This window comes from Streptomyces sp. NPDC101191, assembly GCF_044767915.1.
In the GTDB taxonomy this organism is placed as follows: Bacteria; Actinomycetota; Actinomycetes; order Streptomycetales; family Streptomycetaceae; genus Streptomyces.
Genome location: NZ_JBIWOU010000006.1, coordinates 541160 through 595560 on the forward strand (window position 1 = coordinate 541160; position 54401 = coordinate 595560).

The window sequence follows — 54401 nt, forward strand, 5'->3', positions numbered from 1 at the left end:
CCGCTGGAACAGGCCTTCCGGCTCGCCACCGTCACGGTGACCACGGCCTCCTCCCGGGGCGCGATCCGCATCGAGGGCCTGGACCACGAGCTCGCCGCCGAACTCGCGGAACGGCTCACCGCGATCACCCGGGCCACCCCCGGGGACGCGACATGAGCACCGCCGGGCCCGAGGAGGACTGGCGGCGGCTCGCCCCGCGCACCCTGCTCGCCGGCGTCGCCGTCCTGTGCGGCGTCGCCGGCGGCGCCGCGCTCCCCGCCTTCCTCAGCCTCTCCTCCGGCTCCCGGCCCCTGTGGCAGGCCGCGACCTGGGTCCTCGCCGGGGCCGTCTTGATCGTCGGTGGCGGCAGCGCCGCCGACCTGGTCCGGCTGCGCCGCACCCGCTACCGCGTGGGCCCGGACCGGGTCGACCTCCACACCGGGCTGCTCGTGGTCAAACGGCGCTCCCTGGCCCGCGAACGCATCCGCAGCGTCGACCTCACCGCCAACCCGCTGGAACGCCTCCTCGGCCTGGTCAAGGTACGGATCGGCACCGGCGAGCACACCGACGGCGAGTCCACCCTCGAACTCGACCTGGTCACCCGGGCCGAGGGCGAGCACCTCCGCCGCACCCTGCTCGCCCGCGCCGCCGGAGCGGTGACCGACCCCACGTACGACGGGCTCCTCGCCGGCCTCGACCCGCGCTGGATCCGCTACGCACCGGTGTCCTTCGTCGCCCCGCTGCTCGGCGGGGCCGCGGCCGGGGCCGTCATGCAGGTGAGCGACTGGTTCGGCGCGCAGGAGGAGGTCATCCACTGGATAGGCGACCGCTTCGAGGACGTGTCCCTGCCGTGGATGATCGTCGACCTGGCACTGCTCGCCACCGTCGCCGGGGTGATCGGCGCCCTCGGGCTGTGGATCGAGATGTGGTGGAACTACCGCCTGGAACGCGAACCCGGCGGCACGCTCCGGGTCCGGCGCGGCCTGCTCACCGCACGCTCCGTCTCCCTGGAGGAACGGCGTCTGCGCGGCGTCGAGCTCGTCGAGCCCCTCGGCGTACGCCTCTTCCACGCCGCCCGCGTCGACGCCGTGGCCACCGGTCTCGCCCAGGACGACGACGACCGGCACGGCGACCTCAAGAACCTGCTGCCGCCCGCGCCCCGGGCCGTCGCCGAGCGGGTCGCCGCGCAGGTGCTCCGCGAGGCCGAACCGCCCCTCGGGGCACCGCTCGCCGCCCATCCGCGTGCCGCCCGCGCCCGCCGGGTGCGCCGGGCACTGTGGGCCGGGCTCGGTCCGCCGGTGCTCCTCGCCGTGCTCGGGCTCCGGCTCACCCCGGTGCTGCTGTACGTCGCGGCCGGCGTCGGCGCGGTCCTCACCCCGCTCGCCCTGCTGCTCGCCCGCGACGCCTACCGCAACCTCGGACACGGCATCAGCGGCGCCTACCTGGTGACCCGTTCGGGTACCGTCCGGCGCTCCACCGTCGCCCTCCGGCGCACCGGGGTCATCGGATGGACCGTCAGGCAGTCCTGGTTCCAGCGACGCGCCGGGGTGCTCACGCTCAGCGCGACGACGGCCGCCGGGGAGGGCGCGTACGACGTCCACGACGCCGGCGAGAGCCAGGGCCTGGTCTTCGCCGCCGAGGCCGTCCCCGACCTCCTCGCACCCTTCCTGGAAACGCCGGAGGCCCGGTCCCCGGGGGACCCTCCGGACGAAGTCCGGGGGAGGGGAACCGGGCCGCCGTGACGTGCCCCGTGACTCAGGCCGAGGCCGGCGGGTACAGGCTCCGCGGCAGTTCCGACGCGGCCGCCGCGTCGAGCAGCCACAGCGTGCGCGAACGCCCGTAGGCACCCGCCGCGGGGGCCTGCACCTCGCCGGCACCGGACAGCGCGATGGCCGCGGCCTTCGCCTTGTCCTCCCCGGCCGCGAGCAGCCAGACCTCCTTGGCGGCGCGGATCGTCGGCAGGGTCAGCGAGATGCGGGTCGGCGGAGGCTTCGGCGCGCCGTGCACGCCCACCACCGTCAGCTCGGTCTCGCGGACCGCCGGCAGCTCCGGGAAGAGCGAGGCCACGTGCGTGTCCGGGCCGACGCCCAGCATCAGCACGTCGAAGGTCGGCACCCCGCCGTGGTCGCCGGGACCGGCCGCCGCGGCGAGCTCGGCCGCGTAGGCCGCGGCGGCGGCGTCGACGTCCGAACCGTAGGGACCGTCCGAGGCCGGCATCGCGTGCACCCGTGCCGGGTCCAGCGGGACGCTGTCGAGCAGCGCCTCGCGGGCCTGGGTGACATTGCGCTCCGGGTCTCCGGCCGGCAGATAGCGCTCGTCGCCCCACCACAGGTCGAGCCGCGTCCAGTCGATGGCGTCCAGGGCGGGCGCCGCGCGCAGGGCCGCGAGCAGCCCGTTGCCGTTGCGCCCGCCGGTGAGCACGATCGAGGCGGAGCCGCGGGCGGCCTGGGCGTCCACGATCTTGGTGATCAGCCGGGCCGCGGCGGCCTCGGCCATCAGCTCCTTGTCGCGGTGGACGACCAGCTGAGGGGTGCTCACTTGGTCGCCGCCTTCTTGGCCGGGGCCTTCTTGGCGGCTCGCTTCGGAGCCTCCTCGGCCTCGGTGACCTCCTCGGCCGCGACGACGTCCCCGGCCTCCGGCGCGGGCGCCGCGGGAGCGGTGGTGGCCGCCTCCTCGTCGAGCCGCTCCAGGCCGAAGCGCAGCGCCGAGGCGTAGGTGTCGTCCGGGTCGAGCCGGCGCAGTTCCTCCGCGATCAGCTCGGCCGTGTCCCGGCGCTTGAGCGCCACGGCACGGTCCGGCTGTCCCATGATCGAGAGCGTCGCGAGCGAGCCGTCCGGCCGGTCGAGCACGATCGGACCGGTGTTGGTCTCCATCCGTACGGAGGTGAGACCGGGACCCGCCGACTTGGAGCGCCGCACCGGGACGGTGAGCCGGTCGGCCAGCCACATCGCCAGCAGCTCGACGCTCGGGTTGAACTCCTCGCCCTCGACCTCGGCCGAGGTCACCTCGCAGGTGACCTGGTCGAGCGCGGCGGCCAGCATCGACCGCCACGGGGTGATCCGGGTCCAGGACAGGTCCGTGTCGCCCGGGGTGTAGGCGTCCGCGCGCGCGGTCAGCTCCTGGATGGGCTGCTCGGCGGCGTACGTGTCGGTCACACGGCGCTGGGCGAGGGCGCCCAGCGGGTCGTTCGCCGGGTCGGTCGGCGCGTTCACCGGCCACCAGACGACGACCGGCGCGTCCGGCAGCAGCAGCGGCAGGACCACCGACTGGGCGTGGTCGACGACCTCGCCGTACAGCCGGAGCACCACCGTCTCGCCGGTGCTGGCGTCGGCGCCGAGGCGGACCTCGGCGTCGAGCCGCGCCTTGGCGCGGTCCCGCGGGGTCCGCGAGACCCGCTTGATGACGACGAGGGTCCGCGAGGGGTGCTCGCGGGACGCCTCGTTGGCCGCCTTGAGGGCGTCGTAGGCGTTCTCCTCGTCGGTGACGATGACGAGGGTGAGCACCATGCCGACGGCCGGGGTGCCGATGGCCCGCCGCCCGAGCACCAGCGCCTTGTTGATCTTGGAGGACGTGGTGTCCGTCAGGTCGGTCTTCATGGCCGGCGCCAGCTCCTGCCGTCTCGTGCGAGCATCTCGTCCGCCTCGACCGGACCCCAGGTCCCGGCCTCGTACTGCGCGGGCTTCCCGTGGCTGTCCCAGAACTGCTCGATCGGGTCGAGGATCTTCCAGGACAGCTCGACCTCCTCCACACGCGGGAAGAGGTTGGAGTCGCCGAGCAGGACGTCGAGGATGAGCCGCTCGTACGCCTCGGGGCTGGACTCGGTGAAGGACTCGCCGTACGCGAAGTCCATCGAGACGTCCCGGATCTCCATCTGCGTACCCGGCACCTTCGAACCGAACCGCACCGTGACGCCCTCGTCCGGCTGGACCCGGATGACGATGGCGTTGCGGCCGAGCTCCTCGGTCGCGGTGTGGTCGAACGGGGAGTGCGGGGCGCGCTGGAAGACCACGGCGATCTCGGTGACACGACGGCCCAGCCGCTTGCCGGTGCGCAGGTAGAAGGGGACGCCAGCCCAGCGGCGGTTGTCGATCTCCAGCTTGATCGCCGCGAAGGTGTCGGTCTTCGACTGCGGGTCGATGCCGTCTTCCTGCAGGTAGCCGACGGCCTTCTCGCCGCCCTGCCACCCGGCCGCGTACTGGCCGCGGACGGTGGACTTCGCCAGGTCCTTCGGCAGCTTCACCGCGCCGAGCACCTTGGTCTTCTCCGCGGCGAGCGCGTCGGCGCCGAAGGAGGCGGGCTCCTCCATCGCGGTCAGCGCGAGCAGCTGGAGCAGGTGGTTCTGGATGACGTCACGGGCGGCGCCGATGCCGTCGTAGTAGCCGGCGCGGCCGCCGATGCCGATGTCCTCGGCCATGGTGATCTGCACGTGGTCGACGTACGACCGGTTCCAGATCGGCTCGAAGAGGGTGTTGGCGAAGCGGAGCGCCAGGATGTTCTGGACGGTCTCCTTGCCGAGGTAGTGGTCGATGCGGAAGACCGCCTCGGGCGGGAAGACCTCGTGGACGACCTCGTTGAGCTCCTTGGCGGAGGCGAGGTTGTGGCCGAAGGGCTTCTCGATGACCGCACGGCGCCAGGAGCCGTTCTTCTGGTCGGCCAGACCGTGCTTCTTGAGCTGCTGGACGACGAGCGGGAAGAACTTCGGCGGCACCGAGAGGTAGAACGCGAAGTTGCCGCCCGTGCCCTGCGCCTTGTCCAGCTCCTCGATGGTGGCCTTCAGCTGCTCGAAGGCGTCGTCGTCGTCGAAGTCGCCCTGGACGAAGCGCATCCCCTGGATCAGCTGCTGCCACACCTCCTCGCGGAACGGGGTGCGGGCGTGCTGCTTGACGGCGTCGTGGACCTCCTGCGCGAAGTCCTCGTCCTGCCACTCACGGCGGGCGAATCCGATCAGCGAGAAGCCCGGCGGCAGCAGACCCCGGTTGGCGAGGTCGTAGACGGCAGGCATCAGCTTCTTACGGGACAAATCGCCCGTGACACCGAAGATCACCAGACCCGACGGCCCCGCGATACGCGGGAGCCGTCGGTCTGCGGCGTCACGGAGCGGGTTGGCTCCGGTGACTGCGCTCAAGGTGACTAACCCTCCGAGGGTGCGCGGCGGGCGAGCTCCGCCTCGGTCGACTTCAGCAGGTCGTTCCAGGACGCCTCGAACTTGTCGACGCCCTCGTCCTCCAGGAGCTGGACGACGTCGTCGTACGACACGCCCAGCGCGGCCACGTCGTCGAGGAGCGAGCGCGACTCGTCGTACGTGCCGTGGATGGTGTCGCCGGAGACCTCGCCGTGGTCGGCGGTGGCCTCCAGGGTCGCCTCCGGCATGGTGTTGACGGTGTTCGGGGCGACCAGGTCCACCACGTACAGGGTGTCCTTGTAGGCCGGGTCCTTCACGCCGGTCGAGGCCCACAGCGGACGCTGCTTGTTGGCCTGCGCCTTGTCCAGGGCCGCCCAGCGCTCCGAGCCGAAGACCTCCTCGTACGCCTGGTAGGCCAGTCGCGCGTTGGCCAGGGCCGCCTTGCCCTTGAGGGCCTTGGCCTCGTCGGTGCCGATGGAGTCCAGGCGCTTGTCGATCTCGGTGTCCACGCGGGACACGAAGAAGGACGCGACGGAGTGGATCTTCGACAGGTCCAGGCCGCGCTCGCGGGCCTTCTCCAGACCGGCCAGGTAGGCGTCCATCACCGCGCGGTAGCGCTCGAGGGAGAAGATCAGCGTCACGTTGACGCTGATGCCGAGGCCGATGACCTCGGTGATCGCCGGCAGACCCGCCTTGGTGGCCGGAATCTTGATCAGCGTGTTCGGGCGGTCCACCAGCCAGGCCAGCTGCTTGGCCTCGGCGACGGTGGCCGTCGTGTCGTGGGCGAGCCGGGGGTCGACCTCGATGGAGACCCGGCCGTCCTGGCCCTGCGTCGCGTCGAAGACGGGGCGCAGGATGTCGGCGGCGTCCCTCACGTCAGCCGTCGTGATCATGCGGATGGCTTCTTCCACGGTCACCTTGCGGGCGGCCAGGTCGACGAGCTGCTGCTCGTAGCCGTCACCCGAGGAGATCGCCTTCTGGAAGATGGACGGGTTGGTGGTCACACCCACCACATGGCTCTGGTCGATGAGCTCGGCCAGATTGCCGGACGTGATCCGCTTGCGCGAGAGATCGTCCAGCCAGATCGCGACGCCTTCGTCGGAGAGGCGCTTGAGAGCGTCTGTCATGAGAGTTGCATCTCCATTAAGTCGTACGTATGTGCGTCAGCGCGCGGCGGCGTCGAGGGATTCCCGCGCGGCGGCCACGATCGCCTCCGGCGTGAATCCGAACTCGCGGAACAGGACCTTGGCGTCGGCCGAGGCACCGAAGTGCTCCAGCGAGACGATCCGGCCGGCGTCGCCGACGTACTTGTGCCAGGTCAGGCCGATACCGGCCTCGACCGCGACCCGCGCCTTGACCGAAGGCGGCAGGACGGAGTCCTTGTACTCCTGCCCCTGCTCCTCGAACCATTCCACCGACGGCATCGAGACCACACGGGTCGGGACGCCGGCCGCCTGCAGCTGCTCCCGGGCCTCGACGGCCAGGTGCACCTCGGAGCCGGTGGCGATCAGGACCACCTGGGCGTCGCCGTCGGCGTCGAACAGCACGTAGCCGCCCTTGGCCGTGTCCTCGTTCGGCGCGTAGGTCGGCACACCCTGACGGGTGAGCGCCAGGCCGATCGGGGTGCCCTTGCCGAACACCTTCGTGTGGCGACGGGTGATCTCGCGCCAGGCGATCGCCGTCTCGTTGGCGTCGGCCGGACGGACGACCGTCAGACCGGGGATCGCGCGCAGGGAGGCCAGGTGCTCCACCGGCTGGTGGGTCGGGCCGTCCTCGCCGAGACCGATCGAGTCGTGCGTCCACACGTACGTCACCGGCAGGTGCATCAGCGCGGACAGACGCACGGCGTTGCGCATGTAGTCGGAGAACACCAGGAAGGTGCCGCCGTAGACGCGGGTGTTGCCGTGCAGGGCGATGCCGTTCATCTCCGCGGCCATGGAGTGCTCGCGGATGCCGAAGTGGATCGTCCGGCCGTACGGGTCCGCCTCGGGCAGCGGGTTGCCCTCCGGGAGGAAGGAGGACGTCTTGTCGATCGTGGTGTTGTTCGAGCCGGCGAGGTCGGCCGAGCCGCCCCACAGCTCGGGGATCACCGCGCCGAGCGCCTGCAGGACCTTGCCGGAGGCGGCACGGGTCGCGACGCTCTTGCCCGCCTCGAAGACCGGGAGCTTCTCGGCCCAGCCGGCCGGCAGCTCGTTGGCCTCGATGCGGTCGAACTCGGCCGCCCGCTCCGGGTTGGCGGTGCGCCACTCGGCCAGCGACTTCTCCCACGCGGCGCGGGCCTCGCGGCCGCGGTCGCCGAGGGCGCGGGTGTGCGCGATGACCTCGTCGGAGACCTCGAAGGACTGCTCCGGGTCGAAGCCGAGCACGCGCTTGGTGGCCGCGACCTCGTCGTCGCCGAGCGCCGAGCCGTGCGCGGCCTCGGTGTTCTGGGCGTTCGGGGCCGGCCAGGCGATGATCGAGCGCATCGCGATGAAGGAGGGGCGCTCGGTCTCGGCCTCGGCGGCCTTGATCGCGGCGAACAGGGCGGCCGGGTCCAGGTCGCCGTTGGCCTGCGGCTCGACGCGCTGGACGTGCCAGCCGTACGCCTCGTACCGCTTCATCGTGTCCTCGGACACGGCGGTCTCGGTGTCGCCCTCGATCGAGATGTGGTTGTCGTCCCACAGCAGGATCAGGTTGCCGAGCTTCTGGTGTCCGGCGAGCGAGGAGGCCTCGGCGGAGATGCCCTCCTGGAGGCAGCCGTCACCGGCGATCACGTAGATGTGGTGGTCGAAGGGAGAGGCGCCCTGCGCGGCCGCCGGGTCGAACAGGCCGCGCTCGAAGCGGGCGGCCATCGCCATGCCCACCGCGTTGGCGACGCCCTGGCCGAGCGGACCGGTCGTCGTCTCGACACCCGCCGTGTGGCCGTACTCCGGGTGGCCCGGAGTCTTCGAGCCCCAGGTGCGGAAGGACTTCAGGTCGTCGAGCTCGAGACCGAAGCCGCCCAGGTAGAGCTGGGTGTAGAGGGTCAGGGACGAGTGCCCGGCGGAGAGCACGAACCGGTCGCGGCCCACCCACTCCGGGTCGGCGGGGTCGTGCCGCATCACCTTCTGGAAGAGGGTGTACGCGGCGGGCGCGAGGCTCATGGCCGTACCGGGATGGCCGTTTCCGACCTTCTGAACGGCGTCGGCGGCCAGGATGCGGGCGGTGTCCACGGCCCGCTGGTCCAGTTCGGTCCACTCGAGGTCTGTGGTCGTCGGCTTAGTGCTCACCCTGAGTCAGGGCTCCTCTCCGCATGTCTTGAGCCGGTGACTGAGGGTGTCCCGGCGATGTCGAGCCTACCCCTGGAATTCGCCCCTCTTTTCGTGTCCATGCCCCTCATATGAGCGCTCTCCCTGCAAGACTGCCGCCGGGCGTGGCAGTTCGCCTCCCGAGGGGACCGCGGCTGGTGTCCGCTCTTCGGGACGCGCCTCGGGTGACCCCCGCCAACACGACCCCACCCCCGCGAAGATCGGCGTATGGGCAACGTCTACAGTGGCGTGGTACGCGCAAGTCTTCACCCCGTCTTCATCCGGGGAGCTTGCTGGGAAATTCTCTGTCAGGGGTGTGCGTGACGGCCGTCGAGTCCCGACCCGCAGGGGTCGTCTTGACTCCCAGCCCGGGGGGCCGTAGGCCGTTCGGGGCCCGCGTCAAGGCATTCGTGGCGCTGACCAAGCCGCGGATCATCGAGCTGCTGCTCATCACGACCGTTCCGGTGATGTTCCTCGCCGAACAGGGCGTGCCCGACCTGTGGCTGGTGCTCGCCACCTGCTTCGGCGGCTATCTCTCCGCGGGCGGCGCCAACGCGCTGAACATGTACATCGACCGCGACATCGACGCCCTGATGGACCGCACGTCCCAGCGCCCGCTGGTGACCGGCATGGTCTCGCCGCGCGAGGGCCTGGTCTTCGGCATCACCCTCGCGGTGGTCTCCACCCTGTGGTTCGGGCTGCTCGTCAACTGGCTGTCCGCCTGGCTGTCGCTCGGCGCGCTGCTCTTCTACGTGGTCGTCTACACGATGATCCTCAAGCGGCGCACCAGCCAGAACATCGTCTGGGGCGGCATCGCCGGCTGCATGCCGGTGCTCATCGGCTGGTCCGCGGTCACGAACTCGATGTCCTGGGCCGCCGTCATCCTCTTCCTCGTCATCTTCTTCTGGACGCCGCCGCACTACTGGCCGCTGTCGATGAAGGTGAAGGAGGACTACGCGCGGGTGGGCGTCCCCATGCTCCCGGTGCTCGCCTCCAACAAGGTCGTCGCCAAGCAGATCGTGCTCTACAGCTGGGTCATGGTGGCGGTCTCGCTGCTGCTCACCCCGCTGGGCTACACCGGCTGGTTCTACACCGCGGTGGCGCTGCTGACCGGCGGCTGGTGGCTCTGGGAGGCGCACGGGCTGCTCAACCGGGCCAAGGCCGAGGTGACGGGCGGGAAGCTCAAGGAGATGCGCCTCTTCCACTGGTCCATCACCTACGTCTCGCTGCTCTTCGTCGCGGTCGCGGTGGACCCCTTCCTGCGCTGACCCCCGTACGACGTCCACCCTGCCGACGGCCGGGGCGCGTGGCCCACGCCACGTGGCCCGGCCGTCGCCAGTCGATCTACCCGCGAGTAGGCTCTTTCCCATGGCAGACACGAAGCAGGCGGAGCGCAAGGCGGCCAAGCTCGCCAAGGAGATCAAGGCCTTCTCCGGGAAGCACGGCGGCGCCGAGGGCCAGCTGGCCCACATCGGTCAGGCGGGCACCCGCATCGTCCTCGTCGGTGAGGACGGCGGCTGGGGCGACCTGGTGGCCCCGACCTACGCGATCGCGGAAGCGGCCGCCGAGAAGGCCGGTCTCACGCTCCACGAGGAGTTCGACGGCGAGTTCGCCGCCAAGGTCGTCACCGGCCCGTACGAGTGGACCCGGATGGCCGGTATCCAGCTCGGCGGCCCGGCCAACGCCTGATACCGCCGGGGCTCCGGAGGCGACAACCTCACGCGGGGCTCACCCGTTAGGAACGGTGCAAGCCCGTCCTCACGTGGGAGCCCCCCGAATGATCGACACTCCGAGCCTGGTGGACCAGTACTGCCACGGGGTGCTCCGTACGGAGCTCGGCCTCGGCACCTTTGAGACCCGTCTCGCCCCGGCCGAGGCCCCGCCCGCCGCCGGCACGACCTTCTTCGACACCCAGGCCGGCTTCGCCGTACGCCGCTGGTGTCCGCCGCTCCTCGGCCTCGAACCGCACTGCCCGCCCGCCCGCTACCTCGCCCGGCGCCGTGAACTCGGCGTCCTCGAAGCGGGGCGGCGCCTGCTGCGCGCCTCCGGCATCGGCACCTATCTCGTCGACACCGGGCCGCCCGGCGATCTGACCGGGCCCGCCGAGCTCGCCGCCACGGGCGGCGCCGCCGCGCACGAGATCGTCCGGCTCGAACTCCTCGCCCAGCGGGTCGCCGACACGTCGGGCACCGTCGACGCCTTCCTGGCCCGCCTCACCGAGGCCGTCCACGGGGCCGCCGCGGGCGCCGTCGCCTTCACCTCGGTGGCGGGCGTACGGGGCGGGCTCACGGCCGTCCCCGAGCCTCCCGGGCCCGGCGAGGTGCGCGGCGCGGCGGGGCGCTGGCTGGCCCGGCGCACGGCCGGCCAGGCGGTGGACGACCCGGTGCTGCTGCGCCATCTGCTGTGGGTCGCGGTCGGGGCGGGCCGTCCGCTCCAGCTGCACGTGGGGGAGCGGGACCCGGGCACGCTGGCCGGCTTCGCCGTCGCCACCGGCGGCCACGGCGCCGACCTGGTGCTGCTGCACGCCTATCCCTACCACCGCCAGGCCGCCCGGCTCGCCGGGCACTTCCCGCACGTCTACGCGGACCTCGGCCCGGTCGTCGCCCGCACCGGGGCCAGGGCGGCGGCGGTGCTGGCGGAGTTCCTGGAGCTGGCCCCCTTCGGCAAGCTGCTCTTCTCCAGCGGCGCCCGCGGTCTGCCCGAGCTCCATGTGGTGGCCGCCAGCGTCTTCCGCGGGGCGCTCGCCCGTGTGCTCGGCGAGTGGGTCGGCGACGGCTCCTGGTCCCGGCCGGACGCCCAGCGGGTCGCCGGCCTGCTCGCCGCGGGGAACGCGCGGCGGGTGTACCGCCTCGGGTAGGCCTTCCGGCCTGCCGGCGGGTCGTCGTGGGCGGCGAGCGGCCGGCCGGTCCGCGCCTCCTCCGGGGCCCGGCCCTGGCCGGCCCCCGGACCGGCCTCGGCTCAGGCCGTGGCGAGCTCGGCGTCCGGCTGGGCCGGGATGTCCGCCGTGACCGGCGGGCGCTCGCGCAGGCTCAGGGCCAGGCGCAGCACGGCGATCCACAGGAGCGCGGAGCCGAGCATGTGCGCGGCGACCATCAGCTCCGGGACGCCCGTGAAGTACTGGACGTAGCCGATGACACCCTGCGCGAGCAGCACGATCAGCAGGTCGCGGGCGCGGGCCCGGGTGTCGTCCGGAGCGTCCACCACCCTCAGGACCAGCCACATCGCCAGGGCCAGGGCGCAGACCACCCAGGCCGCGACGGCGTGGATGTGCGCGGCGTTCGTCCAGTCCCAGGGCATGCGCGGCACGTCGCTGCTGTCGCCCGCGTGCTTGCCGGCGCCGGTCACCGTGGTGCCGAGCGCGATGAGCAGCGCGGAGACGCCGGTGATGGCCCAGGACAGCTTGCGCACCGGGCCCGGGACCCGCGGCTTCGGGGCGGTGTCCCCCTCGGCGGTGCGGTGCCAGGTGACGACGGCCACCGTGAGCAGCGCGTTCGCGGCCAGGAAGTGGCCGGCCACGGTCCACGGGTTGAGGCCCATCCACACGGTGATGCCGCCGATGACGGCGTTGCTCATCACCAGCCAGAACTGCGCCCAGCCCAGCCGGGTGAGCGAGCGGCGGCGGGGCTTGGCCGAGCGCGCGGCGACGATCGCCCAGCCGACGGCGGCCGACAGGACGTAGGTCAGCATCCGGTTGCCGAACTCGACGAGGCCGTGGAAGCCCTGCTCGGCGGTGACGATGAGGCTGTCGTCCGTGCACTTGGGCCAGGTGTCGCAGCCGAGACCGGAGCCGGTCAGCCGGACCGCGCCGCCGGTGACGATGATGACGACGCTCATCACGACGGCGGAGAGCGCGGCGCGCCGGAGGACCCGGGGGGAGGGGGTCCAGCGCTGGGCGATGAAGGCGAGGGGGGTCTGCACGGTCCACATCGTAGGCGGGGCCTTGTGCACGCTTTCACGAGGGGGTGCTTACGGGGCGAGTCACCCCGAAACGTCACCGGTCCGCTACTCCCGGCGTCACTCCCAGCGGAAGAAGCGCGCCGCCGCGCCGAGACCGAGCACCGCCCAGACGGCGAGGATGAGCGCGTCGCCCCACGGCATCGCGGCGCCCTGCTGCAGCACGTCCCGCAGCCCGTCGGAGAGCGCGGAGATCGGCAGGAACGCGAGCACGTCCCCCGCGGCACCGAACTTCTCCAGCGGCACCATCACGCCGCCGCCGACGAGCAGCAGCAGGAAGACCAGGTTCGCGGCGGCGAGCGTCGCCTCCGCCTTGAGGGTGCCGGCCATCAGCAGCCCCAGCCCGGAGAAGGCCGCGGTGCCGAGGACGAGCAGCACGAACACCGAGAGCGGGTTGCCGTGCGGCGACCAGCCGAGGGCCAGGGCGATCACGGTCAGGAGCGCCACCTGGAGCACCTCCGTGACGAGCACCGCCAGCGTCTTGGCGCTCATCAGCGCCCAGCGCGGCAGCGGCGAGGCGGCGAGCCGCTTGAGCACCCCGTAGCGCCGCTCGAAGCCGGTGGCGATGGCCTGCCCGGTGAAGGCGGTGGACATCACGGCGAGGGCGAGGACGCCCGGGGCGAGGAAGTCGACGGCCTTGCCGGTGCCGGTGTCGACGATGTCCACCGTCGAGAAGAGCACGAGCAGGAGGGAGGGGATGATCACCGTGAGGAGCAGCTGCTCGCCGTTGCGCAGCAGCATCCGGGTCTCCAGGGCCGCCTGCGCGGCGATCATCCGCCCGACCGGCGCGGCCCCGGGCCTCGGCGCGTACGTACCCGTGCTCATCCGCGCAGCTCCTTGCCGGTCAGTTCGAGGAAGACGTCTTCGAGGGTGTGACGCTCGACGGAGATCCGGTCGGGCATCACGCCGTGCTGGGCGCACCAGCTGGTCACGGTGGCGAGCAGCTGGGGGCCGACCTCGCCGGTGATCCGGTAGCTGCCGGGCAGCGGCTCGGCGGCGGAACTGCCGTCGGGCAGCGCCTTGAGCAGCGAGCCGATGTCGAGTCCGGCGCGTCCGGTGAAGCGCAGGGTGTTCTCGGCGCCGCCGCGGCACAGCTCCTCGGGGCTGCCCTGGGCGACGACCCGGCCGGCGTCGACGATGGCGACGTCGTCGGCGAGCTCCTCCGCCTCGTTCATGAAGTGGGTGGTCAGGACGACCGTCACGCCGTCGGCGCGCAGCTCGCGGACCAGGTCCCAGGTGGCGCGACGGGCCTGCGGGTCGAGTCCGGCGGTCGGCTCGTCCAGGAAGACCAGCTCGGGCCGGCCGACGACCGCCATGGCGAGCGAGAGGCGCTGCTGCTGGCCGCCGGAGAGGCGCCGGTAGGTGGTGCGGCCGCAGGAGCCGAGGCCGAGGCGCTCGATCAGGGCGTCCACGTCCAGCGGCTGGGCGTGGAGTCGGGCCATGTGGCGGAGCATCTCGTCGGCGCGGGCGCCGGAGTAGACGCCGCCCGACTGGAGCATCACGCCGATCCGGGGCCGCAGGGCGGCGGCGTCGGCTACCGGGTCGAGGCCGAGGACGCGTACGGTGCCGGCGTCCGGCCTCCGGTACCCCTCGCAGCTCTCGATCGTGGTCGTCTTGCCGGCCCCGTTGGGTCCGAGGACGGCGGTGACGGTGCCCTCGCGGACATCGAGGTCGAGGCCGTCGACGGCGGTCTTGGTTCCGTACCGCTTGACCAGGCCCCGGACCCGGACCACGGACTCGCCGGACTCGTTTCGCATGCCGGGAAGTCTAAGGACCCGCCGGGACCTCCCGGCGGGCGGCCCCGGACGGGCCTGGATCCGGCCGGAGCGGGCATGCGCCCGGTATGGCGGTTTTCGTCGGCACGTCCGGCTGGCAGTACCGGGACTGGCGGGGCGTCCTGTACCCGGAAGGCGTGCCCGCGCGGCGGTGGCTGGAGGAGTACGCGCGGAGCTTCCCCGTGGTGGAGAACAACAACGCCTTCTACCGGCTGCCGGAGCGCGCGACCTTCGCCGCCTGGCGGGAGCGGACGCCCGAGGGCTTCGTCATGGCGGTCAAGGCCAGCCGCTACCTCACCCACGTGAAGCGTCTGCGGGACCCCGAGGAACCGGTCGGACGGCTGCTGGGGCGCGCTGAGGCGCTGGGCGACCGGCTCGGTCCCGTGTTGCTCCAGCTGCCGCCGACGCTGCGGGCGGACGCCGGGCTCCTGGACGCGGCGCTCGGCTGCTTCCCGGCGGGGGTGCGGGTGGCGGTCGAGCCGCGGCACGACTCGTGGTGGACGGAGCGGATCGCAGGGGTCCTTTCCGGCCACGGTGCCGCACTGTGCTGGGCCGACCGGGGTTCGCGCCCGGTGACCCCGCTGTGGCGGACGGCCGACTGGGGGTATCTGCGGCTGCACGAGGGCCGCGCGCGACCCTTCCCGTCGTACGGCCGGCAGGCGCTGCTGACCTGGGCGGACCGGTTGGCCGGGACCTGGGGCGACGGCGCCGAGGTCTTCGTGTTCCTCAACAACGACACGGGCGGCGCGGCGGTCCGCAACGCGGAATCTTTCGTCCGTGCCGTGGAGGCCCGGGGGCGTACCGCAGTGGCACCGGCGGGTCGCGGCGAGTAGCCGGAAACCGCTGGTCAGAGGGGGCGCCATTCGTCCTACGTATGATCGTTTCCGCAGGTCAGGTAAGCCTTACCTGCGTGACGTACCGCACCGTCGTCCGCCGGGACCTCGCTTGTCAGTCCCCGATTAATTACGCAACAATGGCGTTGTGAAAAACGTCGGTGAGGCTCCCTCGGAGGAACTCGCGACCGGTGAGCGATCGACGCGCAACCGGGTCGCGCGGTCCATCCTGGACCACGGACCCTCGACCGTCGCCGACCTGGCGCAGCGGCTCGGCCTCACCCAGGCCGCCGTCCGCCGCCACCTCGACTCGCTGGTCACCGACAACGTGGTGGAAGCGCGCGAGAAGCGGGTCTACGGCGCCCGCACCCGGGGCCGCCCGGCGAAGGTCTTCGCGCTCACCGACTGCGGCCGGGACGCCTTCGACCAGTCGTACGACACGCTGGCCGTCGAGGCGCTGCGCTGGATCGAGCGCAACGCCGGCGGAGAGGCGGCCGTCGCCGCCTTCGCCCGCGACCGGATCGAGGCGCAGGCCGAGTCGTACCGCGAGGCCGTCGAGTCCGCCGACCCGGACCAGCGCACCGAGGCTCTGGCCAAGGCGCTGACCGCCGACGGGTACGCTGCCACTGCGCGCAACGCGCCGGTCGGCGAGCAGCTCTGCCAGCACCACTGCCCGGTCGCCCACGTCGCCGAGCAGTACCCGCAGCTGTGCGAAGCGGAGACGGAGATCTTCTCCCGCCTCCTCGGGACCCACGTCCAGCGCCTGGCCACCATCGCGCATGGTGACGGCGTCTGCACGACGTTCATCCCGCACGGCGCCCCACAGACCACTCCATCCACAGCATCTGCAAGCACGGCCGGGAGGAACCCCGCATGACCACCGAGATCAGCCACCCCGAGCTCGAGGGCCTGGGTCGGTACGAGTACGGCTGGGCCGACTCGGACGCGGCGGGTTCCGCCGCCAAGCGAGGCCTCTCCGAGGACGTCGTCCGCGACATCTCCTCGAAGAAGAACGAGCCCGAGTGGATGCTGAAGCTGCGGCTCAAGGGCCTCAAGCTCTTCGGCAAGAAGCCCATGCCGACCTGGGGCTCCGACCTGTCCGGCATCGACTTCGACAACATCAAGTACTTCGTGCGGTCCACCGAGAAGCAGGCCGAGTCCTGGGAGGACCTGCCGGAGGACATCAAGAACACGTACGACAAGCTCGGCATCCCGGAGGCGGAGAAGCAGCGCCTCGTCGCCGGTGTCGCGGCCCAGTACGAGTCCGAGGTCGTCTACCACCAGATCCGCGAGGACCTGGAGGAGCAGGGCGTCATCTTCGTCGACACGGACACCGCGCTGAAGGAGCACGAGGAGCTCTTCAAGGAGTACTTCGGCACCGTCATCCCGGTCGGCGACAACAAGTTCGCCTCCCTGAACACGGCCGTGTGGTCCGGCGGATCCTTCATCTACGTCCCCAAGGGCGTGCACGTCGAGATCCCGCTGCAGGCCTACTTCCGTATCAACACGGAGAACATGGGCCAGTTCGAGCGGACGCTGATCATCGTCGACGAGGACGCCTACGTCCACTACGTCGAGGGCTGCACCGCCCCGATCTACTCCTCCGACTCGCTGCACTCCGCGGTCGTCGAGATCATCGTGAAGAAGGGCGGCCGCTGCCGCTACACGACGATCCAGAACTGGTCGAACAACGTCTACAACCTGGTGACCAAGCGCGCCGTCGCGTACGAGGGCGCCACCATGGAGTGGGTCGACGGCAACATCGGCTCCAAGGTCACCATGAAGTACCCGGCCGTCTACCTGATGGGCGAGCACGCCAAGGGCGAGACCCTCTCCATCGCCTTCGCCGGCGAGGGCCAGCACCAGGACGCCGGCGCCAAGATGGTCCACATGGCCCCGAACACCTCCTCCAACATCGTCTCCAAGTCGGTGGCGCGAGGCGGCGGCCGCACCTCCTACCGCGGTCTCATCGAGATCGGCGAGGGTGCCCCGGGCGCCAAGTCGAACGTGCTCTGTGACGCCCTGCTCGTCGACACGATCTCCCGCTCGGACACGTACCCGTACGTGGACGTCCGCGAGGACGACGTCTCCATGGGTCACGAGGCCACCGTCTCCAAGGTCTCCGAGGACCAGCTCTTCTACCTGATGAGCCGTGGCCTCACCGAGTTCGAGGCGATGGCCATGATCGTCCGCGGCTTCGTCGAGCCCATCGCGAAGGAGCTGCCGATGGAGTACGCGCTGGAGCTGAACCGGCTGATCGAGCTGCAGATGGAAGGTGCGGTCGGCTGATCGCCGCCCCCGCCCCGAACGCAGCGACTGATTCCTTTTTGACGCAGGAAGAGAGCAACACGACAGCCATGGCTGAGGCTCAGAACATCCCGGCGGGCTCCACCACCGCCGGCTCGATCGCGGTGGCCGCCGAGTCCACCGTCGCCACGCGCATGAGCGCCCCGCCGTCCTTCGACGTCGCGGACTTCCCGGTGCCGCACGGCCGTGAGGAGGAGTGGCGCTTCACCCCGCTGGAGCGGCTCCGCGGCCTGCACGACGGCACCGCCGTCGCCACCGGCGAGGGTGTCCGTGTCGAGGTCGAGGCCCCCGAGGGCGTCACCGTGGAGACCGTGGGCCGCGACGACGCGCGCCTCGGCAAGGCCGGCACGCCGGTCGACCGGGTCGCCGCCCAGGCGTACACCTCCTTCGAGAAGGCCTCGGTCGTCACCGTCGCCAAGGAGGTCGTGCTCACCGAGCCGATCCGCATCGCCGTGCACGGCGAGGGCGGCGTCGCCTTCGGCCACCAGGTGATCGAGCTCGGCGCCTTCGCCGAGGCCGTCGTCGTCATCGACCACACCGGCGACGCGGTGCTCGCCGCCAACGTCGACTACGTGCTCGGCGACGGCGCCAAGCTCACCGTGGTCTCCGTCCAGGACTGGGACGAGAAGGCCGTCCACATCGCCCAGCACAACGCGCTGGTCGGCCGCGACGCCTCCTTCAAGTCCGTCGTGGTGACCTTCGGCGGCGACGTGGTCCGCATCCACCCGCGCGTCACCTACGCCGCCCCCGGCGGCGAGGCCGAGCTCTTCGGCCTGTACTTCACCGACGCCGGGCAGCACCAGGAGCACCGCCTCCTGGTCACCCACAACGTCCCGCACTGCAAGTCCAACGTGGCCTACAAGGGCGCGCTGCAGGGCGAAGGCGCGCACGCCGTGTGGATCGGCGACGTCCTCATCGAGGCCAAGGCCGAGGGCACCGACACCTACGAGCTCAACCGGAACCTGGTCCTCACCGACGGTGCCCGGGTCGACTCGGTGCCGAACCTGGAGATCGAGACCGGCGAGATCGCCGGCGCCGGCCACGCCTCCGCCACCGGCCGCTTCGACGACGAGCAGCTCTTCTACCTGATGTCGCGCGGCATCCCGGCCGCCGAGGCCCGCCGCCTCGTCGTCCGCGGCTTCTTCGCGGAGCTGGTCCAGCAGATCGGTCTGCCGGACGTCGAGGAGCGCCTCATCGCCAAGATCGAGGCCGAGCTGGAGGCGTCCGTCTGATGGCCTTCGTCCGCGTCTGCGCGCTGAGCGAGCTGGAGACCGACACCCCCAAGCGGGTCGAGGTCGACGGCACGCCGGTGTCCGTCGTCCACACCGACGGCGAGGTGTTCGCGATCAACGACATCTGCTCGCACGCGAACGTCTCCCTCTCGGAGGGCGAGGTCGAGGACTGCGCCATCGAGTGCTGGCTCCACGGCTCCAGCTTCGACCTCCGCACCGGCAAGCCGTCCGGCCTTCCCGCGACGCGCCCCGTCCCCGTATACCCCGTAAAGATCGAAGGGGACGATGTGCTCGTCTCCGTCACCCAGGAGTCCTGAGTCACCCATGGCAACGCTTGAAATCCACGACCTGCACGTCTCCGTCGAGGCCGAGAACGGTCCGCGTGAGATCCTCAAGGGTGTCGACCTGACCATCAAGCAGGGCGAGACCCACGCCGTCATGGGCCCGAACGGCTCCGGCAAGTCGACCCTGGCGTACTCGCTGGCCGGCCACCCGAAGTACACGATCACCGGCGGCACCGTCACCCTCGACGGTGAGGACGTCCTGGAGATGTCGGTCGACGAGCGCGCCCGCGCCGGTGTCTTCCTGGCCATGCAGTACCCGGTCGAGGTCCCGGGCGTCTCGGTCTCCAACTTCCTCCGCACCTCCGCCACCGCCGTCCGCGGCGAGGCCCCCAAGCTGCGCACCTGGGTGAAGGAGGTCAAGGAGGCCATGGAGCAGCTCCAGATGGACCCGGCCTTCGCCGAGCGCAACGTCAACGAGGGCTTCTCCGGCGGTGAGAAGAAGCGCCACGAGATCCTCCAGCTCGAGCTGCTCAAGCCGAAGATCGCGATCCTCGACGAGACCGACTCCGGCCTCGACGTCGACGCGCTGCGCATCGTCTCCGAGGGCGTCAACCGCGTCCGCGAGACCGGTGAGGTCGGCACCCTGCTGATCACGCACTACACGCGGATCCTCCGCTACATCAAGCCCGACTTCGTGCACGTCTTCGCGAACGGCCGCATCGTCGAGTCCGGCGGCGCCGAGCTCGCCGACCAGCTGGAGAACGAGGGTTACGACAAGTACGTGAAGGGTGGCGCATCCGCGTGACTTCCGCCCATCAGGGGCTGACCGGCCTCCTCGACACCGAGGCGATCCGCAAGGACTTCCCGCTGCTGGATCGTCTGGTCCACGACGGCAAGAAGATCGTGTACCTGGACTCCGCGGCGACCTCGCAGAAGCCGCGCCAGGTCCTCGACGCGCTCAACGCGTACTACGAGCGGCACAACGCGAACGTGCACCGCGGCGTCTACACGGTCGCCGAGGAGGCCACCGCGCTGTACGAGGGTGCCCGCGACAAGGTCGCCGCCTTCATCAACGCGCCGAGCCGCGACGAGGTGATCTTCACCAAGAACGCCTCCGAGTCGCTCAACCTCGTGGCCAACATGCTGGGCTGGGCCGACGAGCCCTACCGCGTGGACCACGAGACCGAGATCGCCATCACGGAGATGGAGCACCACTCCAACATCGTGCCGTGGCAGCTGCTCGCGCAGCGAACCGGCGCGAAGCTGAAGTGGTTCGGCCTCACCGACGACGGCCGTCTCGACCTCTCGAACATCGAAGAGGTCATCACCGAGAAGACCAAGATCGTCTCCTTCACGCTGGTCTCGAACCTGCTGGGCACGATCAACCCGGTCGAGACGATCATCCGCCGCGCCCAGGAGGTCGGTGCGCTCGTCTGCATCGACGCCTCCCAGGCCGCGCCGCACATGGTGCTCGACGTGCAGGCGCTGCAGGCCGACTTCGTGGCCTTCACCGGCCACAAGATGTGCGGTCCGACCGGCATCGGCGTGCTGTGGGGACGGCAGGAGCTCCTGGAGGACCTGCCGCCGTTCCTCGGTGGCGGCGAGATGATCGAGACCGTCTCGATGCACTCCTCCACCTACGCGCCGGCCCCGCACAAGTTCGAGGCGGGCACGCCCCCGATCGCCCAGGCCGTCGGCCTCGGCGCGGCCGTGGACTACCTGTCGGCGATCGGCATGGAGAACATCGCGCGCCACGAGCACGCGATCACCGAGTACGCCGTCCAGCGCCTCCAGGAGGTGCCGGACCTGCGGATCATCGGCCCCACCACGGCCGAGGACCGCGGCGCGGCGATCTCGTTCACGCTCGGGGACATCCACCCGCACGACGTGGGCCAGGTCCTCGACGAGGAGGGCATCGCCGTCCGGGTCGGTCACCACTGCGCCCGCCCGGTGTGCCTCCGGTACGGAATTCCCGCGACCACGCGAGCGTCGTTCTATCTGTACTCCACTCCGGCCGAGGTCGACGCCCTGGTCGCGGGCCTGGAGCACGTCCGTAACTTCTTCGGATAGGGCGGCTGACCTGTGAAGCTGGATTCGATGTACCAGGACGTCATCCTGGACCACTACAAGCACCCGCACGGCCGGGGCTTGCGGGACGGCGACGCCGAGGTGCACCACGTCAACCCGACCTGCGGCGACGAGATCACCCTCCGCGTGAAGTACGAGGGCGACCGCATCGCGGACGTGTCGTACGAGGGTCAGGGCTGCTCCATCAGCCAGGCCTCGGCATCCGTGCTCAACGAGCTGCTCGTCGGCAAGGAGCTGGCGGAGGCGCAGAAGATCCAGGGCACGTTCCTGGAGCTGATGCAGTCCAAGGGCCAGATCGAGCCGGACGACGCGATGGAGGAGATCCTGGAGGACGCGGTCGCGTTCGCCGGTGTCTCGAAGTACCCCGCCCGGGTGAAGTGCGCGCTGCTCAGCTGGATGGCGTGGAAGGACGCGACGGCCCAGGCGCTGGGCTCCGACGCGGAAGGGAAGACGGCATGACCGAGAACGCCGAGGCCACGATGAAGCCGGCCTCCGAGGAAGAGATCCGCGAGGCGCTGTACGACGTCGTCGACCCCGAACTGGGCATCGACGTCGTCAACCTCGGCCTGATCTACGGCATCCACATCGACGACTCGAACGTCGTCACGCTGGACATGACCCTGACGTCGGCGGCCTGTCCGCTGACCGACGTGATCGAGGACCAGGCGAAGGCCGCCACCGACGGCATCGCCAGCGAGCTGAAGATCAACTGGGTCTGGATGCCGCCGTGGGGTCCTGACAAGATCACGGACGACGGCCGCGAGCAGCTCCGCGCGCTCGGCTTCAACGTCTGAGCCGACCGTCGCACGACGAGGCCCCCGGTGAGTGATCACCGGGGGCCTCGTCGTGTCAGACTGACGGCCATGGCCGTTCGCATGTACCACCTCGTCGTCGACTCGCACGACCTGCCCGCGCAGGCCCGCTTCTGGGCGGCGGTGCTGGACTGGCGGATCCTGTACGAGGACGAGCACGAGATCGTCATCGGCGCCGACGAGCGTGCGCTGCCGGGCATGTGCTTCCTCCCCGTGTCCGAGAAGAAGACCGTCAAGAACCGTCTGCACATCGACCTGACGCCCGACGACCGGGACGCCGAGGTCGAGCGGATCATCGCGCTCGGGGCGACCCGGGTGGACGTGGGTCAGGGCGAGGACGCGACCTGGGTGGTCCTCGCCGATCCCGAGGGCAACGAGTTCTGCGTGCTCCGGCCCAAGGCCACGCTCATCGACTGACGGGCGGTTCCGCGGCCGTCTGCGCCAGCAGCGGGGCCAGGTTCTCCTTGCGGATGCGCTGGTCGACGTAGAGGAGGCCGGAGACCAGGGGCTGGAACGGGGCCGCGACGGCCTGGACCAGGAGCTGGGCCACGGCGGCGACCGCCAGCATGCCGCCGAGCGCGGAGAGCACCTCGCCCACGGACGGCGGCTCCTCGCCGAGGCCGACCGTCGACATCGGGACGGCGGCCGCCTGCGAGATGACCTGCTGGATCACGCCGGCGACCATGCCCACGATCAGGCCGGTGGCGAGCGTGCAGCCGAAGACCCGCCACCAGGAGCCCTTGACCAGCGCGGCGGAGCGGCGCAGGGAGGCCACCGCGCCCTGGCCCTCGATGACGGCGACCGTCGGCGCGAGGCTGTACCTGATCCACAGCCAGAGGCCCAGCGGGACGAGCGCGAGGGCGGCCAGGAAGAGGAACAGGCCCCCGAGGGCGAAACCGACGCCCTCGTCGCCGTCGTCGAGGCCCATGATCATGGACGTCATCACCAGGCCGACGGCGGCTGCGAAGAGCACCACCGGCAGGACCGTGGCCAGCATCGCCAGGAAGACCGAGCCGACCACCGCGCCCAGCCGTGACCAGGCCCGGCGCCAGACCGTCCCGAACGCGATCGGGCGGCCGAGCACCGCCTCCTGGACCACGGCCGGCACGGCCGCGTAGACCAGGCCGCCGCAGACGATGTAACCGGCCATGGCGACGAGCCAGACGCAGAGGAAGGCGATGACCAGCGGGCGGACGTCGGCGTAGACGGGATCCTGGCCGGCGGGCAGGTCGATCAGCCGCCGCACGTCGTCGCCGACGGCGGCCCACGCCAGCAGCAGGGCCGCGCCGACCAGCACGCCGGCGGCCGTGTAGGCGGCGACGGCGACCCCGAGCAGCGGCTTCCAGTAGCGCCCGTAGGTGGTGAAGGTGCTGGTCAGGATGTCGCTGAAGTTCAGTGGCGCCAGGGGTATGACGCCGGGCTTCGGCGGGGGCGGCGGGGGAGCGTAGCCGTATCCGTACGGCCCCGAGGGGTATGTCATGCGCACACCGTATCCGCAGAGTTTGTGTACGCGCGTACACAGCATCCGTACACTCGTACACATGGGATACGGACTCCTCGCGGGAGCCATAGCGGCCGAGATCGTCGCCACCACCTCCATGAAGTACAGCGAGGGGTTCACCAGGCTCGCACCCTCGCTGATCACCGGCGCCGGTTACCTCCTCGCCTTCGCCCTCCTCGCCCAGGCGCTCAAGACCCTGCAGGTCGGCACCGCCTACGCGATCTGGTCCGGCGTCGGCACCGCGGCCGTCGCCGCCATCGGCGCCCTCTTCCTGGGCGAGTCCATGGGCCTCGCCAAGATCGCCGGCATCCTCCTGATCATCGCCGGGGTCGCCGTCCTCAACCTCGGCGGCGCGCACTGATGGCGCGTCCCCGCCGCCACGACCCCGACCGGCGCGAGCGGATCGTCGACGCCGCACTCAGGGTCGTCGGACGGGACGGGATCGCCGGGCTCAGCCACCGCACGGTGGCCGCCGAGGCCGATGTGCCGCTCGGCTCCACCACGTACCACTTCGGCTCCCTCGACGAACTCCTCGTCGCCGCCCTGCGCCGGGTCAACGCCACCTTCGCCGACGAACTCCGCGACAGCCCCGCGCTCACCGGCCCGGACCTCGCCGGAGGCCTCGCCCGGATCACGGGACAGTGGCTCGGCGGGGAGCGGACCGGGGTCGAGCTGGAGTACGAGCTGTACCTGGCCGCGCTCCGCCGCCCGGCCCTGCGGCCCGTCGCAGCCGAGTGGGCCGACGCCGTCGTCGCCGCGCTCGCCCCGCGCACCGGCCCGGTCACCGCCCGGGCGCTCGTCGCGCTGCTGGACGGCATCTCCCTGCAGGTGCTGCTGACCGGCGGCACCTACGACGAGGGGTACGCGCGCGAGATGCTGTCCCGGATCCTGAACGAAGCCCCGAAGGGCTCGGTCCCCCGCTCGTCGGAAGCCACGGACGACCGGACCGACACCTGAGACCGGTTGGCCCGCGCGGGGCCCCGACCGTTAGGTTTTCCGCATGACCACTGCTCCTCGCACCACCGGCGCCGTCGCCGCCGGCCTCGCCACCATCGCCGGCGACGGCACCGTTCTCGACACCTGGTTCCCCGCCCCCGAGCTGACCGACGCCCCCGGCCCCGCCGGCACCGAGCGCCTGAGCGTCGACGAGGCCGTCAACGCCCTGGGCGAGGGCGCCGCCAAGGCCCTCGGCGTCGACGCCCGCCGCGGTGTCGAGGTGGTCGCCGTCCGCACCGTCATCGGCTCGCTCGACGACAAGCCGCTCGACGCCCACGACGCCTACCTGCGGCTGCACCTGCTGAGCCACCGCCTGGTCAAGCCGCACGGCCAGAGCCTGGACGGCGTCTTCGGCCTGCTCGCCAACGTCGCCTGGACCTCGCTCGGCCCGGTCGCCGTCGACGACATCGAGAAGGTGCGCCTCAACGCCCGCGCCGAGGGCCTGCAGCTCTCGGTCACCTCGATCGACAAGTTCCCCCGCATGACCGACTACGTCGTGCCCGCCGGTGTCCGCATCGCCGACGCCGACCGGGTCCGCCTCGGCGCCCACCTCGCCGCCGGCACCACCGTCATGCACGAGGGCTTCGTCAACTTCAACGCCGGCACCCTCGGCACCTCGATGGTCGAGGGTCGCATCTCCGCCGGCGTCGTCGTCGGGGACGGCTCCGACATCGGCGGCGGCGCCTCCACCATGGGCACCCTGTCCGGCGGCGGCAACGTGATCATCTCGATCGGCGAGCGCTGCCTCGTCGGCGCCGAGGCCGGCGTCGGCATCGCGCTCGGTGACGAGTGCGTCGTCGAGGCCGGTCTCTACGTCACCGCCGGCACCCGGGTCACCATGCCCGACGGCGAGGTCGTCAAGGCCCGCGACCTCTCCGGGGCCTCGAACATCCTCTTCCGCCGCAACTCGGTCACCGGCGCCGTCGAGGCCCGCCCGAACAACGCGGTCTGGGGCGGTCTCAACGAGATCCTGCACAGCCACAACTGACCCGTGCGCCGCGAACGGCCCGCCGCCCCGGAACGGGACGGCGGGCCGTCCGGCGTCTCTGGCATGATCGCCCTGCGCGACAGGAGGTCGTCCAGAAGGAATCAGCACATGAGTGATCAGCGTGTCGCCCTCGTCACCGGCTCCTCCTCCGGCATCGGGGCCGCCGTCGCGCGCCGCCTCGCGGCCGCCGGCTACCGGGTCGCCGTCAACTCCGCCCGCTCCGTCGAGGCCGGGGAGAAGCTCGCCGCGGAACTCCCCGGCGCCCACTACCTGCAGGCCGACGTCTCCGACGAGACGCAGGCCGCCCGGCTCGTGGAGCGGACGGTCGCGCACTTCGGCCGTCTCGACCTGCTCGTCAACAGCGCCGGCACCACCCGTTTCATCCCGCACGACGACTTCGCGGGCGCCTCGCCCGACGTCTGGCGGCTCCTCTACGACGTCAACGTCATCGGCGTCTGGCAGACCGTCACCGCCGCGGTCCCGCACCTGCGCGAGACCCGCGGCGCCGTCGTGAACATCTCCTCGCAGGCCGGCGTCCGGCCCGGCGGCAGCTCCATCCCGTACGCGGTGACCAAGGCGGCCGTCAACCACATGACCAGGCTGCTCGCCAAGACCCTGGGGCCCGAGGTGCGGGTCAACGCGGTCGCGCCGGGGCTCGTCGACACCCCGTGGTTCGACGGGGTCGAGGGCGCCGAGGCCGCCAGGGAGCACGTGGCCTCGGTCGTGCCGCTGCGCCGGGTGGGCCGTCCTGAGGACATCGCCGAGGCCGTCCACGACCTGGCGAACGCCTCGTACATCACGGGCGAGGTGCTGCTCGTGGACGGCGGCGGACACCTGCTGGGCTGAGCCGGGGACCCGCGCCGGCGTCCTGGAGCGCCCTACAGGGCCAGCTTGAAGCCGTCGTGGCTGCGGGCGAAGCCCAGGGACGCGTAGAAGCGGTGGGCGTCGGTGCGGCTCTTGTTGCTGGTGAGCTGGACGAGCGCGCAGCCCCGGGCCCCGGCCCGTGCCACCGCGCGCTCCATCAGCTCCCGGCCGAGCCCGCCGCCGCGCCGGTCGGCCCTGATCCGGACCGCCTCGATCAGGGCCCGCTCCGCGCCGCCCTTGCCGAGCCCCGGGATGTACGTCGCCTGGAGGCAGCCCAGGACCTGGCCGTGGGCGTCCGCGTCGTCGTCGACGAGCACCAGCATCTCGTTGCGCGCGTCGGCCTCGATGTCCGCGAAGGCCCGCTCGTGGGCGGGGGTCACGGTCACCGAGGCCGGGTCGACCACGCGCTCCTCGTCGGCGAGGAGCGCGAGGACGGCGGGGAGTTCGCCACGGGTGGCGGGACGCAGGATCACGGCCGCAGTCTCGCACACCCGTGCGCCCCCTCGATCAGGGGCGGAAGCGCAGCACCTGCGGGTCGTGGTCGCTGTTCTGGTCCGCGAACTCCGCGTTGATGTGCACGCTGTCGTACGTGAAGTGGTGCACGCCGGGGCTGGTCAGGATCTGGTCGAGGACCTGGCTGTTGCCCTGGTAGACGTACGAGTAGCGCTCGCTGAGGGGCAGCGACTTGACGGCCGGGAACAGCGCGCCGCCGTCGGTCAGCGCCTTCGTGGTGCCGGAGAACTCGAAGTCGTTGATGTCGCCGAGGACGAGGACGTCGGCCTGCTTGTCGACGGCGATGACGTCCTTGACGAAGGCGTTGACGGCCTGCGCCTGGAGCAGTCGCTTGACCTCGGAGGAACGGGTCGGCGGCTGGTGGTGCGAGACGATCGACTCGTCGCCGCCCTTGGAGCCGAAGTGGTTGGCGACCACGAGGACCGTGCGGCCGCGGAAGACGAACTCGCCGGCGAGCGGCTTGCGGCTGTTCTCCCAGGCGGCGTTCGCCGGGTCGATGCGGCCGGGGGAGACCGTCAGGTGGGCGTCGCCCTTGGTGCCGGTCACCGCGGTGGCGGTGGTCGCGTCGCCGCCCGGGCGGTCGACGAAGGAGACCCGCTCGGGGTTGAAGAGGAAGACCTGACGGATGTTGCCGCCCGGCTCGCCGCCGTCCTTGTTGTTCTCCGGGTCGATCGACCTCCACTCGTACGCCGGGCCGCCGGCCGCCGCGATCGCCGCGGTGAACTTCTTCAGCGTCTCGCCGGACGTGACCGTGCCGTCGTTCTTGGCGCCGTTGTCGTCCTGGATCTCCTCCAGGGCGACGATGTCGGGCGAGGCCAGGTTCTCGACGACCGCCTTGGCGAGCGCGTCGAACTTCTCCTGCGGGTCGCTCGGGTCGAGGTTCTCCACGTTGTACGTGGCGACCGCGAGCTCGTTCTTGTGCTGCTTGTCGGTCACCTCGCGCTCCAGGCCGAGGTCCACGTGCTCGCCCAGGGTGTTCGCGACCAGGGTGTAGCCGCCGAACTGGTTGAAGTCCAGCGGGCCCTCGGTGCGGCCGACCAGCCAGTCGCCGACGTTCGCCTTGGGGAACGGGTGCTGGGCGATCGGGGCCAGCTGCTGGATCTGGAGGCGGCCGGTGTTCTGCGCGTCGTACGAGCCGTAGACCGTGCCGCCGCGGAAGTTGGGGTTCTCGAACGGCTTCACCGACACCCACAGCTCGGAGTACGGGTCGGTCGCGCCGACCACCCGGGAGGAGCCGATGCGGACGTTGGTGCCCTCCAGGGACTCGTAGTAGTCCAGGGCGTAGGTCTGCGGGGCCAGGGTGAGGCCGTTGATCGAGCCGCCGGCCGCCGGGTCGCCCTGGGGCGCGTAGGCGCGCGGGACCGAACCCGCCCAGATGGTGACGGGGGCGGGGACCGTGTTGCCCTTCGAGAGCACGGTGACGACCGGCTTGGAGAGCTGCGTCAGCGACTGGTTGCCGGAGTTCAGACCGCCCGGGACGTACTCGGTGACCGTGCCGTTGACGCTCACCGCGTCGCCGACGGCGACGGTCGGGACGGAGCTGGTGAAGACGAAGACGCCCTCACTGGTGGCCGGGTCGGCGTCGGCCTCCGGGTCCTGGATCCAGAAGCCGCGCGAGCCGTAGGTGCGCACGCCGGTGACGATGCCCGTCACACCGGTGACCTGCTTGCCCACCAGCGGCGAGACCCGGGTGCTGCCCTGGATGTCGTGGATCCGGACGGGGGCCGCGGCGGCGGTCGCCTCGTCGGCGGAGGCGGCACCGCCACCCAGCAGACCGGCGGCGAGAGCGGCGGTGACGACGGCGGCGACGGCGGCCGATCTCGGTATGGAGGAAGACATCAAGGAGCTCCGTGAGGGCTTGGACGAACGATCGAAGGATCTACGCGCGTCAATTTCGTTGCACGGCGGCGTACTTGTCAAGGGTCGACGGGTGTACGAAGGCTGACGCCTCCGTGAACCGCCGGACCGCTCCCCGAATGCGTCTACGCTGAAGGCCGCTCGAAGCACACCCGCAGCCCCCCGCCGAGGAGTAGACCCGAGATGGCACCGGACCGCCCGACCCTTCCCCCCGTTCGGCTGCGCGCGGACGCGGAACTGGCGCGGGACGCCCTGGCCGCCCCCCTCCTCACGCGCGCCGTGCGGCTCGCGCGCTGGGCCGGCCCCGAGACCCGGGTGGGCGCCGGAGGCGAACTCGTCGACGAGCAGCTGCCCGCCGCCGCCGAGGTCCTCGGCCTGACCGACGACGAGGACGGCGAGGTGTACGCGAGCGAGGCCTGGCGGCTCGCCGTCGACACCGGCCTCGTCGAGGTCGAGGACGGCGCGAGCGACGACGAGCCCGGCCCGGCCGCTCCCGGCGCGAACCTCGCACTGCTCACCGGCGGTTCGCCCCAGGACGTCCTCGGCATCTGGCTGGACGGCTTCGAGGCGGTCTTCGCCGACGCCGCCGCGCCCTACTTCGACGACCTCGACGCGATCGTCGGCCCGGACGGAGAGATCGACTTCGAGGCGCTCGGCTGGGACCCGGAGGCCGAGGCCGAGTTCCTGGAGGGCGTCCTCGGGAACCTCTACCTCCTGACCGTCAGCGAGGGCGGGGCGGGCGAGGGGCCCGTACCGCTGCCGGCGCTCGCCGCGTCGATGGTCGTCCCCGACGACATGCACGAGCCCACGGACGACGTCCTGGAGCAGGTCTCCGACGCGATGATGCGGCTCGACGAGCAGTTCCGGATCCTCGAGTCCATCGGCCTCGTCGCCTACCAGCCGGTCGACGAGGCCCTGATGGCCGAGGAGGGCGAGGAGCCCGCCCCACCGGTCGACGACGAGGACGTCAGCCGCTACGGCATGGTCCGGCTCACCCCGCTCGGCCTGTACGGCGTCCGCGCCCGGATGCTGGAGGCCGGTCTCGCCGCGCCCGCCGTCGGTGAACTCGCCGACAAGGGCGCGGACGTGCTCCTCGACGGCATCGCCCGCTACCCGCAGGACGCCGCCCGCGCCGAGACCACCGGCTGGCTCGCCGGCCGGGACGCCCTCGGCGCCGCCCGCGAGCTGCTCGCCGCCGCGCGCGGCAGCGACCCGGACGCGCCGCTGCGCCGGCTGCACGCGCAGCAGGCCCTGTCCCTCGTGGGCGCCGAGGCCGAACCGGCCGTCCGCGAGGTCCTGGACGACGCCGAGCTGGGCGGCCTCGCCCGCGTCTGGCTCGCCGAGCACGGCGCGGCCGACGTGCCCGCCCCGCCGGAGTCGATGATCTTCTGGCTGGCCGTCGACACGATCGCCGCCCACCTCGACGCCGACGGGGACCTGGAGGAGCTCCAGGACCTCATCGAGGGCCTGACGGGCCGCCACGGCGGCTTCTTCGAGGCGGCCTGGCGCGTCGAGCACCCCGCGACGGCGGACGTCCTGGAGGCGATGGGCCGCCTCCACCGCGACAAGCCCTCGGCGAAGGAGGCCCGCAAGGCGGCCTTCAAGGCGCGGTCGCGGCGCGGCTGAGCGACGCCACCGGCCGATCCCGGCACCGTAGGTACGGGCGGGGTCGGCCGAGTGCGGCAGTATGCGGGCCGGGCGCGGGCCCGGTCCTCGCGCGCGGGCCGATGAAGGGACTCGCGCGCGGGAGCGAACGGACAGCGCGGCGGGCGGCGCCCGCCGCCTTCTCATGTCCGCAGGTACGAGGCCCCGTTCATGTCCAGGACCGTGCCCGAGGACCATTCGGCCTCGGGGGAGGCCAGCCACAGGACCGCCGCCGCGATCTCCTCGGGACCGGCCACCCGGCCGAAGGGGCTCTGGGCGCGGATGGCCTCGCCCTCCTGGCCGGTCAGGCGCGGGGCGACGCGCTCGGTGGCGAAGAAGCCGGGAGCGACCGAGGCCACCCCGATGCCGTGCGGGGCGAGGGCGACGGCCAGGGACTGCCCGAGGGCGTGCACGGCCGCCTTCGTGGCGCCGTACGCGGGGTGGTCCGGCTCGCCCCGGAAGGCGCCCCGGGAGCCGATGTTGACGATCCGGCCGCCCGTGCCCGCCTCGATCATCCGGGCGGCGGCCCGGTGGCTCAGGTAGGCCGTGCCCAGCAGGTTCACGGAGACGTGGCGCTGCCACAGCGCCACCCACTCCTCGTAGGGCGTGGTCGCCGGCGGATGCGGCAGGTTGACGGCCGCGTTGTTGACCAGCACGTCGAGGCCGCCGAGGGCCTCGGCCGCCGTGTCGGCGACGTGCGCCGCGCCGGCGGGGTCCGAGAGGTCGCCCGAGACCAGGGCGTGGCCGGTTCCGTCGAGGGAGTCGAGGGTCTCGCGGGCCTCGTCGGCGCGCGAGCCGTAGTGGACGGCGACGCGGTCGCCGTGGGCCGCGAAGGCCCGGGCCACCGCGCGGCCCAGACCGCGCGACGCGCCGCTGACGAGGACGCGCCGTCCGTGGGTCGGCAGGTTCATGGGAGGTCGCCTTTCTGTTCAACCGCCGTTTATACGGGGGCGCGACCGTGTGCCGCGACACCGGGTGACGACAGGGAGAAAACCGTCATGTCCCTCAACCGCAGAGAGTTCACCAAGCAGTCCGCCGCCGCGGGCGCCGCGCTCGCCCTCACCGGCGCCGTCGGCACGCTCGCGACCGCGCCGCAGGCGCTGGCCGCCGAGGACCACGAGGACGGCCACGGCCACGGGCACGGCCACCGCCTCGGGTACGGCGAGCTGGTCCCCGACCCGGACGGCGTCCTCGCGCTGCCCGAGGGCTTCACGTACCGCGTGATCACCCACAGCGGCGTCACCCGCCTGGAGTCGGGTGAGTTCACCCCCTCCCACCACGACGGCACCGCCACCTTCGCCGGGCCGCGGGGCACCACGTACCTGGTGAACAACCACGAGCTCAAGGGCCCCCGCGCGAAGTGGCCGCACCCGGTGCCGCTCGCCGAGGGCCTGGTCTACGACCCGGCGGCCGCCGGCGGCTGCACGGTCGTCGAGGTGCACCGGGACGGCACCGTCGCCGAGTGGGTCGGCATCGCCGGCACCTCCACCAACTGCGCGGGCGGCCGCACCCCCTGGGGCACCTGGCTCACCTGCGAGGAGACCGAGGACCTGGCCGGCAAGAACGGCATGACCAAGGACCACGGCTACGTCTTCGAGGTCGACCCGCAGCACCCCCGGGCCAACCGCGACCCGAAGCCGGTCAAGGCCTTCGGCCGCTACGCCCACGAGGCCGTCGTCATCGACCCCCGGCGCGGCCACGCCTACCTCACCGAGGACGCCTCCGGCCCCAACGGCCTCTTCTTCCGCTGGGTCCCGCCGCAGGGCTTCGAGCACGGCCGCGGGCGGCTCGCGGGCCTCGCCGACAACGCCGGCCTGCTGCAGGCCCCCAAGTGCTTCGACTCGGCGGGCCGGTACGTCGACGACCTCTCCCGCGCCACCAGGATCGGCACCGTCTACGGCGTGGACTGGATCGACGTGCCCGACCGCGACGCCCGCAAGCTCCCCGTCCGCAAGCAGTTCGCCGAGGGCGAGGTCACCCGCGCCCGCAAGCTGGAGGGCATGTGGTGGGCCGACGGCGGCGCCTACATCGTCTCCTCGTACGCCCGTGAGGAGAGCCCGGGCACCCCGCACGACGGCCAGGTCTGGTTCTACGACCCGCGCCGCCGGACCCTCACGCTGCAGGTCCTGCTCGGTGTCAACGCCACGCCGGACGAGGACGGTGCCTTCGACGGCCCCGACAACATCACCGTCTCCCCCTACGGCGGGCTCGTCATCGCCGAGGACGGCGAGGGCGTGCAGCACCTCTTCGGCGCGACCGAGAGCGGCCGCACCTACCCGATCGCCCGCAACGACCTGAACGGCAGCGAGTTCACCGGCGTGGTCTTCTCGCCCGACGGCGACACCCTGTTCGCCAACATCCAGGACCCGGGGATCATGCTCGCCATCACCGGCCCCTGGCGCCGCCAGCCCCGCCGCTGAACCCTGGTGCGGTCCACGGACTGACATCTAACATGTCAGATCATGGACGCCTTGCGGCCCGTGGGCCGGACCCTGCTGCGTGACCGGGCGTACGAGACGCTGCGCGACGCCATCGTGCGCGGCGACCTCGCGCCCGGGTCCGTGGTCAGGGACAGCGAAGTGGCCGAACGGCTCGGGCTCTCGCGCGCACCCGTGCGGGAGGCGCTGGCCCGGCTCGGCGACGAAGGCCTCGTCGAGACCAAGCCGCAGAGCTACACCCGGGTCACCCGCCTCGTCAGCCGGGTCGTCCGGGACGCCGCCTCCGTGGTGCGGGTGATGCACGAACTCGCCGCGCGCACCGCCGTACCGCTGCTCGGCCCCGAGGGGATCCGGGCCATGCGCGAGGCCAACGAGCGCTTCGCCGCGGCGGTGCGCACCGCGGACGTGGACGCCGCCCTGCGCGCCGACGACGCGCTCCACGACGTCCTCGTCGGAGCGAGCGGCAACCACGCCCTCGCCGCCACCGTCGAGCGCTACACCCCGCTGATCCGCCGTGTTGAGCGGCATCTCTTCGGCGACGCCGGCACCTGTGTCTCCGCCGTGCTCCACACGCGCCTCATCGACGCGTGCGAGGCGGGCGACACGGAGGAGGCGGTGCGGGTGACGACGGAGATATGGCGCGCGCTCGAGGAGCTCGCGGACGAGGCGACCGAGCCCACGACCGAGGCCACCGGGCTCGGCGCCCGGGCGGGCGAGCTCGGCGTCGGGGCGTCCACGAACTGACCGACACCTCACCCCGGGAGCCCGCATGCCGACGATCGCCGACTTCGACCGCTACCCGCTGCTCTTCGGGCCCTCGCCCGTCCACCCGCTCCGGCGGCTCACCGACCGTCTCGGCGGCGCCGCCCTGTGGGCCAAGCGCGAGGACTGCAACTCCGGCATCGCGTACGGCGGGAACAAGACCCGCAAGCTGGAGTACCTGGTCGCCGACGCCCTCGCGCAGGGCTGCGACACCCTGGTGTCGATCGGCGGCGTGCAGTCCAACCACACCCGCCAGGTCGCGGCCGTCGCCGCCCACGCCGGTCTCGGGTGCGTGCTGGTGCAGGAGAGCTGGGTCGACTGGCCCGACTCCGTCTACGACAAGGTCGGCAACATCCTGGTCAGCCGACTGGCGGGCGCCGACGTGCGCCTGGTGAGGGCCGGCTTCGGGATCGGATTCAAGGAGAGCTGGGAGGCGGCCCTGCGTGAGGTCGAGGAGTCCGGCGGCAAGCCGTACGCGATCCCGGCGGGGGCCTCGGACCACCGGCTCGGCGGGCTCGGATTCGCCAACTGGGCGTACGAGGTGGCCGAGCAGGAGCGGGAGCTGGGGGTCTTCTTCGACACGGTCGTGGTGTGCTCGGTGACCGGCTCCACCCAGGCCGGGATGGTCGCGGGCTTCGCCGCTCTCGCCGAGGACGGCGGCCGGCCCCGACGCGTCATCGGCGTCGACGCCTCGGCGAAGCCCGGGGCGACCCGTGAGCAGATCACCCGGATCGCCCGGGACACCGCGGCCCTCATCGGCGTGGAGCGCCCGCTGACCGCCGCCGACGTCGAGCTGGACGCCCGTTACCACGCGGGCGTCTACGGGATCCCGGACGAGGCCACGCTGGCCGCGATGCGGCTCGCCGCCCGCACCGAGGGCATGGTCACCGACCCCGTCTACGAGGGGAAGTCGATGGCCGGACTGGTCGACCTGGTGGAACGGGGCGAGATCGGCCGGGACTCGACCGTGCTCTACGCCCACCTCGGCGGCCAGCCGGCCCTCAACGCGTACAGCGCGCTCTTCTAGGCCGTCTCCTTCGGATCAGGCCGGGGCGAGTCCCGCCGATCGGGCCGGACCGCGGACACCGCGAGCCCGGCACGATCGACAGGACACCCCGGGCCCCCGGAGGGGCTCACAGGGCCTGGACCCGGGCTCAGAGGGCCTGGGCGGCGGGCTTCACCATGCCCCGGACGGTCCGGGACTTCACGAACTCGCCCATCGCCGTCATCTCCCACTCGCCGGAGAACTGCTTGATCAGCTTGGCCATCATCACGCCGGTCTGCGGCTCGGCCGTCGTCAGGTCGAAGCGGACCAGCTCCTCGCCGCTTGCGGCGTCGATGAGCCGGCAGTACGCCTTGGCGACCTCGGTGAACTTCTGGCCGGAGAAGGAGTTGACGGTGAAGACCAGGCCGGTGGTGTCGGCGGGCAGCCGGCCCAGGTCGACCACGATGACCTCGTCGTCGCCCGCGCCCTCACCGGTCAGGTTGTCGCCGGAGTGCTTGACGGCGCCGTTCAGGATGGACAGCTTGCCGAAATAGCAGCTGTCGATGTGGTTGCGCTGGGGGCCGTAGGCGATGACGGAGGCGTCGAGGTCGATGTCCTTGCCGCGGTAGGCCGGCTCCCAGCCTAGGCCCATCTTGACCTGGGAGAGCAGCGGGCGGCCGCCCTTGACCAGGGAGACGGTCTGGTTCTTCTGCAGGCTGACCCGGCCCTTGTCCAGATTGATCTTCCCGCTGCCGGCGGGCGGCGCAGGGGGAGCGGCCGGAGGGGCGGGCGGGGCGGCCGGCGCGGCGGGGGCCGCCACCGGGGCCGGGGCGGGCGTGGGCGCGGTGGCCTGGGCGGGCGTGGGCTCCTCGTCCACGCTCACGCCGAAGTCGGTCGCGATCCCGGCGAGCCCGTTCGCGTACCCCTGGCCGACCGCGCGGGCCTTCCAGGCGCCGTTGCGGAGATAGATCTCCATGACCACGAGGGCCGTCTCGGTGCCGAGCTGCGGCGGGGTGAAGGTGGCGAGCACGCTGCCGTCGTCGGCGTTGCGCAGGGTCGCGGTGGGCTCGATGCCCTGGAAGGTCTGGCCCGCGGCGTCGGGGCTCGCGGTCACCACGATCTTCTCGATGCCGGCCGGGACGGCGGTGGTGTCCACCAGGATGGCGTCGGGCGCGGCCCCGCCGCCGGACCGGTAGGTGACACCGGGGCCCGCGGGCTGGTTGTAGAAGATGAAGTCGTCGTCGGAGCGCACCTTGCCGTTGGCGCCGAGCAGCAGGCCCGAGACGTCGAGCCGCACCGGGGCGGCGACGTCCACCGCCACGCGCGCGGCGGTGAGAGGGATGTTCGAGCCGGGGGTCATAGCGGTCATGCCCGGGGTAACGATCGGGGTGCCTTTGCCGTTCCCTTACCTTCGTCCGGTTCGGCCACTCCGGTTACGCGGGTGGTCGCGGGCGGTCCGCTCGTTGCCGAATTTGTACGAGCCGGTCCAGCGGGCCATGACCAGTTGGGGGTCCCCGGCGGCGACCTCCGCGAGGAACTTCTCCGCGCGGCCGCCGCGCAGGGTGGCGGCGGCGCGGCCGTGGTGGGTGATGACGACCGTGCCGTCCGGGCGCCGGTCATGGACGAATCCGCGAGGTGCTGGCATGCCGGGCATCCTGCCGTTCCCGGTCACGTCCGTCATATGAATATTCTTCGGATCGTGGGTGGGAGTTCTTTCCGGACGCGGGACGTGGACGAGGCGCGCGAGGAGATCGTCGCGCGCTATTACGCCAATGACATGGACGTGATCGAGAGGGGGGAACGCCCGTTCGCCGCGCGCTTCGACACCGTCGGCCTCGGGCCGCTGATGATCGGCGACCTGAGCTGCGGCGCGGACGTGCGGATGCGCTTCGGGGAGCTGGGCGCGTTCCACATCAACGCGCCGCTGAGCGGGACCATGGAGCTGCGCCAGGGCGGCGGCGGGGACCGGCTGCTGGCCACCTCGGAGCAGGCGGTGCTGCTCGACCCGGCCGGGGACACCCGCCTCGACCGGTGGAGCGGGGACTGTCGCGTGCTCTCGGTCAAGATCGACGCGGCGGCGCTCCGGCACCGCCTGGAGCAGCTGCTCGGCCGTGCGCCCGAGCGCGGGCTCACCCTCGGACCCCGGCTGGACGTCACCACGGGACCGGGCCTGAGCTGGGTGAGCTTCGCCCGGCAGGTGGCCGCCGGGGCGCTCGCGGGGGACGGCTTCGCCACCCATGAGCTGGTGGCGCGCCCGCTCCAGGAGGCGCTGCTGAACGGGCTGCTCCTGGCTGCCGAGCACCCCTGGCGGGACGAGCTGGCACACCCGGGCGGGCCGGTGCGGCCGGCGCCGGTCAAACGGGCGATGGACGCGGTGCGGGCCCGCCCCGAGCACCCGTTCACCAGCAGCGAGCTGGCGGGCCTCGCCCGGGTGAGCGTGCGCCGCCTGCAGGAGTCGTTCCGCGAGTCCGTGGGCATGTCCCCGATGGCGTACGTGCGCGAGGTGCGCCTGGAGCGGGTCCGGGAGGAGCTGCGGACGGGCGACCCGGACGGGCTGAGCGTCGGGGACGTGGCCTGGCGCTGGGGGTTCACCCACCCCGGGAGGTTCGCGGCGCAGTACCGGGCCCGCTTCGGCGAGTCGCCGTCGCGCACCCTGAGGGGGTGACCCTGGTGCGGTGCGCCGGACGCGTGAACTCCTGGTGGCTTCCGTTGGTTTGGACCCGTCGCGTTTTGTGGACAAGCGTCGCGTTCCGCGGCTCGCGACGATCTTGACCGAAACGTATGGTCGGATCGTCCGCGTGCGTCATGCGTCGCACGCGTCGACCCGGGCCCCGGCCGGCTCCCCCGCATTGTCCGGCCGGGCCCTGTGTCCTCCGGTGCCCGGTCGCGGCACGCCCGCGACCGGCATGCCCGCGACCGGCCCGCCCTGGACCGGCCCGCCTACGACCGGCACGCCCACGACCGGTGCCCCCTGATCAGCGCGGCCAGCGCGGCGGGTCCACGCAGAAGTGTCCGCCCAGGTGGACGTCGTCGGCGCTGCCCGGAGCCGGCAGCCCCTGCTCCGCGATGATCTGCTCCGCGTAGGCCTCGGAGTCGTCCTCCGGTTCGTAGCCGAGCGCCCGTGCCGTCGACAGGTCCCACCACTCACGGGTGTTGGCGGAGGAGCCGTGGACGACGGTGTGACCGACGTCGGGCGCACGGAGCGCCGCGTGCAGCAGCCGGGCGCAGTCGGCGGGGCTCAGCCACAGGGAGAGCATCCGCACCGACGTGGGCTCGGGGAAGCAGGAGCCGATCCGTACGGAGACGGTCTCGACGCCGTGCCTGTCCCAGTAGAACTGGGCCAGGTCCTCGCCGAAGGCCTTGGAGAGGCCGTAGAAGGTGTCCGGGCGGTGCGGGGTGTCGACGGGGATGGGGGGTTCGCCGGGCCGGGGCCTGGTGGTGAAGCCGATGGCGTGGTTGCTGGAGGCGAAGACGACCCGGGGCACGCCCTCCTCGCGCACGGCCTCGTAGAGGTGGTGCAGGCCGGTGATGTTGGCGGCCACGATCCGGTCGAACTCGGCCTCCAGGGAGATCCCGGCGAGGTGGATCACGGCGTCGACGCCCCGCACGGCCTCCCGCAGTGCGTCGCGGTCGGCGAGGTCGGCGAGGATCGCGTCGGGCGCGCCGGGGACGGGGACCACGTCGAGCGGGCGGAGCGCGTAGCCGTAGGCGGGGAGCAGCTCCCTCATGAGGGTGCCGACGCCGCCGGCGGCGCCGGTGAGCAGGACGGTTCGGGGTGCGGGGTTCAAGGAGGCATCTCCGTCCGTAGACCGTATTCACACACATGGATGCGGCGCCACGCTAGGTACTGCTGTCGTGGGCGTCAAGAACGCGCGTTCCCATGGGACTTCGCTCCTTGACCGTCCCTTCCGCCCTGCCCTAGCGTGATGTCGTTCAAGAATATGGACAGTAGTCAGAATCTTGTACGACAGGGAGTGCCCGTGACCACACCCCCGCTCGCCGACCGGCTCGACGGCCTGCTCTTCTTCCCCGTCACCGCCTTCGGCCCGGACGGCGGCCTCGACCTCGACGCCTTCCGCGCCCATGTCCGCGCCGGGATCGACGCGGGCGCCGGCGCGGTCTTCGCCTGCTGCGGCACCGGCGAGTTCCACGCGCTCACCCCCGAGGAGTTCCGCGACTGCGTCGCCGCCGCCGTCGCCGAGACCCGGGGCCGCGTCCCCGTCCTCGCCGGCGCCGGATACGGCACCGCCCTCGCCGTCCGGTACGCGAGGCTCGCCGAGGAGGCGGGCGCCGACGGGCTGCTCGCCATGCCCCCGTACCTCGTCGTCGCCGACCAGGCGGGCCTGCTGCGCCACTACACCGAACTCGCCGCCGCCACCTCGCTCGACGTCATCGTCTACCAGCGCGACAACGCCGTCCTCACCCCCGAGACCGCCGTCGCCCTCGCCCGCACCTCCGGCGTCATCGGTCTCAAGGACGGCCTCGGCGACCTCGACCTTATGCAGCGGATCGTCAGCGCCGTCCGCTCCGCCGGCCTCGACCTGCTCTACTTCAACGGCCTGCCCACCGCCGAACTCACCGGCCTCGCCTACCGGGGCATCGGCGTCACCCTCTACTCCTCCGCCGTCTTCTGCTTCGCGCCCGACGTCGCCCTCTCCTTCCACCGGGCGCTCGCCACCGGCGACGACGCCACCGCGCACCGCCTCATCGACGCCTTCTACCGCCCCCTGGCCGAACTCCGCTCCCGCGGGCGCGGCTACGCCGTCTCCCTCGTCAAGGCCGCGGTCCGGATGACCGGCCTGGACGTCGGCGAGGTCCGTCCCCCGCTCAGCGAGCCGCACCCCGAGCACCTGAAGGAACTCGCCGCGATCGTCGAACGCGGCCGCGCCGCTCTCGCCGGGGAGACCCGATGAGGGCGGGCGCCTTCCTCTACCCCTGGGACGTCGACGGCGACCCGGCCGCGCCGGACCGGCTCGCGGACCTCGGCCTCGCCCAGGTGACCCTGGCCTCCGCCTACCACTCGACCCGCGCCCTGACGCCCCGCCACCCCCGGCACCGGATCGTCACCGCCGCCCACGCGGCCACGCTCTACCCGCCGGACCCGGCCCGCTGGCGAGACCGCGTCCTCGCCCCGTACCCGGCGGGCGACTGGGCGCCCGGCGACTCCTACGCCCGGGCGGCGGAGGCCCTCGCGGACACCGGTCTCGCCGTGCACAGCTGGGTCGTCCTGGCCCACAACTCCCGCCTCGGCGCGGACCGTCCGGAGACCTCCGTGGTCAACGCGTACGGCGACCGCTACCCCTGGGCGCCCTGCGTCGGTCAGGACGCCGTCCGCGCCCTCCTGGTGGACCTCGCCGCCGAGGCCGCGGTCCGGCCCGGTGCCGCCGGCACCGAGCTGGAGTCCTGCGGCTGGTACGGGCTCGCCCACCTGCACGCCCACGACAAGACGGCCGGCGTCCCGCTCGACGACACGGCCCAGTACCTGATGTCGCTGTGCTTCTGCCCCTCCTGCCGGGAGGGCTACGGCGGGCACGGCGCCGACCCCGACGAGCTCGCGGCCGCGGTCCGGGCCGCCCTGGAACCGGTCTGGCGCGGCGCACCCGCGAGCGCCCTGGGCCGTGGCACCGCGGACGCGGCCCTCGCCTGGCGGCTGGCCGCCGCACGTGCGCTCCAGGAGGAGGCGGTCGCGGCCGTCCGGGCCGCGGCCCCGGCCGGCTTCCGCGTCCTGCTGCACGCCGACCCGGTCCCGCACCGCTGCGGGGCGAACGTGGGCACCGACCCGGCGCACATCCTGTCCGTCGCCGACGGTGTGGTGACCCCCGCCCCGGCCGTGGCCCCCTTCGCCGCCCACGCGCACGCGCGCACGGTCCTGGCCGCCAACCTCCCCGTCGTCACCGGCATGGGCGGATCCCCGCACACCCTGCCGGAGGACGCGAAGCGGGCCGCGGCCGAGGGCGCCACCGAACTCCGGCTCTACCACGCGGGCCTGGCCTCGGACGCCGACCTGGACGCCGTACGGGAGGCCCTCACGTCGCTGCGCTGAGGCGCGGGCGGGCGGCGGCCAGCACCGCCGCACCCAGCGCCCCCGCCAGGCCGAGCACCGGCAGCAGCACCCGCACGTCCAGCACGCCCATGAGACCGGCCCCCAGGGCGAGCGCCACCGCGTTCGGCACGAAGACCAGGGTGTGGGCGGTGCCGGCCGCCCGCCCCACCGCCTCCGCGGGCACCTGCCGCTGCACCGCCGTCGTCGTCGCGATCAGCACCCACGGCAGCCCCACCCCGATGAGCGTGCTCGCCGCGAGGGCCACCGGGTCGTACGGCAGCGCCCTGGCCGCGGCCCCCAGCGCGAACAGACCGAGCCCCGCCGCCGCGAGCGCCCGCTCCGGCATCCGCCGCAGCAGCGGCCCGGCGGTCAGGCCGGCCGCCACGGAACCCGCGCCCTGCGCCGCGTACAGCACACCGGCGTACGCGGGGGAGTGCCCGAGGCCCCGGTCCACCACCGCGTAGACCGCGGCCCCGTTGAGCCCCGCGAGCAGCATCGTGAAGCCGCCCGCGAGGACCAGCGGCCGCAGCACCGGCGACTCCCGCAGCAGCCGGACCCCGTCGGCCACCCGGGGCCGCACTCCCGGGACGGGCCGCTCCTCCCTGACCCGCAGCAGGGCGAACGCTCCCGCCGCCACGACGAACGTGCCCGCGTCGAGCAGGGCCACCGGACCGCCCCCGTACCGGGCGAAGAGGCCCGCCGCCACGAGCGGGGCGACCAGCTTCACGGCCTCGCCGACGGTCATCCGCAGCCCGTTGAGGCCGCCGAGCCGTTCCCCGTCGAGGGCCCCGGCCGCGAGCGCCGACTCGGCCGCCTCGTGCACCGCGCCCTGTGTCCCGTACACGACGAGCACGGCGAACAGCAGCCACACCCGGTCCGCCCGGTCGACCCACAGGAGCAGGGGGAGCAGTCCGGCCATGGCCAGGTTCGCCGCCACCAGGAGCGCGCGGCGGCCCACCCGGTCGACGAGGGCGCCGAGCACCGGCCCGAGCAGGGCCGGCGCCCACAGGGCGAAGGCGGTCAGGGCCGCCAGGCCGTCGGAGCCGGTCAGGGACTTGACCCAGATGCCGGAGACGAGCCACATCGCCGTCGTGCCGAAGCCGGACACGAGCACGGCGGTCAGATAGAGAGGTACGCGCATGACCGCAGGCTCGCGTCTGAGGTGGCCCGTCCGGATCGGGCGGATGCCCTATTCCCAGGGGGCGTCCTGCCGGTCGCGCCGGGCCGGCCGAGGCCCTTCCCCGGCGACGGCCGTGGCGTTCCGTTCCCCGGCGGGCCGGGCCGCGTACGCCACGCGCCGGTGCGCGCGCCACAGCATCAGCCGGGCCGCGTAGGGGTGGAGGGGGCGTACCAGCGCGAAGTAGAGCCGGCCGCGCGTGTTGTGCAGGCGCACGGCGCTGACCAGGGTGACCGCCTCCTCGTCCACCAGGAGGGAGGCGCGGTAGTCCAGATGGGAGGCGTCCTCGCCGAGCATCAGCTCGTGCTCGGCCCGGCCCCGGACGGCGGCGGGCAGGACGTGCCGCCAGGCCTCCGGGTCGCGCGCCATGCCGGGCCTCAGCGGCATGCGCCAGGCGTCGCTGAAGTCGGGCCGCCCGACGGCGTCGTGCAGCAGACGGGCGGCCCGGGGGACGGGAACGGCGGTCGGCCGCACCCAGAAGAGGCGGTTGAGCAGGAGCGCGCGGGGCGTGCGGCGGGCCGGCGGGTGGGGCAGGCGGCCCAGGGCGGCCCGCTCCACGTTGTCGAGGATCTCCTCGACCATGATGTCGTGCACGGGCCGGATCGCCAGCTTCCACAGGAGGAAAGCCCGCGTGCCCATGGTCAGTTCGAGGGTGTGGGTGACCCGGCAACGGTCCGGTCCGAGGGCTTCGACGTCGAACCGGTGGTAGCCCTCGCCGATGCCGGGATCGGTGGTGTCGAAGCGCACGGACCGCCCCGGCTCGTAGGCGGTCACCCGGTAGCGGACCCGGCCGTGGCCGCCGTCCGCGCCGACGGCGAGCGGACGGTCGAGGACCATCCCGGGCCAGACGGGGGTGGGGAACAGGGGGTCGTCCGGCGTGGCGAGGCGGTCGAGGAGGCCCCCGACCGTGTCGGCCGGGGCCGGGACGATCCTCCGGTGGACGTTGCGAACCGTGCGCGTGCGCCGCATGACGGCACCTCCATACGGGAGCGTATGTTCCGACCGTACGGTACCGTACGGAAACATGCGCGAGACCCCGGACCCCAAGGAACGCCGCAGCCGCCGGCGCCTGACCGCCGACGACTGGGCGGACGCGGCCCTCGCCGCACTCGCCGAGCGCGGCCTGGCGGCGGTCGCGGTGGAACCCCTCGCGACCCGCCTCGGCGCGACCAAGGGCAGTTTCTACTGGCACTTCGCCAACCGGGACGCGCTCGTGGCGGCCGCCCTCGCGCGCTGGGAGGAACTGTCCACCGAGCGGATCATCACCGCCATGGAGGTCGCCGAATCCGACCCCGGGGCCCGCCTGGTCACGCTCCTGCGCGCCGCGACCGCCTCCGCCGCGGAGGACCCGCTGGAGGTGCGGCTGCTCGCCGCGAGCGACCATCCCGAGGTCGCGACGGCCCTCGCCCGCGTCACGGAGCGCCGGGTCGGCTATCTCGCCCTCCTCTTCGAAGGGCTCGGCTTCCCGCCGTCCGAGGCACGCCGTCGTGGCGTCCTCGCCTACACCAGTTATGTGGGCCACGCCCAGCTGGCGCACGCCGTCCCGGGCTTCCTGCCTGCCGACCAGGCCTACCTGTCCACGGTGACGGACGCGCTGCTCACGCGCTGACCCGGGCCGCCCGCCGGGCCTCGTACCGCAGCGCCGCCCCCGTCACCAGGGCGCCCGCTCCCTCCCACAGGCCCACGCCGAGGAAGCCGGAGGGCGCCCGGCCGCTGACGACGGCGAGCGTGAAGACGACGCAGGTCAGGAGGCGGAAGGGGACCGTCCAGCGGAAGAAGGACTTCCAGTCGGCGAGGGCGGCCAGGACGTAGTAGACACCCATGTTGAGGGCGGCCATCGAGGAGGCCGTCAGGAAGAGCAGGGTGTGGTCCTCGTCCGCACGGCTCGCCTCGGACAGGGGCGCGAGCCCCATGAGACGGATCATCGTGTCGGGGGTCGTCAGGCCCACCACGCCCAGGCCGGCGGCGAGGACGCCGAAGACGGCCATGGTCCAGCCGGAAAGGGAACGGGGCAGACGCGCGTTCGAGAGCATGCCCCCTGCATACCGTGAAGCGGGGGCCGCGTTCCCACCGGCCCCCGCTTCACGTCACCTCGGTCCGCCCGGACTCACTTCAGGGCGGCCTTCATCATCTTCTGCGCCACCGGCGCCGCGAGCCCGTTGCCACTGACCTCCGAGCGCGCCGCGCCCGAGTCCTCGATCATCACCGCGACCGCGACCTCCTTGCCCGTGCTCGGGTCCTTCGCGTACGAGGTGAACCAGGCATACGGAGTCTTGCTGTTGTTCTCGCCGTGCTGGGCCGTGCCGGTCTTCCCGCCGACCTCCACGCCGTCGATCGCCGCGTTGGTGCCGGTGCCCTCGTCGACCACGGTGCGCATGGCGCTGCGCAGCTGCTCCGCCGTCGAGGAGGAGACGATCCGCCGGGTGTCCCCGTCCCGGTAGCTCTGCAGGGCGTCGCCGTCGGAGTCGACCACCTGGGAGACCATGTGCGGGCTCGCCATGAGGCCGTCGTTGGCGAGGGCCGCCGTCACCATGGCCATCTGGAGCGGGGTGGCCGTGACGTCGAACTGCCCGATGCCCGTCAGGGCCGTCTGCGCCTTGTCCATGTCGGACGGATACACACTGGGGTAGGCGCGCACGGGGACGTCCAGCTCCTTGTCGTTGAAGCCGAACTTCTCCGCCGTCGCCTTCACCTTGTCCTGGCCCAGGTCCACGGCCATCTTGGCGAAGACGTTGTTGCAGGAGTAGCGCAGCGCGGTGCGGATGGTGGCGTTCTGGCAGGGCGCGGAGGCGTTCTCGTTCCTCAGCACGGTCCGCGTGCCGGGCAGCGTGTACGGGTTCGGGCTGTCCGTCGCCGCGTCCACGGAGCCGTAGAGCCCGTCCTCCAGGGCCGCCGCCGCGACCACCAGCTTGAACGTCGAGCCCGGCGGCAGCGGCTGCCGCAGCGCCCGGTTGACCAGCGGCTTGTCCTCGTCCTCGGTGAGCCGCCGCCACTCCTCGCCGTCCGTCAGGCCGGCGATCTCCGACGGGTCGTACGAGGGCGTCGACACCATCCCGAGGATCCGGCCCGTCTTGGGGTCGATCGCGACGGCCGCGCCCTTCTTCTTCCCGAGCGCCTTGTAGCCGGCCTTCTGCACCGCCGGGTCGATCGTCGTCACGACCGTGCCCGGCTTCGCCTGCTCGCCGGTGAGGGCGTTCAGCGGGTTCTTCAGCCGGCTGTCGGTGCCGTCGAGGACGTCGGCGTAGATGCCCTCCAGCTGGGTCGCCCCGTAGGCCTGCGAGCTGTAGCCCGTGACGGCCGCGTACAGCGCGCCGTCCGTGTAGTCGCGCTTGTACGCGAGGTCTCCGCCCTTCGTCTCCTTCGATCCGGTGACCGGCGAACCGGCCACGACGATGTTCCCGAGCGGCTGCGCGTACTGCGCGATGACCTTCCGCCGGTTGTTCTTGTCGTTCGCGAGGGCCTTGCCTTCGTACGCCTGCACCCAGGTGGCCCGGCCGAGCAGGGCGAGCACCAGGAGAAGCGAGAAGACCGAGGCACGCCTGATCGTCTTGTTCATCCCATATGCGGGACGAACGGACCGGCGGGCGGCGTTCCGGATGTGTCCGGTTTCTCAGGGAACCTTCATGGAGGACCCCGTCAGGCGTTCGGCCGGATGAAGCCCGACTCGTACGCCGCGATCACCGCCTGCGTCCGGTCCCGGGCGCCCGTCTTCGCGAGCACCGCGGCCACGTGCGTCTTCACCGTCGCCGGACCGACGCCCATGCCCCCGGCGATCTCGGCGTTCGTGAGGCCCTTCGCCATCTGCCGCAGCACCTCCGCCTCGCGCTCGGTGAGCCGGGCCGCCCACGCCGGGGCCACCGGCGGATTGCGGCGGGCGTGCTCGGCGGCCAGCCCGCGGACCGCGGCCGGATAGAGCAGCGAGTCGCTGGTGGCGACCAGGCGGACCGCGCTCACCAGCTCCTCCGATGCGGCCCGCTTGAGCAGGAAACCGGCCGCGCCCACCCGCAGCGCGTCGTAGACGTAGGCGTCGTTCTCGAAGGTGGTGACGACCACGATCCGGGGCCCCTCGGGCCCGGACAGGATCCGCCGGGTCGCCTGGATGCCGTCGATCTCCGGCATCCGGACGTCCATCAGCACCACGTCGGGCCGCAGCTCCCGCACCACCGACACGGCCTCGGCGCCGGTGGCCGCCTCCCCGACGACCTCCAGGTCCGGCTCCGCGTCGAGGATCACGCGCAGCGCCGTCCGTACCATCCGCTCGTCGTCCGCGAGCACGATCCTGATCACCGCGCACCTCCCACGGGCAGGCGGGCGGCGAGCCGCCACATGCCGTCCGCCGGCCCCGCCTGGGCCGTTCCGCCGAGCAGCCGGGCCCGCTCGGCGACGCCGCGCAGCCCGCGCCCCCCGTCCGGGCGGGCCACCGGCACCGTGCCGGGCAGCGGATTCTCCATCGCGATCTCCAGTTCGTCCCCCGATAGCGCGATCCGCACCGTCACCGTCTCTTCCCGCGCGTAGCGCACGGCATTGGTCAGCCCCTCCTGCACGATCCGGTAGGCCTCGCGCGACACCGGCTCCGGCAGCCCCGCCAGATCCCCGCGCACGGCGAGCGCCACCCGCGGCCCGGCGCCCTTCACCAGCGCGTCGAGCGCGTCGAGACCGGGCGCCCCCAGCTCGCCGTCGTCCTCGCCGCTGCGCAGCAGACCGAGCACGGAGTCGAGCTCGCCGACCGTGCGGCGGGTGGTCTCCTCGATGGCCGTGAGCGCCTCCCGTACGAAGTCGAGGTCGGCGCCCCCGTCCCGACGGCGGCTCGTGTCGAGCACCCGGCGGGCCGCGCCCGCCTGCAGGGTGACGGCGCTCAGCGCGTGCCCCACCGAGTCGTGCAGTTCGCGGGCGAGTCGGTTGCGCACGGCCAGTTCGGCGGCGCGCCGCTCGGCCGCGGCGAGCCGGTCGGCCGGGCTCGGTCCGAGCAGCCGGGACGCCGCGCCGGCCAGCAGCGCGCCGGCCGCCGCCGCGGCCGCGGCGAGCCCGAGCAGCATGAGGATCCCGAGCGGCAGCCCGGCCCAGGTGAGCCAGGGCCGGTCGAGGCCCCAGAAGCCGCCGAGCTCGGAGGCCCGCAGCTCCGCCGAGAACGGCAGCGCCGCCACGGCGAGCGCGAAGGGCGGCAGGGCCAGCGACGCCCCGCTGACGAGCGCCCCGACACCGAGGTGCAGCGTGAACCAGCCGGCCGTACGGGCCTTCGCCGCCCGCCCGCGGGCCGCTCCCTCCGCGAAGCGCTCGCCCGGTACCCCGCACAGGGCCCGGGCCGCCGCCACCGACATCGGACGGGTCAGCGGGAAGAGCGCCGTGACCGCCGCCAGCGGCAACCCGACGGCGTACGCCGCGAGCTGCACGGTGAGGCTGCTCCCGAACATCGCCCCGCCACCGGCGACGGGTCCGACGGCCACCGTGCCCACCAGCCAGTACGGCATGAACAGGGCGCCGCCCAGGACGAGATGGAGCCAGCGCCGCCGGGCCCGCTGCCCGAACAGGGCGCCGCCGAGCCGTCTCATGCGGTCCGGCTCCGCCGGCTCACGACCACGGCCAGGCAACCGGCCAGCAGGAATCCGATGATCATTTCACCAGCGTAGGTGCCGACCATCGGGACCGTCGGCTCTTTCCCGCCATCGGTCTGCGGCATCAGCGCGACCAGCGTCATGTAGGCACCCCAGCATCCGGCCGCACCCGAGCCCACCCAGGCCGCGGCCAGCGCGGTGCGCAGCCGCAGTCCGGCCGGGCGGCGCAGGGCGAGGGCGAGACCGGCGACGCCGGCGACGAGCAGGAAGAAGGCGCGCATGACGTCGACGACCGCCTTGTCGGCGTCGTAACCGTCGGCGTAGTCGGGGGCGAGACCCCAGGTCAGGCCACCGGCCCACAGGACGTGCAGGGTGGCCGGAGCGAGGGCGAGCACGGCCGCGGCGACCGTGCAGACGCGGACGGCGGGCCCGCTCACGGCCGCGGGCAGCCCGCCGATCCGGCCGGCCCAGACGTGACCCCAGCGGTCCCGGGCGTACAGGACGAAGAGGATGCCGAGGCTCAGGCCCTGGACGATGAAGCCGCCGTAGACGACGGGGAAGACCCAGGTGTCGAGGAAGTCCGGCACGGGCGCGGCGGCCGGGCTGGTGTCGGACGTGGCGAAGAGGGACACGACCAGCTGGGCCGGGTAGCCCACCATGATCGGGGCGATCAGGCCGATCGCCGCCCACACCGGGAGGAGCAGCAGCCAGGCCCGCACCCGCAGGCCCCACGGCCGGGTGAGGAGCATCGCGAGCAGCACGACGATCGCGTCGGCGATCACGGAGACCCCGTTGGCGACGCGCATCATCGTCGGGTGGTCCAGCAGCACGCTGCCCTCGGGGATGCCGACCGTGCTGCCCGCCACCCACGCGACCTTGAGGACGATGTAGGGGAGGCAGCCGAACGAGGCCAGGACGCGCAGGGTCCGGCGGAGCCGGGTCGGGGGAGCGGCGGGTGCCGTGGTGGGGACGGGAAGCGTCGGTGTCGTCATGCCCCCAGCCTCGTTCCGGGGCCCGCCCCGGCACCTCCTGCGTGATGACGAACCGCCTCCGCCGCGCGGGGGAGACGGTCGGCCGTCAGGGACCGGACCGTGATCGGCCGCGGGGAGGGGAAGGGCGCCTGGCGGCCCCCCGTACGGCCCGGCATCCACGCGTACGCGAGCCGGCGGGGTGCGGGCCCGGCATCCGCGCGTACGCGAGCCGGCGGGGACGGGCCCGGAGCCCGTTGCGGACCGGAGTCGGCGGGGGGTGCGGGTCCGCAGCGTCACGTCCCGGACCGGAGTCGGAGGGGTGCGGGCCCGGAGCATCCGTCCCGTACCGGAGCCGGCGGGATACGGGGGCGGGATCCGTCCAGTACCGGAGCGGCGGGATACGGGCGCGGGGATCAGTCCCGTACCCGGAGCCGGTGGCATACGGGCGCGGGATCCGTCCCGTACCGGATCAGAGCCGGCGGGTCGCGAGGGCGAGCCGGTCGCGGGCGTCGAACAGGGCGTCCTTGATGAGCTGTTCGTGCCCCGGGGTCAGCCGGGCCACCGGCACCGAGCAGCTGATGGCGTCGCGCGCCGGGGTGCGGTACGGGATCGCGATGCCGAAGCACCGCAGGCCCAGGGTGTTCTCCTCGCGGTCCACCGCGTACCCCTGCTCGCGGATGACGCGCAGCTCCTCGATCAGCTGCTCGCGGTCGGTGACCGTGTGCTCGGTGAGGGCGGGCAGCGTCTCCGGGAGCAGCTTGCGGACCTGCTCGTCGCTGTGGGTGGCGAGCAGCGCCTTGCCGAGGGAGGTGGAGTGGGCGGGCAGCCGGCGCCCGACCCGGGTGAACGGGCGCAGGTAGTGCTGGGACTGGCGGGTCGCCAGGTAGACCACGTTGGTGCCGTCGAGCCGGGCCAGGTGGATGGTCTCGGTGGTGTCGTCGGAGAGCCGGTCGAGGGTGGGCCGGGCGGCGGCCACCACCTCGTCGCCGTCGATGTAGGAGGTGCCGACGAGCAGCGCGCGCACCCCGATGCCGTACCGGGTGCCCGTCGCGTCGGTCTCCACCCAGCCGAGCTCGACGAGGGTGCGCAGCAGCATGTACAGGCTGGACTTGGGGTAGCCGACGGCCTCCTGGACGGCGGCGAGGGAGTGCATGCCGGGCCGTCCGGCGAAGTACTCCAGCAACTCCACGGTCCGCACCGCGGACTTGACCTGGGCCCCGCCCGCGTCGTTGGTCCCCATCGCCCTCGCCCCTCTCCGGGGGCGTCCGGTCCGGAAGCCCCATGAAGCCTCTTGTGGAGACGGCTCGGCCGTCCCTAGAGTCCCGATGTCGGATTCACCTACAGGGACCGCGTTCAGAATAGCGAACAACGTGGGCGAGGGGCGTGTCGTGGCAGAACCAGTGTGGAGTGTGGACCCCCGGACGGGGAAGCCGCGTGAGCAGGTCGCGGTGGAGGCCACCGGCGAGGAGATCGACCGGGCCGTACGGGGCGCGCACGCCGCCCGGGGCGCGCTCGCCGACCGCACAGCCCGCGCCGCGCTGCTGCGCACGGCGGCCGACCTGATGGACGAGGCACGCGATCACGTCGTCGAGGCCGCCGACGCCGAGACCGCTCTCGGACCGGTCCGGCTGACCGGCGAACTCGCGCGCACCACGGCCCAGTTGCGCTTCTTCGCCGACATCGTCGACGAGGGCGCCTTCCTCGACGTGCGGATCTCCCGCGCCGACCCCGCCACCACGCCGCCCACCCCGGACCTGCGGCGCATGAAGATCCCGCTCGGGGTCGTCGCCGTCTACGCGGCCGGCAACTTCCCGCTAGCCTTCTCCGTCCCCGGCGGCGACACCGCGAGCGCGCTGGCCGCCGGCTGCCCGGTCGTCGTCAAGGCGCACCCCGACCACCCGGCCACCTCCGAGCTCTGCGCATCCCTGCTGCGCCGGGCCGCCGTCAAGGCGGGACTCCCCGAGGACGTCGTCTCCCTGGTGCACGGCTTCGAGGCCGGGGTCGAGCTCGTCCGCCACCCCCTGGTCTCCGCCGCCGGCTTCACCGGCTCCGTGCGCGGCGGGCGGGCGCTCTTCGACGCGGCCGCCGCCCGCCCGGTCCCCATCCCCTTCCACGGGGAACTCGGCTCGCTCAACCCGGTGGTGATCACCGAGGCCGCGGCCGAGGAACGGGCCGAGGAGATCGGCGCCGGACTCGCCGCCTCCATGACCCTCGGGCAGGGGCAGTTCTGCACGAAGCCCGGCTTCGTCCTCGCGCCCGCCGGGGAGGCCGGCGACCGGTTCGTCACCGCCCTCACGGCCGCCGTGAGCGAGACGGAGCCCGGCGTGATGCTCGACCGGCGGATGCGCGGTGCCTTCCTCGACGGCGTCCGCGAGCGGGCCGCGCTGCCCGGTGTGACCGCGCCCGTCACCCCCGGCGCCGGCGGCGAGCACACGGTCAGCGCCGGGGTGCTGACCGTCGACGCGGGCCGCCTCGCCGAGGGCGGGTGCGAGCCGCTCCTGGAGGAGTGCTTCGGGCCGCTGACGGTCGTCGCGCGCTACGGCTCCCGCGAGCAGCTCTCCGCCGTCCTCGGCCCGCTGCCCGGCAACCTCACCGCCACCCTGCAGATGGCCGACGAGGACCCCGACGCCGCCTCGCTGCTCGCCGAACTCACCCCCCTCGCCGGGCGCGTGCTGGTCAACGGCTGGCCGACCGGCGTGGCGGTGGCGGAAGCGCAGCACCACGGCGGCCCCTACCCGGCCACCACCTCGCCCTTCACCTCGGTCGGCGCGACCGCGATCGAGCGCTGGCTGCGGCCGGTCGCCTACCAGTCGACCCCGCAGCACCTGCTCCCGCCGGAGCTCCGGGACGACGCCCCGCACGGCGTGCCCCGGCGCCGGCCTCAGTGAGGGATCCGCACCACGAGCTTCCCGGTGTGCGTGTTCGACTCCATCAGGCGGTGGGCGTCGGGCAGAGCCCCCAGACCGTCGAAGGTCTCCGCGATCACCGGCGCCAGCGAGCCGTCGCGCAGTCCGGAGCCGATGAAGCCGGCCATCCGGGCGCGCCCCTCGGCGGTCCGGACCACCGCGCCGTTGGCGTAGCCGCGCACGGTCAGCGGCCACTGCATCGGCATCTCGGCCGGCCGGTGGTCGAGCCAGCCGTAGAGCACCGCGGTGCCCTCCGGGCGCAGCGCCCCGCCCAGGCGGGCGAAGCCGGGGCCGCCGACCGCGTCGAAGACGACGTCGGCGCCCAGGCCCCCGGTGATCCGGCGCACCTCCCCGACCAGGTCCTCCTCGTCGGTGACGATCACGTGCGGGGCGCCCAGGGCGAGCAGCCGCCGACGCTTCGACTCCTCGCGGGTGGCGGCGATCGGGGTCGCGCCGATCCGCAGGGCGGTCTGGATCGCGGCCGTGCCGACCCCGCTGGACGCGCCGGTGATCACCACATGGCCGCCGGGGCGCAGCCCGCCCGCCTCGACCATGCCCCCGAACGCCGTCGCGTACGTGAGCCAGGCCGCCGCCCCGGTCACCGCGTCCACCCCCGTGGGACGCGGCACCAGGTACTCGCGCGGCAGCACCACCCGCTCCGCGTACACCCCGTGCACCCCGAAGTCGAAGTTGGCCGCGGCCAGCACCGGGTCGCCCGGCCCGAACTCGGTGACGCCGTCGCCGACCTCCTCGACCACGCCCGCCGCCTCGTAGCCCAGCCGTGAGCCGGGGAGCGTGGGGCGGTAGTAGTAGGTGCCCGCCCGGAACAGGGCCTCGGCCCGGTTGAGGCCGAGCGCCTCGACCCGCACCAGCACCTCGCCCGGACCGGGAGCGGGGAGCGCGATCTCCTCGACGGTCAGCACCTCGGGACCGCCGAGCTCGTGGAACAGAACGGCCTTCGTCTTCATGTCGGTTGCCATGCCCCCGACGCTAGGCGGGGGCGGTGGAGACGATCCATGTCCTCCCGGCTCGCCGCCATGTCCGATCGTCTCGCCGGCCGGATCCCGGGTACGGGCGCGGAGTACGGTGCGGGGATGGACGTACTGAGCGATGCCATCACCGCCATGCGCGCCGGGCGCCCCCACTCCTCCCGCACGGTCAGGTTCGCGCCCTGGGGCCTCCGCTTCCCGCCGAGCAAGGGCGCCGGGTTCCACGTCGTCCTCCAGGGCGCCGCCTGGCTGCTGCCCCCGGACGACACCGCCCCGGTCCGGCTCGGCCCCGGCGACGTCGTGCTGCTCGCCCACGGCACCGGCCACGGCCTCGCCGACCACCCCGGCACCCCGCTCGTCGACGCCGTCCCCGCGCCCGACGGCTCCTGGCCCACGCCGCCCGACCGGGGGCCGATCGGCGCCGACGAGACCCTGCTCCTGTGCGGCGCCTACCAGTTGAGCCGGTCCCGCGCCCATCCGCTGCTCACCGAGCTGCCCCCGTACGTCCACATCCCCGCCCGGGTCGGCGCCCACCCCCGGCTGCGGGCCGCCGTCGACCTGCTCGGCGCCGAACTCGCCGAACCCCGGCCCGGCTCCGACGCGATCGTCCCCGCGCTCCTCGACACCCTGCTGCTCTACCTGCTGCGCACCTGGTGGCTGACCGAGCGCCCCGACCGGTCCACCGGCTGGTCCGCCGCGCTCGGCGACCCGGCCGTCGCCGCCGCCCTGCGCGCCCTCCACGACGACCCCGCCCGGCCCTGGACGGTCGAGGAGCTGGGTGCCCTCGGCGGGCTCTCCCGCGCCGCCTTCGCCCGCCGCTTCACCGCCCTGGTGGGCCGGCCCCCGCTCGCGTACCTCACCTGGTGGCGGATGACCACGGCCGGCCGGCTGCTCCGCTCCGACGACCTGCCCCTGCGGACCGTTGCCCAACGTTCGGGCTACTCATCGGAGTTCGCCTTCGCCAAGGCCTTCAAGCGGGAGTACGGCGTGGCCCCGGGCCGCTACCGCGCGGCGGGCTGAGCGGCGCGGTGCTTCCGGCGATCCCTGCGGCGGGGCCGTTCGCGGGGGGCCCGGCGGCCCGGCGGCCCGGCGGCCCGGCGGCCGGGCGGACCTGCTGCCGGCCGGGCGGACCGGGCCGGCGGGTCGTGGCCGCACGGGTGCCGGGAACCGTGCCCGTGGCCTCCGCGTCCCCATAGTTCATGATCGGATCCCCTCTTCGTCTCCACCCCGCGACCCCGGCCGACCTCGACGCCGTGGCCGAGCTGCACGCCGAGGCCCGCGCCACCTACTACCGCGGCCACATCCCGGACGCCGACTTCGAGGGCCCCGAGGAGCTGGCCCGCACCCGGACCGGCTGGGCGGCGGCCATCGGCGAAGGCCGGGTGCTGTGCGCGTGGGACGCGAACGGCGAGCTCGCCGGGGTCGCCGCCTACGGGGTGCGCGACGGCGTCATGCACCTCAGCCAGCTCCATGTGCGCCCGGCCCGCTGGCGCGGTGGCGTCGGCACCGCCCTGCACACCGCGTGCGTCGAGGCCTGGCGCGCGGCCGGCGAGCGCACCGTACGCCTGGAGGTGTTCGACAGGAACGAGCGCGCCCAGGCCTTCTACGCGGCGCGGGGCTGGACCCCCGACCCCGACACCCCGCGCGCCGGGGACCACCTCGTGCTCCGCCTCACACTGGCGCCCTCTGCGGAATGATTCCGGCGGGGCGGGGCGTTCCCGTCACGGAACACCCCGCCCACCCCCCGTCCAGGAGAGAAGCCACACCATGCGCGTCGAGATCTGGAGCGACATCGCCTGCCCCTGGTGCTACATCGGCAAGGCCCGCTTCGAGAAGGGGCTCGCGGCCTTCGCCCACCGCGACGACATCGAGGTCGTGCACCGCTCCTTCGAGCTCGACCCGAACCGCCCGAAGGGCGACTCCGGCCCGGTCCTGGAGATGCTCGCCAAGAAGTACGGCCGCACCCTCGACGAGGCCCGCGCCATGGAGGCCCACGTCGCCTCCAACGCCCACTCCGAGGGACTCGAATACCGCACGGAGGGCCGTGACCACGGCAACACCTTCGACATCCACCGCCTGCTGCACCTGGCGAAGGACCGCGGCCTGCAGAACGAGCTCCTGGATCTCGCCTACCGGGCCAACTTCGCCGAGGAGCGCTCGGTCTTCGACGCCGAGACCCTGGTGACCCTCGCCGTGGAGGCCGGTCTCGACGAGGACGAGGTTCGTACGGTGCTCGCCGACGGGACCGCGTACGCCGACGCCGTGCGCGCCGACGAGCGCGAGGCGGCCGAACTGGGCGCCAACGGCGTGCCGTTCTTCGTCCTCGACCGCAAGTACGGGGTCTCCGGCGGGCAGCCCGCCGAGGTCTTCACCCAGGCCCTGGAGCAGGCCTGGGCCGGCCGCAGCCTGCAGCCGGTCGGCGGGGACGCCGCCGCCTGCGACGTCGACGGCACCAACTGCTGAACCGTCCGGCCGTCCGCCCAGCCGTCCGCCCGGCTTCGCCGGGCGGACATGAGGCGGCCTTGGGGGATTCCCCGTGATCGACGCCGATTGACGGAAGATC

General features: G+C 72.9%; 55 protein-coding genes (1 of these 55 cut by a window edge). 31 read left to right on the forward strand and 24 right to left on the reverse strand.

Going from position 1 to position 54401, the window contains the following annotated elements:
- Positions 1–156, forward strand: the 3' portion of a protein-coding gene (locus ACIRQF_RS25480; protein WP_376629691.1) for a PH domain-containing protein. The gene continues 345 nt to the left of window position 1, outside the view; 156 of the gene's 501 nt are visible here — the last part of the coding sequence; its start codon lies off the left edge, out of view; it ends in the stop codon at positions 154–156.
- On the forward strand, positions 153–1721 hold the full coding sequence (locus tag ACIRQF_RS25485; protein WP_404095285.1) for a PH domain-containing protein: 1569 nt from the start codon (positions 153–155) through the stop codon (positions 1719–1721). The genes ACIRQF_RS25480 and ACIRQF_RS25485 overlap by 4 nt, the downstream gene beginning before the upstream one ends.
- A 13-nt stretch (positions 1722–1734) precedes the next feature.
- Here ACIRQF_RS25485 and pgl read toward each other — a convergent pair whose 3' ends face one another.
- The 5 genes from pgl to tkt are packed head-to-tail and all read right to left on the reverse strand — an operon-like array spanning position 1735 to position 8349.
- Positions 1735–2517 carry a 6-phosphogluconolactonase gene (gene pgl, locus ACIRQF_RS25490; RefSeq protein WP_404095287.1) on the reverse strand — a complete coding sequence of 261 codons (783 nt, stop codon included), beginning with the start codon at positions 2515–2517 and terminating at the stop codon, positions 1735–1737.
- The gene (gene opcA, locus ACIRQF_RS25495; RefSeq protein ID WP_404095290.1) at positions 2514–3575 is read right to left on the reverse strand and encodes a glucose-6-phosphate dehydrogenase assembly protein OpcA; all 1062 of its coding nucleotides are present in this window, start codon (positions 3573–3575) and stop codon (positions 2514–2516) included. Before opcA ends, pgl begins: the two co-directional genes overlap by 4 nt.
- Positions 3572–5104 (reverse strand): glucose-6-phosphate dehydrogenase, encoded by a 1533-nt coding sequence (gene zwf, locus ACIRQF_RS25500; RefSeq protein ID WP_389754438.1) that lies wholly within the window; start codon positions 5102–5104, stop codon positions 3572–3574. The genes opcA and zwf overlap by 4 nt, the downstream gene beginning before the upstream one ends.
- Positions 5105–5109: 5 nt before the next feature.
- Positions 5110–6228 (reverse strand): transaldolase, encoded by a 1119-nt coding sequence (gene tal, locus ACIRQF_RS25505; protein ID WP_382480716.1) that lies wholly within the window; start codon positions 6226–6228, stop codon positions 5110–5112.
- A gap of 36 nt (positions 6229–6264) precedes the next feature.
- Positions 6265–8349, reverse strand: a complete 2085-nt coding sequence (tkt, locus tag ACIRQF_RS25510; protein ID WP_376629702.1) for a transketolase — start codon at positions 8347–8349, stop codon at positions 6265–6267.
- Positions 8350–8681: 332 nt separating this feature from the next.
- On the opposite strand from tkt, the gene ACIRQF_RS25515 reads away from it, so the two are divergent.
- From ACIRQF_RS25515 to ACIRQF_RS25525, 3 genes are all read left to right on the forward strand, one after another.
- On the forward strand, positions 8682–9635 hold the full coding sequence (locus ACIRQF_RS25515; protein ID WP_376629704.1) for a heme o synthase: 954 nt from the start codon (positions 8682–8684) through the stop codon (positions 9633–9635).
- Between the two features lie 100 nt (positions 9636–9735).
- On the forward strand, positions 9736–10056 hold the full coding sequence (locus tag ACIRQF_RS25520; protein ID WP_376629706.1) for a hypothetical protein: 321 nt from the start codon (positions 9736–9738) through the stop codon (positions 10054–10056).
- 88 nt (positions 10057–10144) lie between these two features.
- Positions 10145–11224, forward strand: a complete 1080-nt coding sequence (locus ACIRQF_RS25525) for an amidohydrolase (protein WP_404095294.1) — start codon at positions 10145–10147, stop codon at positions 11222–11224.
- Between the two features lie 101 nt (positions 11225–11325).
- Here the strand turns inward: ACIRQF_RS25525 and ACIRQF_RS25530 are convergent, their stop codons facing one another.
- The 3 genes from ACIRQF_RS25530 to ACIRQF_RS25540 form a co-directional block, all read right to left on the reverse strand.
- Positions 11326–12294: a heme A synthase gene (locus ACIRQF_RS25530; RefSeq protein WP_404095297.1), complete on the reverse strand. Its 969-nt coding sequence runs from the start codon at positions 12292–12294 to the stop codon at positions 11326–11328.
- A gap of 87 nt (positions 12295–12381) precedes the next feature.
- Complete coding sequence (locus ACIRQF_RS25535; RefSeq protein WP_382480710.1) at positions 12382–13146, reverse strand: ABC transporter permease; 765 nt, start codon at positions 13144–13146, stop codon at positions 12382–12384.
- A complete protein-coding gene (locus ACIRQF_RS25540; protein WP_382480707.1) occupies positions 13143–14078 on the reverse strand; it encodes an ABC transporter ATP-binding protein in 936 nt (311 codons plus the stop codon). Before ACIRQF_RS25540 ends, ACIRQF_RS25535 begins: the two co-directional genes overlap by 4 nt.
- A gap of 86 nt (positions 14079–14164) precedes the next feature.
- Here ACIRQF_RS25540 and ACIRQF_RS25545 point away from each other — a divergent pair, with 86 nt between their 5' ends.
- The 10 genes from ACIRQF_RS25545 (at position 14165) to ACIRQF_RS25590 (ending at position 22069) form a co-directional block, all read left to right on the forward strand.
- Entirely contained in the window at positions 14165–14929 is a 765-nt protein-coding gene (locus ACIRQF_RS25545; RefSeq protein WP_382480705.1) for a DUF72 domain-containing protein, read from the forward strand.
- A gap of 148 nt (positions 14930–15077) precedes the next feature.
- A complete protein-coding gene (locus tag ACIRQF_RS25550; protein WP_382480703.1) occupies positions 15078–15806 on the forward strand; it encodes a helix-turn-helix transcriptional regulator in 729 nt (242 codons plus the stop codon).
- Positions 15803–17218, forward strand: a complete 1416-nt coding sequence (gene sufB, locus ACIRQF_RS25555; protein WP_365341525.1) for a Fe-S cluster assembly protein SufB — start codon at positions 15803–15805, stop codon at positions 17216–17218. The genes ACIRQF_RS25550 and sufB overlap by 4 nt, the downstream gene beginning before the upstream one ends.
- A 68-nt stretch (positions 17219–17286) precedes the next feature.
- Positions 17287–18468, forward strand: coding sequence for a Fe-S cluster assembly protein SufD (sufD, locus tag ACIRQF_RS25560; protein WP_376629719.1), 1182 nt, complete (start codon positions 17287–17289; stop codon positions 18466–18468).
- Positions 18468–18785, forward strand: a complete 318-nt coding sequence (locus ACIRQF_RS25565; protein WP_376629721.1) for a bifunctional 3-phenylpropionate/cinnamic acid dioxygenase ferredoxin subunit — start codon at positions 18468–18470, stop codon at positions 18783–18785. The genes sufD and ACIRQF_RS25565 overlap by 1 nt, the downstream gene beginning before the upstream one ends.
- A 7-nt stretch (positions 18786–18792) precedes the next feature.
- Positions 18793–19557, forward strand: a complete 765-nt coding sequence (gene sufC, locus ACIRQF_RS25570; RefSeq protein WP_376629723.1) for a Fe-S cluster assembly ATPase SufC — start codon at positions 18793–18795, stop codon at positions 19555–19557.
- The gene (locus ACIRQF_RS25575; RefSeq protein ID WP_376629725.1) at positions 19554–20822 is read left to right on the forward strand and encodes a cysteine desulfurase; all 1269 of its coding nucleotides are present in this window, start codon (positions 19554–19556) and stop codon (positions 20820–20822) included. The genes sufC and ACIRQF_RS25575 overlap by 4 nt, the downstream gene beginning before the upstream one ends.
- A 12-nt stretch (positions 20823–20834) precedes the next feature.
- A complete protein-coding gene (sufU, locus tag ACIRQF_RS25580; protein WP_376629726.1) occupies positions 20835–21299 on the forward strand; it encodes a Fe-S cluster assembly sulfur transfer protein SufU in 465 nt (154 codons plus the stop codon).
- Positions 21296–21634 carry a metal-sulfur cluster assembly factor gene (locus ACIRQF_RS25585; protein ID WP_352186260.1) on the forward strand — a complete coding sequence of 113 codons (339 nt, stop codon included), beginning with the start codon at positions 21296–21298 and terminating at the stop codon, positions 21632–21634. The genes sufU and ACIRQF_RS25585 overlap by 4 nt, the downstream gene beginning before the upstream one ends.
- A 69-nt stretch (positions 21635–21703) precedes the next feature.
- Positions 21704–22069 (forward strand): VOC family protein, encoded by a 366-nt coding sequence (locus tag ACIRQF_RS25590; protein WP_376629729.1) that lies wholly within the window; start codon positions 21704–21706, stop codon positions 22067–22069.
- Here ACIRQF_RS25590 and ACIRQF_RS25595 read toward each other — a convergent pair.
- Positions 22059–23132, reverse strand: coding sequence for an oxidoreductase (locus ACIRQF_RS25595; RefSeq protein WP_404095305.1), 1074 nt, complete (start codon positions 23130–23132; stop codon positions 22059–22061). The genes ACIRQF_RS25590 and ACIRQF_RS25595 overlap by 11 nt on opposite strands.
- 61 nt (positions 23133–23193) lie before the next feature.
- Between ACIRQF_RS25595 and ACIRQF_RS25600 the strand changes: the two genes are divergently transcribed.
- The 4 genes from ACIRQF_RS25600 to ACIRQF_RS25615 all read left to right on the forward strand — a co-directional run bounded on the left by ACIRQF_RS25600 (position 23194) and on the right by ACIRQF_RS25615 (position 25983).
- Positions 23194–23514, forward strand: a complete 321-nt coding sequence (locus ACIRQF_RS25600; protein WP_376629733.1) for a DMT family transporter — start codon at positions 23194–23196, stop codon at positions 23512–23514.
- Complete coding sequence (locus ACIRQF_RS25605) at positions 23514–24110, forward strand: TetR/AcrR family transcriptional regulator (RefSeq protein WP_404095308.1); 597 nt, start codon at positions 23514–23516, stop codon at positions 24108–24110. Before ACIRQF_RS25600 ends, ACIRQF_RS25605 begins: the two co-directional genes overlap by 1 nt.
- Before the next feature lie 43 nt (positions 24111–24153).
- Positions 24154–25137 (forward strand): 2,3,4,5-tetrahydropyridine-2,6-dicarboxylate N-succinyltransferase, encoded by a 984-nt coding sequence (gene dapD, locus ACIRQF_RS25610; protein ID WP_404095310.1) that lies wholly within the window; start codon positions 24154–24156, stop codon positions 25135–25137.
- 108 nt (positions 25138–25245) lie between these two features.
- Positions 25246–25983 (forward strand): SDR family NAD(P)-dependent oxidoreductase, encoded by a 738-nt coding sequence (locus ACIRQF_RS25615; RefSeq protein WP_404095313.1) that lies wholly within the window; start codon positions 25246–25248, stop codon positions 25981–25983.
- A 32-nt stretch (positions 25984–26015) separates the two neighbouring features.
- Here ACIRQF_RS25615 and ACIRQF_RS25620 read toward each other — a convergent pair whose 3' ends face one another.
- Complete coding sequence (locus ACIRQF_RS25620) at positions 26016–26474, reverse strand: GNAT family N-acetyltransferase (RefSeq protein WP_376629741.1); 459 nt, start codon at positions 26472–26474, stop codon at positions 26016–26018.
- A 34-nt stretch (positions 26475–26508) separates the two neighbouring features.
- Entirely contained in the window at positions 26509–28353 is a 1845-nt protein-coding gene (locus ACIRQF_RS25625) for an endonuclease/exonuclease/phosphatase family protein (RefSeq protein ID WP_404095316.1), read from the reverse strand.
- A 201-nt stretch (positions 28354–28554) separates the two neighbouring features.
- Here ACIRQF_RS25625 and ACIRQF_RS25630 point away from each other — a divergent pair, with 201 nt between their 5' ends.
- Positions 28555–29997: a hypothetical protein gene (locus ACIRQF_RS25630; protein ID WP_376629745.1), complete on the forward strand. Its 1443-nt coding sequence runs from the start codon at positions 28555–28557 to the stop codon at positions 29995–29997.
- A 161-nt stretch (positions 29998–30158) separates the two neighbouring features.
- On the opposite strand, the gene ACIRQF_RS25635 is transcribed toward ACIRQF_RS25630, so the two are convergent.
- Positions 30159–30926: an SDR family NAD(P)-dependent oxidoreductase gene (locus tag ACIRQF_RS25635; protein ID WP_404095320.1), complete on the reverse strand. Its 768-nt coding sequence runs from the start codon at positions 30924–30926 to the stop codon at positions 30159–30161.
- Positions 30927–31013: 87 nt separating this feature from the next.
- Here ACIRQF_RS25635 and ACIRQF_RS25640 point away from each other — a divergent pair, with 87 nt between their 5' ends.
- From ACIRQF_RS25640 to ACIRQF_RS25650, 3 genes are read left to right on the forward strand one after another with little or no spacing between them, the layout of a single operon-like run.
- Positions 31014–32435 carry an alkaline phosphatase PhoX gene (locus ACIRQF_RS25640; protein ID WP_404095322.1) on the forward strand — a complete coding sequence of 474 codons (1422 nt, stop codon included), beginning with the start codon at positions 31014–31016 and terminating at the stop codon, positions 32433–32435.
- Between the two features lie 42 nt (positions 32436–32477).
- Positions 32478–33197, forward strand: a complete 720-nt coding sequence (locus tag ACIRQF_RS25645) for a GntR family transcriptional regulator (protein ID WP_376629751.1) — start codon at positions 32478–32480, stop codon at positions 33195–33197.
- Between the two features lie 25 nt (positions 33198–33222).
- Entirely contained in the window at positions 33223–34242 is a 1020-nt protein-coding gene (locus ACIRQF_RS25650) for a 1-aminocyclopropane-1-carboxylate deaminase (protein WP_382480682.1), read from the forward strand.
- A 127-nt stretch (positions 34243–34369) separates the two neighbouring features.
- On the opposite strand, the gene ACIRQF_RS25655 is transcribed toward ACIRQF_RS25650, so the two are convergent.
- Together ACIRQF_RS25655 and ACIRQF_RS25660 are read right to left on the reverse strand one after the other, a co-directional pair.
- Positions 34370–35569: a TerD family protein gene (locus ACIRQF_RS25655; protein ID WP_382480679.1), complete on the reverse strand. Its 1200-nt coding sequence runs from the start codon at positions 35567–35569 to the stop codon at positions 34370–34372.
- A 36-nt stretch (positions 35570–35605) separates the two neighbouring features.
- Positions 35606–35845 carry a hypothetical protein gene (locus ACIRQF_RS25660; protein WP_376629756.1) on the reverse strand — a complete coding sequence of 80 codons (240 nt, stop codon included), beginning with the start codon at positions 35843–35845 and terminating at the stop codon, positions 35606–35608.
- A gap of 54 nt (positions 35846–35899) precedes the next feature.
- Between ACIRQF_RS25660 and ACIRQF_RS25665 the strand changes: the two genes are divergently transcribed.
- The gene (locus tag ACIRQF_RS25665; RefSeq protein ID WP_404095326.1) at positions 35900–36865 is read left to right on the forward strand and encodes an AraC family transcriptional regulator; all 966 of its coding nucleotides are present in this window, start codon (positions 35900–35902) and stop codon (positions 36863–36865) included.
- Positions 36866–37175: 310 nt separating this feature from the next.
- Here ACIRQF_RS25665 and ACIRQF_RS25670 read toward each other — a convergent pair whose 3' ends face one another.
- Positions 37176–37988 carry an NAD-dependent epimerase/dehydratase family protein gene (locus tag ACIRQF_RS25670; protein WP_404095328.1) on the reverse strand — a complete coding sequence of 271 codons (813 nt, stop codon included), beginning with the start codon at positions 37986–37988 and terminating at the stop codon, positions 37176–37178.
- 192 nt (positions 37989–38180) lie between these two features.
- On the opposite strand from ACIRQF_RS25670, the gene ACIRQF_RS25675 reads away from it, so the two are divergent.
- Both ACIRQF_RS25675 and ACIRQF_RS25680 read left to right on the forward strand, forming a co-directional pair.
- Complete coding sequence (locus ACIRQF_RS25675; protein ID WP_404095330.1) at positions 38181–39113, forward strand: 5-dehydro-4-deoxyglucarate dehydratase; 933 nt, start codon at positions 38181–38183, stop codon at positions 39111–39113.
- On the forward strand, positions 39110–40243 hold the full coding sequence (locus tag ACIRQF_RS25680; protein ID WP_404095332.1) for a hypothetical protein: 1134 nt from the start codon (positions 39110–39112) through the stop codon (positions 40241–40243). Before ACIRQF_RS25675 ends, ACIRQF_RS25680 begins: the two co-directional genes overlap by 4 nt.
- On the opposite strand, the gene ACIRQF_RS25685 is transcribed toward ACIRQF_RS25680, so the two are convergent.
- Positions 40227–41384: an MFS transporter gene (locus tag ACIRQF_RS25685; protein ID WP_404095335.1), complete on the reverse strand. Its 1158-nt coding sequence runs from the start codon at positions 41382–41384 to the stop codon at positions 40227–40229. The two genes, ACIRQF_RS25680 and ACIRQF_RS25685, sit on opposite strands and share 17 nt — an antisense overlap.
- A gap of 48 nt (positions 41385–41432) precedes the next feature.
- Complete coding sequence (locus ACIRQF_RS25690; protein ID WP_404095338.1) at positions 41433–42389, reverse strand: DUF2867 domain-containing protein; 957 nt, start codon at positions 42387–42389, stop codon at positions 41433–41435.
- Between the two features lie 55 nt (positions 42390–42444).
- On the opposite strand from ACIRQF_RS25690, the gene ACIRQF_RS25695 reads away from it, so the two are divergent.
- The gene (locus ACIRQF_RS25695; protein WP_404095341.1) at positions 42445–43029 is read left to right on the forward strand and encodes a TetR/AcrR family transcriptional regulator; all 585 of its coding nucleotides are present in this window, start codon (positions 42445–42447) and stop codon (positions 43027–43029) included.
- Here the strand turns inward: ACIRQF_RS25695 and ACIRQF_RS25700 are convergent.
- From ACIRQF_RS25700 to ACIRQF_RS25725, 6 genes are all read right to left on the reverse strand, one after another.
- Complete coding sequence (locus ACIRQF_RS25700) at positions 43019–43453, reverse strand: hypothetical protein (protein ID WP_404095343.1); 435 nt, start codon at positions 43451–43453, stop codon at positions 43019–43021. The two genes, ACIRQF_RS25695 and ACIRQF_RS25700, sit on opposite strands and share 11 nt — an antisense overlap.
- A 74-nt stretch (positions 43454–43527) precedes the next feature.
- Positions 43528–44976, reverse strand: a complete 1449-nt coding sequence (locus ACIRQF_RS25705) for a peptidoglycan D,D-transpeptidase FtsI family protein (RefSeq protein WP_404095346.1) — start codon at positions 44974–44976, stop codon at positions 43528–43530.
- 80 nt (positions 44977–45056) lie between these two features.
- Positions 45057–45674, reverse strand: coding sequence for a response regulator (locus tag ACIRQF_RS25710; protein WP_404095497.1), 618 nt, complete (start codon positions 45672–45674; stop codon positions 45057–45059).
- A gap of 29 nt (positions 45675–45703) precedes the next feature.
- Positions 45704–46969, reverse strand: coding sequence for a sensor histidine kinase (locus tag ACIRQF_RS25715; RefSeq protein ID WP_389754370.1), 1266 nt, complete (start codon positions 46967–46969; stop codon positions 45704–45706).
- Positions 46966–47964 carry a hypothetical protein gene (locus tag ACIRQF_RS25720; RefSeq protein WP_404095350.1) on the reverse strand — a complete coding sequence of 333 codons (999 nt, stop codon included), beginning with the start codon at positions 47962–47964 and terminating at the stop codon, positions 46966–46968. Before ACIRQF_RS25720 ends, ACIRQF_RS25715 begins: the two co-directional genes overlap by 4 nt.
- A 448-nt stretch (positions 47965–48412) precedes the next feature.
- Entirely contained in the window at positions 48413–49183 is a 771-nt protein-coding gene (locus tag ACIRQF_RS25725; protein ID WP_376629779.1) for an IclR family transcriptional regulator, read from the reverse strand.
- An 85-nt stretch (positions 49184–49268) separates the two neighbouring features.
- On the opposite strand from ACIRQF_RS25725, the gene ACIRQF_RS25730 reads away from it, so the two are divergent.
- On the forward strand, positions 49269–50831 hold the full coding sequence (locus ACIRQF_RS25730; protein ID WP_404095353.1) for an aldehyde dehydrogenase (NADP(+)): 1563 nt from the start codon (positions 49269–49271) through the stop codon (positions 50829–50831).
- Here the strand turns inward: ACIRQF_RS25730 and ACIRQF_RS25735 are convergent.
- A complete protein-coding gene (locus ACIRQF_RS25735) occupies positions 50825–51829 on the reverse strand; it encodes a zinc-dependent alcohol dehydrogenase family protein (RefSeq protein WP_404095355.1) in 1005 nt (334 codons plus the stop codon). The genes ACIRQF_RS25730 and ACIRQF_RS25735 overlap by 7 nt on opposite strands.
- A gap of 114 nt (positions 51830–51943) precedes the next feature.
- Here ACIRQF_RS25735 and ACIRQF_RS25740 point away from each other — a divergent pair, with 114 nt between their 5' ends.
- From ACIRQF_RS25740 to ACIRQF_RS25750, 3 genes are all read left to right on the forward strand, one after another.
- Positions 51944–52858, forward strand: coding sequence for an AraC family transcriptional regulator (locus tag ACIRQF_RS25740; RefSeq protein ID WP_404095357.1), 915 nt, complete (start codon positions 51944–51946; stop codon positions 52856–52858).
- A gap of 179 nt (positions 52859–53037) precedes the next feature.
- Positions 53038–53535 (forward strand): GNAT family N-acetyltransferase, encoded by a 498-nt coding sequence (locus ACIRQF_RS25745; RefSeq protein WP_376629784.1) that lies wholly within the window; start codon positions 53038–53040, stop codon positions 53533–53535.
- Positions 53536–53605: 70 nt separating this feature from the next.
- Positions 53606–54301, forward strand: coding sequence for a DsbA family oxidoreductase (locus ACIRQF_RS25750; protein WP_382480652.1), 696 nt, complete (start codon positions 53606–53608; stop codon positions 54299–54301).
- The last annotated feature ends 100 nt before the right edge of the window (positions 54302–54401 follow it).

Coding starts and splice junctions, on each gene's coding strand:
- ACIRQF_RS25540 (WP_382480707.1), bottom strand. CDS start 14,078: ATGCGAAACGAGTCCGGCGAGTCCGTGGTCCGGGTCCGGGGCCTGGTC.
- ACIRQF_RS25725 (WP_376629779.1), bottom strand. CDS start 49,183: ATGGGGACCAACGACGCGGGCGGGGCCCAGGTCAAGTCCGCGGTGCGG.
- ACIRQF_RS25530 (WP_404095297.1), bottom strand. CDS start 12,294: ATGTGGACCGTGCAGACCCCCCTCGCCTTCATCGCCCAGCGCTGGACC.
- dapD (WP_404095310.1), top strand. CDS start 24,154: ATGACCACTGCTCCTCGCACCACCGGCGCCGTCGCCGCCGGCCTCGCC.
- ACIRQF_RS25660 (WP_376629756.1), bottom strand. CDS start 35,845: ATGCCAGCACCTCGCGGATTCGTCCATGACCGGCGCCCGGACGGCACG.
- ACIRQF_RS25750 (WP_382480652.1), top strand. CDS start 53,606: ATGCGCGTCGAGATCTGGAGCGACATCGCCTGCCCCTGGTGCTACATC.
- sufB (WP_365341525.1), top strand. CDS start 15,803: ATGACCACCGAGATCAGCCACCCCGAGCTCGAGGGCCTGGGTCGGTAC.
- ACIRQF_RS25615 (WP_404095313.1), top strand. CDS start 25,246: ATGAGTGATCAGCGTGTCGCCCTCGTCACCGGCTCCTCCTCCGGCATC.
- ACIRQF_RS25520 (WP_376629706.1), top strand. CDS start 9,736: ATGGCAGACACGAAGCAGGCGGAGCGCAAGGCGGCCAAGCTCGCCAAG.
- ACIRQF_RS25585 (WP_352186260.1), top strand. CDS start 21,296: ATGACCGAGAACGCCGAGGCCACGATGAAGCCGGCCTCCGAGGAAGAG.
- ACIRQF_RS25740 (WP_404095357.1), top strand. CDS start 51,944: ATGGACGTACTGAGCGATGCCATCACCGCCATGCGCGCCGGGCGCCCC.
- ACIRQF_RS25640 (WP_404095322.1), top strand. CDS start 31,014: ATGTCCCTCAACCGCAGAGAGTTCACCAAGCAGTCCGCCGCCGCGGGC.
- ACIRQF_RS25710 (WP_404095497.1), bottom strand. CDS start 45,674: ATGGTACGGACGGCGCTGCGCGTGATCCTCGACGCGGAGCCGGACCTG.
- ACIRQF_RS25655 (WP_382480679.1), bottom strand. CDS start 35,569: ATGACCGCTATGACCCCCGGCTCGAACATCCCTCTCACCGCCGCGCGC.
- ACIRQF_RS25485 (WP_404095285.1), top strand. CDS start 153: ATGAGCACCGCCGGGCCCGAGGAGGACTGGCGGCGGCTCGCCCCGCGC.
- ACIRQF_RS25680 (WP_404095332.1), top strand. CDS start 39,110: ATGAGGGCGGGCGCCTTCCTCTACCCCTGGGACGTCGACGGCGACCCG.
- ACIRQF_RS25715 (WP_389754370.1), bottom strand. CDS start 46,969: ATGAGACGGCTCGGCGGCGCCCTGTTCGGGCAGCGGGCCCGGCGGCGC.
- ACIRQF_RS25525 (WP_404095294.1), top strand. CDS start 10,145: ATGATCGACACTCCGAGCCTGGTGGACCAGTACTGCCACGGGGTGCTC.
- ACIRQF_RS25625 (WP_404095316.1), bottom strand. CDS start 28,353: ATGTCTTCCTCCATACCGAGATCGGCCGCCGTCGCCGCCGTCGTCACC.
- sufC (WP_376629723.1), top strand. CDS start 18,793: ATGGCAACGCTTGAAATCCACGACCTGCACGTCTCCGTCGAGGCCGAG.
- opcA (WP_404095290.1), bottom strand. CDS start 3,575: ATGAAGACCGACCTGACGGACACCACGTCCTCCAAGATCAACAAGGCG.
- ACIRQF_RS25690 (WP_404095338.1), bottom strand. CDS start 42,389: ATGCGGCGCACGCGCACGGTTCGCAACGTCCACCGGAGGATCGTCCCG.
- ACIRQF_RS25590 (WP_376629729.1), top strand. CDS start 21,704: ATGGCCGTTCGCATGTACCACCTCGTCGTCGACTCGCACGACCTGCCC.
- sufD (WP_376629719.1), top strand. CDS start 17,287: ATGGCTGAGGCTCAGAACATCCCGGCGGGCTCCACCACCGCCGGCTCG.
- ACIRQF_RS25735 (WP_404095355.1), bottom strand. CDS start 51,829: ATGGCAACCGACATGAAGACGAAGGCCGTTCTGTTCCACGAGCTCGGC.
- ACIRQF_RS25695 (WP_404095341.1), top strand. CDS start 42,445: ATGCGCGAGACCCCGGACCCCAAGGAACGCCGCAGCCGCCGGCGCCTG.
- ACIRQF_RS25730 (WP_404095353.1), top strand. CDS start 49,269: ATGTCGGATTCACCTACAGGGACCGCGTTCAGAATAGCGAACAACGTG.
- ACIRQF_RS25545 (WP_382480705.1), top strand. CDS start 14,165: ATGGCGGTTTTCGTCGGCACGTCCGGCTGGCAGTACCGGGACTGGCGG.
- ACIRQF_RS25720 (WP_404095350.1), bottom strand. CDS start 47,964: ATGACGACACCGACGCTTCCCGTCCCCACCACGGCACCCGCCGCTCCC.
- ACIRQF_RS25635 (WP_404095320.1), bottom strand. CDS start 30,926: ATGAACCTGCCGACCCACGGACGGCGCGTCCTCGTCAGCGGCGCGTCG.
- ACIRQF_RS25535 (WP_382480710.1), bottom strand. CDS start 13,146: ATGAGCACGGGTACGTACGCGCCGAGGCCCGGGGCCGCGCCGGTCGGG.
- ACIRQF_RS25685 (WP_404095335.1), bottom strand. CDS start 41,384: ATGCGCGTACCTCTCTATCTGACCGCCGTGCTCGTGTCCGGCTTCGGC.
- ACIRQF_RS25605 (WP_404095308.1), top strand. CDS start 23,514: ATGGCGCGTCCCCGCCGCCACGACCCCGACCGGCGCGAGCGGATCGTC.
- ACIRQF_RS25565 (WP_376629721.1), top strand. CDS start 18,468: ATGGCCTTCGTCCGCGTCTGCGCGCTGAGCGAGCTGGAGACCGACACC.
- ACIRQF_RS25600 (WP_376629733.1), top strand. CDS start 23,194: ATGGGATACGGACTCCTCGCGGGAGCCATAGCGGCCGAGATCGTCGCC.
- tal (WP_382480716.1), bottom strand. CDS start 6,228: ATGACAGACGCTCTCAAGCGCCTCTCCGACGAAGGCGTCGCGATCTGG.
- ACIRQF_RS25645 (WP_376629751.1), top strand. CDS start 32,478: ATGGACGCCTTGCGGCCCGTGGGCCGGACCCTGCTGCGTGACCGGGCG.
- ACIRQF_RS25745 (WP_376629784.1), top strand. CDS start 53,038: ATGATCGGATCCCCTCTTCGTCTCCACCCCGCGACCCCGGCCGACCTC.
- ACIRQF_RS25705 (WP_404095346.1), bottom strand. CDS start 44,976: ATGAACAAGACGATCAGGCGTGCCTCGGTCTTCTCGCTTCTCCTGGTG.
- ACIRQF_RS25650 (WP_382480682.1), top strand. CDS start 33,223: ATGCCGACGATCGCCGACTTCGACCGCTACCCGCTGCTCTTCGGGCCC.
- ACIRQF_RS25700 (WP_404095343.1), bottom strand. CDS start 43,453: ATGCTCTCGAACGCGCGTCTGCCCCGTTCCCTTTCCGGCTGGACCATG.
- ACIRQF_RS25630 (WP_376629745.1), top strand. CDS start 28,555: ATGGCACCGGACCGCCCGACCCTTCCCCCCGTTCGGCTGCGCGCGGAC.
- ACIRQF_RS25595 (WP_404095305.1), bottom strand. CDS start 23,132: ATGACATACCCCTCGGGGCCGTACGGATACGGCTACGCTCCCCCGCCG.